The 57,095-nt window shown below is 67.7% G+C and carries 52 protein-coding genes and 1 riboswitch (2 of these 53 cut by a window edge); of the genes, 34 read left to right on the forward strand and 18 right to left on the reverse strand.

Going from position 1 to position 57,095, the window contains the following annotated elements:
* Positions 1-1,087: the 5' portion of an efflux RND transporter periplasmic adaptor subunit gene (locus JNG39_RS18285; RefSeq protein WP_368313415.1), read on the reverse strand. It extends 179 nt beyond the left edge of the window; the window shows 1,087 of its 1,266 coding nt (coding positions 1-1,087); the start codon lies at positions 1,085-1,087; its stop codon lies beyond the left edge, outside the window.
* 360 nt (positions 1,088-1,447) lie between these two features.
* Here JNG39_RS18285 and JNG39_RS18290 point away from each other — a divergent pair, with 360 nt between their 5' ends.
* Entirely contained in the window at positions 1,448-1,945 is a 498-nt protein-coding gene (locus JNG39_RS18290) for a cytochrome c5 family protein (RefSeq protein ID WP_368313522.1), read from the forward strand.
* Between the two features lie 135 nt (positions 1,946-2,080).
* On the opposite strand, the gene JNG39_RS18295 is transcribed toward JNG39_RS18290, so the two are convergent.
* Positions 2,081-2,692 (reverse strand): ACP phosphodiesterase, encoded by a 612-nt coding sequence (locus JNG39_RS18295; protein WP_368313416.1) that lies wholly within the window; start codon positions 2,690-2,692, stop codon positions 2,081-2,083.
* A 47-nt stretch (positions 2,693-2,739) separates the two neighbouring features.
* Between JNG39_RS18295 and JNG39_RS18300 the strand changes: the two genes are divergently transcribed.
* The 4 genes from JNG39_RS18300 (at position 2,740) to JNG39_RS18315 (ending at position 5,884) form a co-directional block, all read left to right on the forward strand.
* Positions 2,740-3,438 (forward strand): alpha/beta hydrolase, encoded by a 699-nt coding sequence (locus JNG39_RS18300; RefSeq protein WP_368313417.1) that lies wholly within the window; start codon positions 2,740-2,742, stop codon positions 3,436-3,438.
* Positions 3,435-4,547 (forward strand): cell division protein ZapE, encoded by a 1,113-nt coding sequence (zapE, locus tag JNG39_RS18305; RefSeq protein ID WP_368313418.1) that lies wholly within the window; start codon positions 3,435-3,437, stop codon positions 4,545-4,547. The genes JNG39_RS18300 and zapE overlap by 4 nt, the downstream gene beginning before the upstream one ends.
* Positions 4,548-4,637: 90 nt before the next feature.
* Complete coding sequence (locus JNG39_RS18310; RefSeq protein WP_368313419.1) at positions 4,638-5,102, forward strand: hypothetical protein; 465 nt, start codon at positions 4,638-4,640, stop codon at positions 5,100-5,102.
* On the forward strand, positions 5,102-5,884 hold the full coding sequence (locus JNG39_RS18315) for an N-acetylmuramoyl-L-alanine amidase (protein WP_368313420.1): 783 nt from the start codon (positions 5,102-5,104) through the stop codon (positions 5,882-5,884). The genes JNG39_RS18310 and JNG39_RS18315 overlap by 1 nt, the downstream gene beginning before the upstream one ends.
* A gap of 101 nt (positions 5,885-5,985) precedes the next feature.
* On the opposite strand, the gene ltaE is transcribed toward JNG39_RS18315, so the two are convergent.
* Entirely contained in the window at positions 5,986-6,999 is a 1,014-nt protein-coding gene (ltaE, locus tag JNG39_RS18320) for a low-specificity L-threonine aldolase (RefSeq protein WP_368313523.1), read from the reverse strand.
* An 86-nt stretch (positions 7,000-7,085) separates the two neighbouring features.
* On the opposite strand from ltaE, the gene JNG39_RS18325 reads away from it, so the two are divergent.
* The gene (locus JNG39_RS18325) at positions 7,086-7,583 is read left to right on the forward strand and encodes a gluconokinase (RefSeq protein ID WP_368313421.1); all 498 of its coding nucleotides are present in this window, start codon (positions 7,086-7,088) and stop codon (positions 7,581-7,583) included.
* 119 nt (positions 7,584-7,702) lie between these two features.
* Here the strand turns inward: JNG39_RS18325 and JNG39_RS18330 are convergent, their stop codons facing one another.
* Positions 7,703-8,479, reverse strand: a complete 777-nt coding sequence (locus tag JNG39_RS18330; RefSeq protein ID WP_368313422.1) for a helix-turn-helix domain-containing protein — start codon at positions 8,477-8,479, stop codon at positions 7,703-7,705.
* A 102-nt stretch (positions 8,480-8,581) separates the two neighbouring features.
* Here JNG39_RS18330 and JNG39_RS18335 point away from each other — a divergent pair, with 102 nt between their 5' ends.
* A complete protein-coding gene (locus tag JNG39_RS18335; RefSeq protein ID WP_368313423.1) occupies positions 8,582-9,793 on the forward strand; it encodes an MFS transporter in 1,212 nt (403 codons plus the stop codon).
* Between the two features lie 62 nt (positions 9,794-9,855).
* On the opposite strand, the gene JNG39_RS18340 is transcribed toward JNG39_RS18335, so the two are convergent.
* Positions 9,856-12,306 carry a glucose/quinate/shikimate family membrane-bound PQQ-dependent dehydrogenase gene (locus tag JNG39_RS18340; RefSeq protein WP_368313424.1) on the reverse strand — a complete coding sequence of 817 codons (2,451 nt, stop codon included), beginning with the start codon at positions 12,304-12,306 and terminating at the stop codon, positions 9,856-9,858.
* A 105-nt stretch (positions 12,307-12,411) separates the two neighbouring features.
* Positions 12,412-13,251 (reverse strand): NAD(P)H-binding protein, encoded by an 840-nt coding sequence (locus JNG39_RS18345; RefSeq protein ID WP_368313425.1) that lies wholly within the window; start codon positions 13,249-13,251, stop codon positions 12,412-12,414.
* 323 nt (positions 13,252-13,574) lie between these two features.
* Between JNG39_RS18345 and JNG39_RS18350 the strand changes: the two genes are divergently transcribed.
* The 8 genes from JNG39_RS18350 (at position 13,575) to JNG39_RS18385 (ending at position 21,822) form a co-directional block, all read left to right on the forward strand.
* The gene (locus tag JNG39_RS18350) at positions 13,575-14,069 is read left to right on the forward strand and encodes a DUF2501 domain-containing protein (protein WP_368313426.1); all 495 of its coding nucleotides are present in this window, start codon (positions 13,575-13,577) and stop codon (positions 14,067-14,069) included.
* A 149-nt stretch (positions 14,070-14,218) separates the two neighbouring features.
* Positions 14,219-14,432: riboswitch (cobalamin riboswitch) on the forward strand.
* Between the two features lie 127 nt (positions 14,433-14,559).
* Complete coding sequence (locus JNG39_RS18355; protein WP_368313427.1) at positions 14,560-17,073, forward strand: ribonucleoside-diphosphate reductase subunit alpha; 2,514 nt, start codon at positions 14,560-14,562, stop codon at positions 17,071-17,073.
* Positions 17,073-18,101: a ribonucleotide-diphosphate reductase subunit beta gene (locus tag JNG39_RS18360; protein ID WP_247371313.1), complete on the forward strand. Its 1,029-nt coding sequence runs from the start codon at positions 17,073-17,075 to the stop codon at positions 18,099-18,101. The genes JNG39_RS18355 and JNG39_RS18360 overlap by 1 nt, the downstream gene beginning before the upstream one ends.
* A gap of 137 nt (positions 18,102-18,238) precedes the next feature.
* The gene (locus tag JNG39_RS18365; protein WP_368313428.1) at positions 18,239-18,637 is read left to right on the forward strand and encodes an acyl-CoA thioesterase; all 399 of its coding nucleotides are present in this window, start codon (positions 18,239-18,241) and stop codon (positions 18,635-18,637) included.
* 162 nt (positions 18,638-18,799) lie between these two features.
* Positions 18,800-19,249, forward strand: a complete 450-nt coding sequence (locus tag JNG39_RS18370; protein ID WP_368313429.1) for a MerR family transcriptional regulator — start codon at positions 18,800-18,802, stop codon at positions 19,247-19,249.
* Positions 19,246-20,238, forward strand: coding sequence for an aldo/keto reductase (locus JNG39_RS18375; protein WP_368313430.1), 993 nt, complete (start codon positions 19,246-19,248; stop codon positions 20,236-20,238). Before JNG39_RS18370 ends, JNG39_RS18375 begins: the two co-directional genes overlap by 4 nt.
* A 53-nt stretch (positions 20,239-20,291) precedes the next feature.
* Positions 20,292-21,119: an NADPH-dependent 7-cyano-7-deazaguanine reductase QueF gene (queF, locus tag JNG39_RS18380; protein ID WP_368313431.1), complete on the forward strand. Its 828-nt coding sequence runs from the start codon at positions 20,292-20,294 to the stop codon at positions 21,117-21,119.
* Between the two features lie 109 nt (positions 21,120-21,228).
* Entirely contained in the window at positions 21,229-21,822 is a 594-nt protein-coding gene (locus JNG39_RS18385) for a hypothetical protein (protein ID WP_368313432.1), read from the forward strand.
* A 216-nt stretch (positions 21,823-22,038) separates the two neighbouring features.
* Here the strand turns inward: JNG39_RS18385 and JNG39_RS18390 are convergent, their stop codons facing one another.
* A complete protein-coding gene (locus JNG39_RS18390; RefSeq protein WP_368313433.1) occupies positions 22,039-22,818 on the reverse strand; it encodes an isocitrate lyase/phosphoenolpyruvate mutase family protein in 780 nt (259 codons plus the stop codon).
* Between the two features lie 45 nt (positions 22,819-22,863).
* Here JNG39_RS18390 and JNG39_RS18395 point away from each other — a divergent pair, with 45 nt between their 5' ends.
* The 3 genes from JNG39_RS18395 to JNG39_RS18405 all read left to right on the forward strand — a co-directional run bounded on the left by JNG39_RS18395 (position 22,864) and on the right by JNG39_RS18405 (position 24,305).
* The gene (locus JNG39_RS18395; RefSeq protein WP_368313434.1) at positions 22,864-23,724 is read left to right on the forward strand and encodes a helix-turn-helix domain-containing protein; all 861 of its coding nucleotides are present in this window, start codon (positions 22,864-22,866) and stop codon (positions 23,722-23,724) included.
* Positions 23,725-23,879: 155 nt separating this feature from the next.
* Positions 23,880-24,089, forward strand: a complete 210-nt coding sequence (locus tag JNG39_RS18400) for a CsbD family protein (RefSeq protein WP_144916768.1) — start codon at positions 23,880-23,882, stop codon at positions 24,087-24,089.
* Positions 24,090-24,131: 42 nt separating this feature from the next.
* The gene (locus JNG39_RS18405; RefSeq protein ID WP_144916766.1) at positions 24,132-24,305 is read left to right on the forward strand and encodes a DUF1328 domain-containing protein; all 174 of its coding nucleotides are present in this window, start codon (positions 24,132-24,134) and stop codon (positions 24,303-24,305) included.
* 71 nt (positions 24,306-24,376) lie between these two features.
* Here JNG39_RS18405 and JNG39_RS18410 read toward each other — a convergent pair whose 3' ends face one another.
* Positions 24,377-25,066 (reverse strand): dienelactone hydrolase family protein, encoded by a 690-nt coding sequence (locus tag JNG39_RS18410; RefSeq protein ID WP_368313435.1) that lies wholly within the window; start codon positions 25,064-25,066, stop codon positions 24,377-24,379.
* Between the two features lie 77 nt (positions 25,067-25,143).
* On the opposite strand from JNG39_RS18410, the gene JNG39_RS18415 reads away from it, so the two are divergent.
* Positions 25,144-26,106, forward strand: a complete 963-nt coding sequence (locus tag JNG39_RS18415; RefSeq protein WP_368313436.1) for a GlxA family transcriptional regulator — start codon at positions 25,144-25,146, stop codon at positions 26,104-26,106.
* On the opposite strand, the gene JNG39_RS18420 is transcribed toward JNG39_RS18415, so the two are convergent.
* From JNG39_RS18420 to JNG39_RS18430, 3 genes are read right to left on the reverse strand one after another with little or no spacing between them, the layout of a single operon-like run.
* Positions 26,093-27,364, reverse strand: coding sequence for a sensor histidine kinase (locus JNG39_RS18420; RefSeq protein WP_368313437.1), 1,272 nt, complete (start codon positions 27,362-27,364; stop codon positions 26,093-26,095). The genes JNG39_RS18415 and JNG39_RS18420 overlap by 14 nt on opposite strands.
* Before the next feature lie 29 nt (positions 27,365-27,393).
* A complete protein-coding gene (locus tag JNG39_RS18425) occupies positions 27,394-28,134 on the reverse strand; it encodes a response regulator (RefSeq protein WP_368313438.1) in 741 nt (246 codons plus the stop codon).
* Positions 28,135-28,138: 4 nt separating this feature from the next.
* Positions 28,139-28,681: a redoxin family protein gene (locus JNG39_RS18430; protein ID WP_368313439.1), complete on the reverse strand. Its 543-nt coding sequence runs from the start codon at positions 28,679-28,681 to the stop codon at positions 28,139-28,141.
* A 360-nt stretch (positions 28,682-29,041) separates the two neighbouring features.
* Here JNG39_RS18430 and JNG39_RS18435 point away from each other — a divergent pair, with 360 nt between their 5' ends.
* The gene (locus tag JNG39_RS18435; RefSeq protein WP_368313440.1) at positions 29,042-29,458 is read left to right on the forward strand and encodes an organic hydroperoxide resistance protein; all 417 of its coding nucleotides are present in this window, start codon (positions 29,042-29,044) and stop codon (positions 29,456-29,458) included.
* A gap of 79 nt (positions 29,459-29,537) precedes the next feature.
* The gene (locus JNG39_RS18440) at positions 29,538-30,299 is read left to right on the forward strand and encodes an alpha/beta fold hydrolase (protein WP_368313441.1); all 762 of its coding nucleotides are present in this window, start codon (positions 29,538-29,540) and stop codon (positions 30,297-30,299) included.
* A 54-nt stretch (positions 30,300-30,353) separates the two neighbouring features.
* Here JNG39_RS18440 and JNG39_RS18445 read toward each other — a convergent pair whose 3' ends face one another.
* Entirely contained in the window at positions 30,354-31,076 is a 723-nt protein-coding gene (locus tag JNG39_RS18445) for a hypothetical protein (protein ID WP_368313442.1), read from the reverse strand.
* A 171-nt stretch (positions 31,077-31,247) separates the two neighbouring features.
* Here JNG39_RS18445 and JNG39_RS18450 point away from each other — a divergent pair, with 171 nt between their 5' ends.
* From JNG39_RS18450 to JNG39_RS18505, 12 genes are all read left to right on the forward strand, one after another.
* Complete coding sequence (locus JNG39_RS18450; RefSeq protein ID WP_368313443.1) at positions 31,248-31,973, forward strand: hypothetical protein; 726 nt, start codon at positions 31,248-31,250, stop codon at positions 31,971-31,973.
* On the forward strand, positions 31,970-32,704 hold the full coding sequence (locus tag JNG39_RS18455; RefSeq protein ID WP_368313444.1) for a hypothetical protein: 735 nt from the start codon (positions 31,970-31,972) through the stop codon (positions 32,702-32,704). Before JNG39_RS18450 ends, JNG39_RS18455 begins: the two co-directional genes overlap by 4 nt.
* Positions 32,705-32,750: 46 nt before the next feature.
* The gene (locus tag JNG39_RS18460) at positions 32,751-33,506 is read left to right on the forward strand and encodes an aspartyl/asparaginyl beta-hydroxylase domain-containing protein (protein WP_368313445.1); all 756 of its coding nucleotides are present in this window, start codon (positions 32,751-32,753) and stop codon (positions 33,504-33,506) included.
* Between the two features lie 173 nt (positions 33,507-33,679).
* Positions 33,680-35,443, forward strand: a complete 1,764-nt coding sequence (locus tag JNG39_RS18465; protein WP_368313446.1) for a fatty acyl-AMP ligase — start codon at positions 33,680-33,682, stop codon at positions 35,441-35,443.
* Positions 35,440-36,423 (forward strand): NAD-dependent epimerase/dehydratase family protein, encoded by a 984-nt coding sequence (locus JNG39_RS18470; RefSeq protein ID WP_368313447.1) that lies wholly within the window; start codon positions 35,440-35,442, stop codon positions 36,421-36,423. The genes JNG39_RS18465 and JNG39_RS18470 overlap by 4 nt, the downstream gene beginning before the upstream one ends.
* Complete coding sequence (locus JNG39_RS18475) at positions 36,420-36,662, forward strand: acyl carrier protein (protein ID WP_368313448.1); 243 nt, start codon at positions 36,420-36,422, stop codon at positions 36,660-36,662. Before JNG39_RS18470 ends, JNG39_RS18475 begins: the two co-directional genes overlap by 4 nt.
* A 4-nt stretch (positions 36,663-36,666) precedes the next feature.
* Complete coding sequence (locus tag JNG39_RS18480; protein WP_368313449.1) at positions 36,667-37,851, forward strand: aminotransferase class I/II-fold pyridoxal phosphate-dependent enzyme; 1,185 nt, start codon at positions 36,667-36,669, stop codon at positions 37,849-37,851.
* Positions 37,848-39,185 (forward strand): lipopolysaccharide biosynthesis protein, encoded by a 1,338-nt coding sequence (locus tag JNG39_RS18485; RefSeq protein WP_368313450.1) that lies wholly within the window; start codon positions 37,848-37,850, stop codon positions 39,183-39,185. Before JNG39_RS18480 ends, JNG39_RS18485 begins: the two co-directional genes overlap by 4 nt.
* Complete coding sequence (locus tag JNG39_RS18490) at positions 39,182-40,024, forward strand: hypothetical protein (RefSeq protein WP_368313451.1); 843 nt, start codon at positions 39,182-39,184, stop codon at positions 40,022-40,024. Before JNG39_RS18485 ends, JNG39_RS18490 begins: the two co-directional genes overlap by 4 nt.
* 674 nt (positions 40,025-40,698) lie before the next feature.
* Positions 40,699-40,920 carry a hypothetical protein gene (locus tag JNG39_RS18495; RefSeq protein WP_368313452.1) on the forward strand — a complete coding sequence of 74 codons (222 nt, stop codon included), beginning with the start codon at positions 40,699-40,701 and terminating at the stop codon, positions 40,918-40,920.
* A gap of 431 nt (positions 40,921-41,351) precedes the next feature.
* A complete protein-coding gene (locus JNG39_RS18500) occupies positions 41,352-43,541 on the forward strand; it encodes a hypothetical protein (protein WP_368313453.1) in 2,190 nt (729 codons plus the stop codon).
* Positions 43,542-43,561: 20 nt separating this feature from the next.
* Positions 43,562-44,827, forward strand: a complete 1,266-nt coding sequence (locus JNG39_RS18505; RefSeq protein WP_368313454.1) for a hypothetical protein — start codon at positions 43,562-43,564, stop codon at positions 44,825-44,827.
* Between the two features lie 201 nt (positions 44,828-45,028).
* Here the strand turns inward: JNG39_RS18505 and JNG39_RS18510 are convergent, their stop codons facing one another.
* From JNG39_RS18510 to JNG39_RS18535, 6 genes are all read right to left on the reverse strand, one after another.
* Entirely contained in the window at positions 45,029-46,360 is a 1,332-nt protein-coding gene (locus tag JNG39_RS18510; protein WP_368313455.1) for an efflux transporter outer membrane subunit, read from the reverse strand.
* The gene (locus JNG39_RS18515; RefSeq protein ID WP_368313456.1) at positions 46,357-49,473 is read right to left on the reverse strand and encodes an efflux RND transporter permease subunit; all 3,117 of its coding nucleotides are present in this window, start codon (positions 49,471-49,473) and stop codon (positions 46,357-46,359) included. The genes JNG39_RS18510 and JNG39_RS18515 overlap by 4 nt, the downstream gene beginning before the upstream one ends.
* On the reverse strand, positions 49,470-52,628 hold the full coding sequence (locus tag JNG39_RS18520; protein WP_368313457.1) for an efflux RND transporter permease subunit: 3,159 nt from the start codon (positions 52,626-52,628) through the stop codon (positions 49,470-49,472). The genes JNG39_RS18515 and JNG39_RS18520 overlap by 4 nt, the downstream gene beginning before the upstream one ends.
* Complete coding sequence (locus JNG39_RS18525) at positions 52,574-53,779, reverse strand: efflux RND transporter periplasmic adaptor subunit (protein WP_368313458.1); 1,206 nt, start codon at positions 53,777-53,779, stop codon at positions 52,574-52,576. The genes JNG39_RS18520 and JNG39_RS18525 overlap by 55 nt, the downstream gene beginning before the upstream one ends.
* Positions 53,776-54,918 carry a hypothetical protein gene (locus tag JNG39_RS18530; RefSeq protein WP_368313459.1) on the reverse strand — a complete coding sequence of 381 codons (1,143 nt, stop codon included), beginning with the start codon at positions 54,916-54,918 and terminating at the stop codon, positions 53,776-53,778. Before JNG39_RS18530 ends, JNG39_RS18525 begins: the two co-directional genes overlap by 4 nt.
* A 313-nt stretch (positions 54,919-55,231) precedes the next feature.
* The gene (locus JNG39_RS18535; RefSeq protein WP_368313460.1) at positions 55,232-56,407 is read right to left on the reverse strand and encodes an MFS transporter; all 1,176 of its coding nucleotides are present in this window, start codon (positions 56,405-56,407) and stop codon (positions 55,232-55,234) included.
* 103 nt (positions 56,408-56,510) lie between these two features.
* On the opposite strand from JNG39_RS18535, the gene JNG39_RS18540 reads away from it, so the two are divergent.
* Positions 56,511-57,095: the 5' portion of a LysR family transcriptional regulator gene (locus tag JNG39_RS18540; protein WP_368313461.1), read on the forward strand. 333 nt of this gene lie beyond the right edge of the window; only the first 585 of its 918 coding nucleotides appear in the window; its start codon is at positions 56,511-56,513; its stop codon lies beyond the right edge, outside the window.

Consider the following 57,095-nt stretch of genomic DNA (forward strand, 5'->3'; position numbering starts at 1 on the left):
GCACGTGGCTATCGCCGACTTCGCTGGCGGTTTCCACCGGCTGCATCTTGACCGTGTTGTCGCCCTGCACGAGATAGACGTAATCGCCGTCGGGACCGCGCTGCACGGCCTGGGCCGGCACCACGAGGCCGTTCTTCACCGTGCGCACCTTCAGCTGCACGTTGACGAACTGGCCCGGCCACAGCTGGGTCTTCTCGTTGTCGAACAGCGAGCGCAGGCGGAACGTGCCGGTGCTGGTGTCGATGGTGTTGTCGAGCACGTCGAGGTGGCCCGTGGCGATGGCGTGCGAATCGACGCGATCGAGCGCCTGCACTTCCAGGGCGGCGAGGTCGCCGCCGGCGGTCGTGGACGAGCGCACCATGTCGAGGTTCTTCTCCGGCAGGAAGAACATCACGTAGATCGGGTGCAGTTCGGTAAGCGTGACGATGGCGTCGGTCGTGGTGACGATGTTGCCGACGTCGACCGAGCGGATGCCGGCCAGGCCGTCGATCGGCGCGATGACCTTGGTGAAGCCCAACTGCACCTGCGCCGCGCGGATGGCCGCCTGGTCGGCCACCACGGTGGCGGCGGACTGGTCGAGGGTGTTCTTGAGGTTGTCGAGGTCCTGCTTGGACACGTACTGCTGGCCGCCCTTGCTGACCAGGTTCTGCGAACGCTCGAGGTTGTTCTTCGCGGTGGCGGCGGCGGCCTGGTCCTGCTTGAGCTTGGCCACCGACTGGTCGTATTGCGACTGGATCGTGCGCGGGTCGATCTCGGCGATGACGTCGCCCTGCTTCACTTCCTGGCCTTCCTTGAAGTTCAGCTTCATCAGCTGACCGCCCACCTGCGGACGCACGGTGACGGTGTTGCGCGCCTGGACGGTGCCCAGCGCGGTGAGGTAAACCGGTACATCCTGGCTGACGACGGGCACGACGGTGACCGGCACCGGCGGCTGGTCCTTGCCCTGCCCTTCGCCATTGGCCTGCGCGCCGGCGGCGGCGGCCTCGCCCTTCCCACCCTTGCCATGGTGCAGGCGCGGAACGACGAAGAAGCCCGCGATCACCACGACAACGATGACGGCCAGCGCGATTTTCCAGAAACGCGACATGAAACACTCCCAGGGGTCAAAAGCCGGCCTTCGCTCGAGGCCGGGCGCGCCGTGCGCCAACGGTTTATACCCGCAAAACGTTAACGAACCACGGCGCCAATATAGGTGTTGGGGAACGGCATTGAACAATGCCGGTTGACAGGGGTGCACCATGACTGACGGCATGTCCCCCGTCATCTCCCTGCCATGGGCGATCCCAAGACCGCTGACGAACGCCAAGGTTCCCCCTATACTCGCCGAGGTTCGTCGCCGCTTCGCGGCTTGCAGGCACGCCGAATCCCCGGGGAGGGGGGCCGGCACACCCAAAACCAGTGGAGTCAATGCGTGAGCGGTTCTCCAAGCAAGTCCGACCAGAACTTCATGCGCCAGTTTTCCTGGCTGACCGCGGGCCTGAGCGTCCTGGCCCTGATCCTGATGGTGATCGCATACACCATCTACAGTCACATTCCCAAGGAGCAGGACCCGGCGGTGGCCAAGCGCACCGAATCCCGGATCGCGCCCACGGGTGCCGTGTATGCCGGCGATACCGGCCGCGCGGCGATGCAGGCCGCCCAGGATGCCGCCGCCAAGGCCGCCGCCGCGCAGGTCGCCTATGGCGGCAGCACCGACGGCAAGACCATCTACGACAATCTCTGCCACAGCTGCCACACCGCCGGCGTGGCCGGTGCGCCGAAGCTGGGCGACAAGGGCGCCTGGAGCGCCCGCATCGCCCAGGGCACGGCCACGCTGATCAAGCACGCGATCGAGGGCTACACCGGTCCGGACGGCAACCACATGCCGGCCCGCGGCGGCAACCCCGCACTCAACGACGAGCAGATGACCAATACGGTCAAGTGGATGATCGATCAGGCGAAGTAATGCTTACCAGTTGCCGGTAACACAGAGAGGCCGCGAGCGATCGCGGCCTTTTTTGTCGGCGGCCCGCTCGGTAGGAGCCGCTTCAGCGGCGATACCTAACCCTGTCGTAACCTCGGATCGCCGCTGAAGCGGCTCCTACCGAGCGGGCCGCGGCACCGTGCCGGGTTCGGCGTCGATCCAGTTCGAGGCGAACATCCGCAAATCGGGAAAGAATCGGTCGAAAGCGTCCCTGAGCGCCCCATCGTCCGCCAGCAGCAACGGCATCGCCTCGGCCACCGGATTGGCCCGCGAGAGCCGCCGCGACAGCCCGCCGAAGGCCGCGGCCACCCGGTCGGGATCGATGTAGCCGGCGGGCAGGTCGTTGGCGTCCATATAGGTAAGGAACCGCTTGAGCCCCTCCGGGAGGATCGCCTCGGCCTCATGAAGCTCGGCGCGCACGCTATCGGAGAACGCCCCCAGCGGCTCGTCGCTCCAGCGGGCGAAATCCCGCGCCAGGCAATGATCGAACCACACGTCGAGGAGGATGCCCGCGTAACGGCGAAACGGCGCGGGCATGCGCTCGCGCGCCGCACGTACCTCCGGATGGCTATCCGTGTAGCCGTCGATGGCGCGGTGCAGGTAGATGCCCTGGCGCACGCGTGGCGGCAGCGCCTCGTCGGGGGTGCCCCTCACGAAATCGCCGAGGGTGCCACCCAGGCGCAGCTCGCTATCGCCGCCGGCCAGCAAGGCATGGGCAAGCACGTTCACGGCGGGGCTCCGGCGCGGTTGTCGTGGGCAGCGGGTATCATGACGGGATGAACGATCTACTTTCCGTGGCGCCGGAACGCTTTCCGGACGAAACCGCAAGATTCGCGCTCGACGGTCCCGCTGGCAAGCTCGAATGCGAGGCACGGGCCGCCGCGCCCGAGGGTAGGCGCGACGCCGTCGCGGTCATCTGCCATCCGCTGTCCACCGACGGCGGCAGCATGCACAACAAGGTGGTCACGATGGTCGAGCGCGCGCTGCGCGAGTCCGGCGTCGACACCGTCATCTTCAATTTCCGCAGCGTGGGCCACTCCGAAGGCGAATTCGACCAGGGCAACGGCGAGAGCGACGACCTCGCGGCGGTGGTCGCCTGGGCTCGCAAGGTGCGGCCGGGTGCCACGCTCTGGCTCGCCGGGTTCTCCTTCGGCAGCTACGTCACCCTGCGCAACGCCGTACGCCTGGGTGCCGAGGGCCTCGTCAGCATCGCCCCGCCCGCCGCGGGCCGTGGCTGGGACTTCGGCCCCATCGAGCTGCCGTCGTGCCGCTGGCTCGTGGTGATGGGCGATGCCGACGAGATCGTCGAACCGCAGGCGGTCTACGACTGGATCGACGGCCTTCCCGAAGGCCGTCGTCCGGTGCTGGTGAAGATGGAAGACACCAGCCACTTCTTCCACCGTCGCCTCATGGACCTGCGTGGCGTCATCAAGCACGCGGTGAAAGACTGGCCGCCACCGCCCGTCTCCGCATGAGCTGCAGCGCATCCACGCCGGGCGAGCGTTATCGCGACGGCATCGCCGGACACCGCTGGGAGTCCGATCCCGCCCAGCTTCCCGTCATCGCGGAGTTCGATCGCCTGCACGCCGCGTTGTGCACGTCCGACGACACGCCGGGGGGGCTCTTCGGCCGCCTGCGCACGATGTTGAGCGGCGAGCAGCGCAAGGCCGTGCCCGGCCTTTACCTTTGGGGCAGCGTCGGCCGCGGCAAGACCTTCCTCATGGATCTCTTCGTGTCCAGCCTGTCGCCCGGGCTCGCCCTGCGCCGGCATTTCCACCGCTTCATGCAGGAAACCCACGCCACCCTGCGCGAGCTGGGCGAACGGCAGAATCCGCTCGACGAAGTCGCCGCCCGGCTTGCCGCGAAGTGCCGCGTGCTCTGCCTCGACGAGTTCCTGGTCACCGACATCGGCGACGCGATGATCCTCTCCGCCCTACTCGAAGGCCTCTTCGAGCGTGGCGTCACGCTGGTCACCACCTCGAACACGCCACCGTCCGGCCTCTACAAGGACGGCCTGCAACGCGCGCGATTCCTGCCGGCCATCGCCGCCATCGAAGCGCACTGCGTGGTGCACGAGATGGTCTCGTCGCGCGACTGGCGGCTGCGCGCGCTCAGCCAGGCGCCCGTCTACCTGGTGCCTCCCGGCCCCGAGGCGGAGCGCTCGCTGGCGAAGATTTTCAACGGACAGGCACAGGGCGACATCGTCGACGACGGTACGATTCATCTCAATGCGCGTCACGTCCCGGTGCGAAAACGGGCCGACAACATCGTCTGGTTCGACTTCGCCGCCTTGTGCGAAGGACCGCGCGCGGTGTCCGATTACATCGAGCTGGCCAAGGCCTATCCCGCCGTCATCGTTTCCAACGTGCCGCAGTTCACCGCGTACTCCGAGAATGAAGCCAAGCGCTTCGTGCTGCTGGTCGACGAGTTCTACGACCGCCACGTGAAGCTCGTTCTTTCGGCCGCCGCGCCGATCACCGAGTTGTACGACGGAACGAAGGTACGCGCGGAATTCGGCCGCACGGAATCCCGCCTCATCGAGATGCAGAGCGAAGACTACCTCGGCCGTGAGCACAAGCCCTGATAAGAAAGGCCTGCGGACGGCTAGCGGCAAGCACCGGAAACAGGCCATGCTTTGCGGGCGGGTCCCCCCGCACTCCCCAAGAGGTACGCCATGGAACATTGCGAACTGATCCCCGGCCGCGGCATCCGCCGGGGCGACACCGACATCTTCTTCGGCATGCGCCGCACGGCCCTGCGTGACGCCCTCGGCTACACGCCGACCGGCGACGGCATGTGGGACGACGAAGACGAATACACCGACGGCGACGGCCGCGACTGGCTGCTGCTGCGCTTCCTCGACGACAAGCTCTGCGATATCGAGGTGCGAGGCGGCGAGCTGTCCCACGACGGCATCGAACTGAAGCACACCGACATGCCGCGGCTGCACGACGACCTCGAGCGCAAGGGCATGGCCCTGGAAGCGACCGAATGGCTCTCCGAAGGCCACGACTGCGTCGACCTCCAGATCGTCGTCGCGTCGAACAGGGACATCGAGGAATTCGACGACAGCGACCGAAGCAACGACGACAAGATCGCTTGGGTCATCACCAGCAGCGACTTCAAGGTCGAAGACTGATGGACGGCCGGCCCGCGCGTACCGTGCACGTCGTGCGCATCGCGGCGGTGGCGGCCGTGCTGGCCCTGCTGGGGGCCTGCGCATCGGCACCCACCGTCGCCCCGCAACGCAGTGCGCTGGCGCACTGGTCGCCCTCGCCCAATTTCAACGCGCGCAAGGCACAGCTCATCGTGCTGCACCACACCTCCACGGCGAACGCCGCGGAGGCCCTGCGCATCCTGAAGAGCCGCAATAGCGAGGGGCAGGTCAGTGCCCATTACCTCGTGGAAGCCGATGGCCGCATCGACCAGCTCGTCGACGACGGTGCCCGTGCCTGGCATGCCGGCGCATCGCGCTGGGCGGGCATGACCGACATCAACTCCTCGTCGATCGGCATCGAGATCGACAACAACGGCGTTTCCCCATTCACCCAGCCGCAGATCCAGGCCCTGGTGAACCTGTTGGCCGATCTCACCTCGCGACTGGGTATCCCGCGCGAGGCGGTGGTGGGACATGGCGATATCGCCCCGGGCCGCAAGAACGATCCCAGCGCGCTGTTTCCCTGGAGCACGCTGGCGCGCTACGGGTTCGGGCTATGGCCCGATCAGCCGCTCATCCCGGCCCCGCCGGGGTTCGACAGCCTCGCGGCGATACGGATGGTGGGCTACGACGTGTCCAATCCGCGCACGGCCATCGTGGCCTTCCATCGGCATTACCGCGGGATGGAGAGCGAGACGCTCGACGCGACGGATGCGTCGATCCTCTATTCGTTGCAGCGGAAGCTGATGGCGCCGCGGTCCTGAAAGCCGACGCCCGCCGGATTCGCCGATACGATCGGCTCCCACCCCTTCGGTAGCAACCTTCCTACCGGCGGGGTGGGAGCCGATCGTATCGGCGAAAAGCCTCAGTACGAAAACGAAGCGAACGCCTCGATCGTCCGCTCGACCGCCTCGTCGTCGATGTCCAGATGCGTCACCAGCCGCACCGACGGCAGGTAGCCGATGCTCAACCGCACACCCGCCGCCGTCATGTGCGCGGCGAGATCCGTCAGCCGCGGCGCCGGCACGTCGACGAACACCATGTTGGTGTGCTGCGCCCTCACGGTGAGTCCTTCGATGCGACGCAATCCTTCTGCTAACCGATGCGCGCGTGCATGGTCGTCGGCCAAGCGCTCCACGTGATGGTCGAGCGCATGCATCGCCGCCGCGGCCAGCATGCCGGCCTGGCGCCAACCGCCCCCCGCCACCTTGCGCCAGCGGCGTGCGCGATCGATGAAGGCCACGTCGCCCAGCAGCACCGAACCCACCGGCGCACCGAGCCCCTTGGACAGACACACCGACACGCTGTCGAAACCGGCCGCCACCTCGCGCGGTGATTTCCCGTAGGCCACGGCCGCGTTGTACATGCGCGCGCCGTCCAGATGAAGTTTCAGGCCCCGGCGGGTGGCCAGCTCGCGCGCCCGGCCGAGGTAATCGAAAACGAGCGTGCGGCCGTGCCAGGTGTTTTCCAGCGCCAGCACTTTCGACCGCGCGAAATGCGGATCGACCGGCTTGATGGCCGCCTCCACCTTGTCCAGCGGCAGGCTGCCGTCGGCGTCCTGCGGGATGGGCTGGGGCTGGATGGAACCCAGCACCGCGGCGCCGCCGCCTTCGAAGCGATAGGTGTGCGCGTCGGCACCCACGATGTATTCGTCGCCCCGCTCGCAGTGCGCCATGAGGCCGAGCAGGTTGCTCTGCGTGCCGGTGGGCACGAACAGCGCGGCGGCGAAGCCGAGGTCCGCCGCGAGGCGATCCTGCAGGGCGTTGACCGCGGGGTCTTCGCCGTAGACGTCGTCGCCGACCGGGGCACGCAGCATCGCCTCGCGCATCGCGTCGGTGGGCAGGGTGACGGTGTCGCTGCGCAGGTCGATCGTCTTCATCGCGAAACGGATCATCGGGAAGGAATCGCCGATGGTACGCGAAGGCGTTCACGATGCCATGTACGCACCTGCGGCATGATCGGGCCATGATCACCATCGTCATGGGCGTATCCGGCAGCGGCAAGAGCACGATCGGCGAGGGACTGGCCCAGCGCCTGGGCGTGCCGTTCGTGGACGGCGACCACCTGCACCCCCAGGCCAATCGCGACAAGATGGCCCGCGGCCTGCCGCTGGACGACGCCGACCGGCAGCCGTGGCTCGAAGCCATCGTGGCGGAGATGCAGCGGCATGACGGCCTGGTGCTCGCCTGCTCCGCGCTCAAGCGGCGCTATCGCGATTTCCTGCGGCAGGGGCGCGACGACGTGCGCTTCGTTTACCTGCGCGGGTCGCGCGAGTTGCTGGCCGATCGCCTGGCCCACCGCAGCGGGCATTTCTTCGATCCGGCCTTGCTCGATAGCCAGTTGGCGACGCTGGAAGAGCCGTCGCGCGACGAGGCCTTGTGGGTGGATATCGGGGAGTCGCCCGCGGACGTAATCGAAGACGTCATACGGGAAAAGTGCCGTAGGGAAGCGCGTCGCACATAGGACACGCAAGGCGCTGGGTTCCTGCATGCGCAGGAACGACGAACGTTTCCATCCCGCGGCTCATCGCTCCTGCGCACGCGGGAGCCCAGCGCCTCGTGACCGGTTATCGCCGGGCGCCGCTACGGCTCCTGGACCCCGCGATACGCGCTCGGCGCCTTCCCGAGCGCTCGGCGGAACATCGTCGAAAAACTCGTCGCGCTCTCGTAGCCCAGGTCGAGCGCGATCGCCGTCACCAACTCGCCCGCCGCCAGCCTCGGCAACGCGGACAGCAGGCACGCCTGCTGACGCCACTGCGCGAAACTCATGCCCGTTTCGCGCCGGAACAGTCGCGTGAAGCTGCGACGATGCATCGAAAGATCGTCGGCCCAGCCGTCGATGGCTTCGGTCACCGTCGGCCGTTCGAGGAATCGCGCGCAACGTGCCGACAGCGCGGCATGCGTCGGCAAGGGCAGTGCGAGGGGCACCGTCGGTGCGCGCGCGATCTCCGCCACCACCAGCGACATCAGCAAGCCGTCGCGACCAGCCGGGTCGTATTCGCGCGGCACGGCGGCCGCCTCGACCAGCAGGGCGCGAAGCAGGGGCGAGACCGAAAGCACCCGGCATGCTTCGCCCAAGGCGCCGGTCACCATCGTTTCCAGATAGACGCTGTTGGTGTTCACCGCGCCGATCATCCGCACCGAATGCGGTGTTCCCCCGGGAATCCACACGGCGCGCTCGGGCGGTGCGATCCATGCGCCGAAGGGCGTCGTCACGGCCACCGTCCCCCGCGACGCGTAGAGCAGTTGCCCTCGGCGGTGCCGATGGGTCGCCAGTTCAAAGGAGGCGGGGTAGACGTTGGCCCGCGACACGACCGGCCGGGGCACGGCCTCGAAGGCGTCGGCATCGTGCTGGGTCATGGTTGTCCCGTTCGCGAAGGCTTCTGACCCATATCCTAGCGCGGGACAGTCCTTGAGCGTGTTCTCATACGCGTACCCGCTCCTTTTCCCCAGGACATCCCGATGCAAGCCCCCGCCAGCGCCGAGGCGGACGCCCCGCGCGCCACCAGCCCCACCGTCTACGGCGTGATCTTCGCCATCAGCTTCTGCCACCTGCTCAACGACATGATGCAGTCGTTGCTGCCGGCCATCTATCCGGGCCTGAAGGAGGGTTTCCACCTCGACTTCGGCCAGATCGGCCTGATCACGCTGACCTACCAGATCACCGCTTCGATCCTGCAGCCGCTGGTGGGCCTGTACGCCGACCGCCGGCCGACACCGCTCGCCCTTCCCGGCGGCACGCTGTTCTCCCTGGCCGGACTGCTGGTGCTCTCGGTGGCGCACACCTACCCGATGCTGCTGGTCGGGGCCTCGCTGCTGGGCATGGGTTCGTCGGTATTCCATCCCGAATCCTCGCGCGTGGCGCGCATGGCCTCGGGCGGCCGCCACGGTCTCGCCCAGTCGCTGTTCCAGGTGGGCGGCAACGCCGGTCAGGCGCTGGGCCCGCTGGCCGCGGCCATCGTGGTAGTGCGCTGGGGCCAGTCGAGCCTCGCCTTTTTCGCGATGCTCGCCCTGCTCTCCGGCGCCATCCTGTGGAACGTGGGCCAGTGGTATCGCCACCACGGCCTCACCCGCCTGAAGGCGGGCGGCACGCACCACGTGACGGTACCGACGAGCGCCGAGGCCCGTCGCGGTATCGCCGTGCTGCTGGCCCTGATCTTCTCCAAGTACGTCTACCTCGCCAGCCTCACGAGCTACTTCACCTTCTACCTGATCCACCGCTTCGGCGTGTCGGTGGAGAGCGCGCAGTTGCACCTGTTCGTGTTCCTCGGCGCGGTGGCCGTCGGCACGGTGCTGGGCGGCCCGCTCGGCGACCGCTTCGGGCGCAAGCACGTCATATGGTTCTCGATCCTCGGCGCGTTGCCGTTCACGCTGCTGCTGCCGCACGCGAGCCTGTTCTGGACGGCGCCGCTTACGATGGCGATCGGCTTGATCCTCGCCTCGGCGTTTCCCGCGATCGTGGTGTTCGCCCAGGAACTGGTGCCGGGCAAGGTGGGCATGATCTCCGGGCTGTTCTTCGGCTTCTCGTTCGGGATGGGTGGGCTCGGTGCCGCGGGACTGGGCGAACTGGCCGACCACATCGGCATCGAGGCGGTGTACCAGGTGTGCGCGTTCCTGCCGTTGATCGGGTTGCTGGCGGCGTTCCTGCCCAACCGCAAGCGCCCGACGAACTGACTCTGCCTGGTAGGAGCCGCTTCAGCGGCTCCTACCAGGCGGGGTGAAGCACGTTTCGGCCGTTATTTCGGCAGCGCATACGCGATCACCCAATCGCCCTGCTTCGTCCCGAGCGAACCATGGCCGCCCGCGACGACGAGCACGTACTGCCGCCCGCTCGCATCCGCATAGCTCATCGGCGTGGCCTGGCCACCCGCGGGCAAGCGGGCCTCCCATAGCTTGTGCCCGGTGCGCACGTCGTACCCGCGGATGTAGTTGTCGAGCGTGCCGCTCAGGAACGTGACGCCACCCGCGGTGGTGAGCATGCCGCCCATGCTGGGCACGCCCAGCGGCATCGGGATCGGCAACGGCGCGCTGTCGACGATGGTGCCGTTCTTGTGGCGCCACATCATCCGCCCGGTACCCAGGTCGACGCCCGCGACGTAACCCCAAGGCGGCGCCTGGCAAGGGATGCCCAGCGGCGAGAGGAACGGCTGCAGCTCGATGGCGTAGGGAATCCCCTTGGCCTGCTTGATGCCCTGGGTCTCGCTTTTCGACTCCGCGACCTCCGTTTGCGCCAGCTCGTCCTTGGGAATCAGCCGCGATTGGAAGGCCATGTAACTCGGGTTGATGAGCATGAGCTGTCGCGTGGGATCCACCGACACGCCGCCCCAGTCGAACACGCCGAAGTTGCCAGGGAACACGAGCGAACCCTGCTCCGACGGCGGGGTGAACATGCCGTCGTAACGCAGCGAGCGGAAACGCACGCGGCACCACAGCTGGTCGAGCGGCGTGGTGCCCCACATGTCCCGTTCGCGCACGTCGGGCGGCGCGAAATTGAGTTCCGACAACGGCTGCGTCGGCGACGTGTGGTCGCCGGGCACCGCGCCTTGTGGGCGCGCCACTTCATGGATCGGCACGATGGGCGTGCCGTCGCGGCGATCGAGCACGTAGACGCTGCCCTGCTTGGTGGACGCCACCAGCGCGGGCTTCATGCCGTCGGCGGTCTTCAGGTCGATGAGGGTCGGCTGGCCGCCGACGTCCATGTCCCACAGGTCGTGGTGGGTGAACTGGTAGTTCCAGCGCAGCTTGCCGGTGGCGATGTCGAGGGCGACGATGCCCGCGCCGAATTTCTCCGAGGTGGGCGTACGGGTGCCGGCGAACTGGTCGGGCGTCTGGTTGCCCATCGGCAGGTAGACCATGCCCAGCGATTCGTCCACGCTGAAGAGCGACCACACGTTGGGCGAGTTGCGCGTGTAGGTGTCGCCCGCCGCGATGGGCGCGGTGTCGTCGGGCTTGCCCGGGTCCCAGTTCCACACCAGGTGGCCGTCGTGCACGTCGTACGCGCGGATCACGCCGGACGGCTCGTTCGTGGATTCGTTGTCGGTGACGTGCCCGCCGATGATGACCAGGTCACGCGTTACCGCCGGCGGCGACGTGGAGTAATAGCCGCCGGGGGTGAACGGTCCGATGTTCGCGCGCAGGTCGACGGTGCCCTGGTTGCCGAAGTCGGCGCACGGCTTGCCCGTGTCGGCATCGAGCGCGATCAGGCGCGCGTCCGCCGTGGGGAGGAACAGGCGGCGTGGGCAGATGGCCGAAGCGGTGGCCGTCGGTACCCATGTGCTGGACGCGGATGCGGGCGCCGTCGTCGCCGGCGCGGGGGCCTGGGCCGATGCGTATTTCGCGTCGTCGTGATACGACACGCCGCGGCAGGTCATGTGCTCCCAATGCTTGAATCCGACGGGGCTCTGCAACTGGGGATCGAACTCCCAGCGCCTCGCGCCGGTGGCCGCGTCCACGGCGATCACACGGCTATGCGGGGTGCACAGGTAGACGGTGTCGCCGATCTTGAGCGGCGTGTTTTCCGCGGTGGTTTCGGTGGGATCGCCCGGTCCCGGCATATCGCCGGTCTGGATCTTCCATGCCACGTCGAGGTGCTGCACGTTGTCCGCATTGATCTGCGTGAGCGGCGAATAGCGCTGCCCGAACGGCGAACCGCCGTAGTCAGTCCAGTCGGCGTCCGGACGCATCGCACGATCTCCTTGCGGGCCGGCGACGGCAGCCATGGGCAGCGAGCCCCCGAGGTCGGGTTCGGGATGCAGCGCACCGGCCGCACCGACCGCCGCGACCACGAGCAGCGCAAGGAAAAGGAACCCGCCACCCGTGCCCCGGGCCGTATTGGTGAAACGGCCCGGGGTGAGGCCGCGACGCGACCACGGCAACAACAGCCATAGGCCGAGCGCGAACCAGAGGTCCAGGCGGGTCAGCAGTTGCCACCAGTCCAGGTGCACTTCCCATACGGCCCACGCGGCGGTGCCGATCAGCAGGAACGAGAACAGGTACACGCCCATGCGCGATCGCAGCAGGAGCAGCAACGCCGACAGCAGCGTCACCAGACCGGCCACCAGGTAATAGGGCGACCCGCCGACGTGCAGCAGCTGGAGGCCTCCCCAGAGCAAGACCGCGCCGTAGGCCGCGAAGACGAAGGCGGTGAACACCGTCATCGGGTGAAAGGCGCGAGTTCTTACGTACATGGCTTCACCCTCGGGATCCTCCCGCAAAGCGTGGGGGCGAGAGCGTGAATCCGAGGTGGAGGCGTGACCGGGTCACGCGTCGTGAAACGCGCGACTCATCACCGGTCATCGCGACGACAGTTCGGCGATGACTTCGTCCAGCCCCGTCAAACCCTTGACCGACGACGTGCCGAAATCGATCCAGCCCTCGTTGAACCCGTCGATCATGCGCATGCGCGGATGCGGATGGTTCATGCCTTGCGCACGAAAACGGGCCTCCCACGCATCGCGCGGCACGACACGCGCCGTCACCTCGCGACCCAGCGCGCGCGTGAGCGATGCGGCGATGTCGTTCGGGCTCACGCGCTCCGGTCCTTCCAGTTCCACCACGCGAACCCCCTGTCCCGGCTCGTCGAGCAGCGTCGCGGCGAGGCGGCCGATGTCCTTCGTCGCCACCATCGCGATGCGCCGGTCGAGCGGTTGCAGGTAGCTGTCGATGACGCCTTCGTCGCGCGCCATGGGGATGTCCCACTGCGCGTTTTCGATGAACCACGCGGCGCGCAGGAAGGTCACCGGCATGGGCAACGTGGCGAGCTCGCGCTCCATGTGCGCGAGTTGCGAGAGCAGGTTGTCCTCGACGGCGTCGGCGCCGATGGTGGACAGCGCCACCACCCGGGCGGGCTTCGCCGTGAGCAGGGCCTCGCGTATCGAGGCGATGGTACGGCGCGACTCGGTGTAGCCGGGCGACGGATCGAACGTGGGCGGCAGCAGCACGAACACCGCTTCGGCGCCGTCGAAGGCCTGGGTGAGCGCGGCGGTGTCGTCGAGGTCGGCCACGGCGAAGTCGGCGAAGGCGCGGCCCTTGGCGGCCTGACGGACGACGGCGCGGAAAGGCCGGCCGGCCTGGGTGAGGGCCTCGGCGAGCGAGGCGCCGACCTGGCCGGTGATACCGGTGATGGCGTACATGGGGTTTCTCCGTGGGGTGACGGAGCACAGGTTAGGCCGTGCCGATCCGTGACTGAAGCGACGTGCGGTGGTTACTCCGCTGACGTTTTGTCATCGATCGGACCGGACACATGGCTGACAGGTGTGCCAGGACATGGTTTACACCTCGACCGACGTCCGCCTGAACCGTCGCGGGATCGATGTCGCGTTCAGCCCTCCACCGTAAAAGCTCCATGCACGTTGTCGGCACTCCGGCACGGCCTTTGTCGATGGCCATGACGACGCCGGGCTAACGGCAGGAGGGGTATCAATGACGCACTCGAATGCCCATAGGGAGTCACGTCATGAAGACCGTCCTCGCCGGCCTCGCGCTCACCTTCACCCTGGCCAGCGGCAGCGCCGCGGCCGGCCAGCTCGACAAGCTCGGCGGCCTCATGGGCGGGTCCGGGGGCTCGCTGACCTCCGGCAGCATGGGCAACGCCGCCGGTGTCATCCAGTACTGCATCAGCAATAACTACCTGGGCGGCCACAGCGACGCCGCGGGCGTGAAGGACCAGCTGCTCGGCAAGCTGGGCTCGGGTGACACGACGGCGGCCAGCAATGACGCCTCCAGCGGCCTGATGAGCAAGCTGGGCAAGAAGACCACCACCCCCGCCGTGCAACCCACCCAGGACAAGGGCTACCTCGACGGGGCCAAGGGCCTGCTCCGCAGCGGCGACGGCAAGACCCTCGACCTGGCCGGCGCCCAGGGCGGTGCCGGGGGCGATCTCAAGGCCCAGGTGACGCGCAAGGTGTGCGATGCGGTGCTCAAGCAGGGCAAGAAGTGGGTGGGCATGTAACGGAGCCTTTCGGGAGCCGGCTTTGCCGGCGATGGCGGTCCCGGCCCATCCCGTCGCCGCGACGCCGGCTCCGCGACCGCCTTTGCCCGGCAAAGCAAGCACATAGGTCATTTACCCTACATCTTGTGTTGACCTCCCCCTGCCTCGCCTATATCGTGTGTCCCGCTGGTGTCCGAGGAGGCGCGACTGCCCGTCGGAACTAATAGGGAATCCGGTGCGAATCCGGAACTGCCCCGCAGCGGTAAGTGGAAACGACCCCGGAACGAGGCACTGGTCTTGAACGAAGACCGGGAAGCCCCGGGTAGGCCCGGCGAAAGCCCCCGTCCACGAGTCCGAAGACCTGCCAGCAGTCGACGCCACGACCGGCGTCGATGAGGGTGGTGGCGGCTTCCGCGGGGAGGCACGTCGTGACCGGAGCCTTCGCGGGCTCCGTCCCGGCCGTTTCCGCGTGTCTCCACTGCGTCGAACCAGTTTCATGGGGTACGCCAGAATGACCACGATGGATTCCGCCGCGCGCGAGCGCACCGAGACGGCCGACACGGCCTCCCACCCCACCACCGCTCCCGGCAGCGAGAAGGCCCCCGCCGCCGGCTACCGCAACGACGCCCCGCCCGCGTTCGCCCTCACCCCGCCGCACAACCCCGGCCAGATGCGCGTGACCAAGCGCAACGGCGGCCAGGAAACCGTCGACGTGAACAAGATCGTGCGCGCGGTGACCCGCAGCGCCGACGGCCTGTACTCGGTCGATCCGATGCGCGTGGCGCTGAAGACGATCGGCGGCCTCTACGACGGCGCCACCACGCAGGAGCTCGACCAGCTCTCGATCCGCACGTCCGCCGCGCTCACCGCCGAGGAACCGGAATACGGCCAGCTCGCCGCGCGCCTGCTATCGGCCTTCATCGACAAGGAAGTGGCCGGGCAGGAGATCCAGTCGTTCTCGCAGTCGATCGCCACCGGCGCCGAACTGGGCATCCTCAACACCCGCCTGCGCGACTTCGTGCAGGTCAACGCGCGCAAGCTCAACGACGCCATCGACACCGCCGCCTCGCGCCGCTTCGAATACTTCGGCCTGCGCACGGTGTATGACCGCTACCTGCTGCGCCACCCGACCAAGCGCTTCGTCATCGAGACGCCGCAGTATTTCTTCATGCGCATCGCCTGCGCGCTCGGCGGCAACGACGTGACCGAGACGCTCGAGCTGTACCGCATGCTCTCCTCGCTGGAATACCTCGCCAGCTCGCCGACGCTGTTCAACGCCGGTACCGCGCACGAGCAGCTGTCCTCGTGCTTCCTGCTCGATTCGCCGCAGGACGACCTGGCCTCGATCTACGCCAAGTACGGCGACGTGGCCCAGCTGTCGAAGTTCGCCGGCGGCATCGGCCTGGCCTATTCGCGCATCCGTTCGCGCGGCTCGCTGATCCGCGGCACCAACGGCCACTCCAACGGGCTCGTGCCGTGGCTGAAGACGCTCGACGCCTCGGTCGCCGCCGTGAACCAGGGCGGCAAACGCAAGGGCGCGGCCTGCGTGTACCTGGAAAGCTGGCATGCCGACATCGAGGAATTCCTCGAACTGCGCGAGAACACCGGCGACGACGCCCGCCGCACGCACAACCTCAACCTCGCCAACTGGGTGCCCGACATCTTCATGCGCCGCGTGGAGAGCGACGGCGACTGGTCGCTGTTCGACCCGAAGATCGTGCCGCACTTCGTCGATACCTGGGGCGCCACCTTCGACGCCGCCTACGAGAAGGCCGAGGCCGAGGGCCTGGCGGTGAAGACGATCAAGGCGCGCGAACTCTACGCCCGCATGCTGCGTTCGCTTGCGCAGACCGGCAACGGCTGGATGACCTTCAAGGATCGCTCCAACGCCACGAGCAACCAGACCGCGCGTCCGGAAAACGTCATCCACCTGTCGAACCTGTGCACCGAGATCCTCGAGGTCACCAACGAGGGCGAAACGGCCGTCTGCAACCTCGGCTCGGTGAACCTCTCGCGCCACGTGGTCGACGGCGCGTTCGATTTCGACAAGCTCGCCTCCACCGTGCGCACCGCCGTGCGCCAGCTCAACCGCGTGATCGACCTCAACTTCTACCCGATCGCCACGGCGAAGACGGCCAACGAGAAATGGCGTCCCGTCGGCCTGGGCGTGATGGGCCTGCAGGACGTGTTCTTCAAGCTGCGGCTGCCGTTCGATTCCGACGAGGCGCGCGCGCTGTCCACGCGCATCTCGGAGGAGATCTACTTCCACGCGCTGTCGATGTCCAACGAGATCGCCGAGCGCGACGGCGCCCATCCGGGCTTCGACGAGAGCCGCGCCGCCAACGGCGAGCTCCAGTTCGACTACTGGCCGGCCGCCACGCCCAACGGCAAGGACGACCGCTGGGCCGAGCTGCGCGCGAAGATCCAGCAGCACGGCCTGCGCAACTCGCTGCTCATCGCCATCGCGCCCACCGCGACCATCGCCTCGATCGCCGGCTGCTACGAGTGCATCGAGCCGCAGGTATCCAACCTGTTCAAGCGCGAGACGCTCTCGGGCGACTTCCTCGTGGTCAACCGCTACCTCGTCGAAGAACTGAAGACGCTGGGCCTGTGGACCGCCGACATCCGAGACCAGATCAAGCTGGCCGAAGGTTCGGTGCAGGGCGTGGCCGCCATCCCGGCCCAGCTGCGCGCGGTGTACCGCACCGTGTGGGAACTGCCGCAGAAGGCATTGATCGACCTCGCTGCCGCCCGCGGCGCGTACATCGACCAGAGCCAGTCGCTGAACCTGTTCATGGAAAACCCGAACATCGGCCAGCTTTCATCGATGTACATGTACGCCTGGAAGTCGGGCGTGAAGACCACCTACTACCTGCGCTCGCGCCCCGCCACGCGCATCGCCAAGACCACGGTCAGCGCGGCCGCCTCGGCACCGGTCGCGCCGCCGGTCGACGCCCAGGAACAGGCCACCGCCGCGGTGTTCTGCTCGCTCGAAAACCCCGAATACTGCGAGGCCTGCCAGTAATGTCCGCCAGCCCCATCACCCGCGATTCGCATCTCCTCGACCCCGGCTTCGAGCTGACGCTGCGCCCCATGCGTTACCCGAAGTTCTACGAGATGTATCGCGCCGCCATCCGCAACACCTGGACGGTGGAGGAAGTGGACTTCTCGCTCGACGTGACCGACCTGAAGTCGAAGATGTCGGACGCCGACCGCCACCTCATCCACCGGCTCGTGGCGTTCTTCGCCACGGGCGACACCATCGTGTCGAACAACCTCGTGCTGAACCTCTACCAGCACGTGAACTCGCCCGAGGCGCGCATGTTCCTCTCGCGCCAGCTCTACGAGGAAGCGCTGCACGTGCAGTTCTACCTCACGCTGCTGGACACCTACATTCCGGAGCCGTCGGAGCGCAACAAGGCCTTCGCCGCCATCGAGAACATCCCCTCGATCCGCCAGAAGGGCGAGTTCTGCTTCAAGTGGATCGACTCGATCCAGGACATCCACCGCCTGGAAACCCGCGAGCATCGCCGCCAGTTCCTGCTGAACCTCATCTGCTTCGCCGCGTGCATCGAGGGCCTGTTCTTCTTCGCCGCCTTCGCCTACGTGTATTACCTGCGTTCGCGCGGCCTGCTGCACGGTCTCGCCTCGGGCACCAACTGGGTGTTCCGCGACGAGTCGGGCCACATGGCCTTCGCCTTCGACGTGGTGCGCACGGTGCGCGAGCAGGAGCCGGATCTCTTCGACGAGGAAATGCGCCGGCAGGTGGAAGAGATGCTGGAAGACGCCATCGCCTGCGAGACGCAGTTCGCCCAGGACGTGCTCTCCGGCGGCGTGGCCGGCCTGTCGGTGAACGACATGCGCCAGTACCTCGAATACTGCGCCGACCAGCGCCTCGTGCAGCTGGACATGCCGAAGAAGTACGGGGCGAAGAACCCGTTCGACTTCATGGACCTGCAGGACGTCCAGGAACTCACCAACTTCTTCGAGCGGCGGGTGTCGTCGTACCAGGTGGGCGTGCAGGGCGAGGTGTCGTTCGACCAGGCGTTCTGATCCCGTCGCCGCTACGATCGGCTCCACCCCTTCGATAGAATGTCCGCTACCGGAGGGGTGGGAGCCGATCGCATCGGCGAAAGCCAACGGAGCGGCGATGCGGCAGCGCAACATTCCGCGATAGAATGGGAGCCATCATGCCAGACACCCCCACCATGCTCCCCATCGCCCGCCCCACCGAAGCCCGTCTCCTGGAGATCGTCTTCCCCGATCACACCAACCACCTGGGCACGCTGTTCGGCGGCCAGGCGCTGGCGTGGATGGACAAGGCCGCCTTCCTCGCCTCGTCGCGCTATTCCCGCAAGGTGGTGGTCACGGCCCGCTCCGAGCAGGTGGATTTCCACGTGCCGGTGCGCAAGGGCCAGATGGTGGAGCTGATCGCCACCGTGGTGTCCGTGGGCCGCACCTCGATGAACGTCGACGTGGCGATGTACACCGAAGACCTCATCACCGGCGAGCGCGAGCTGTGCACGCGGGGCACCTTCGTGATGATCGCGCTGGATGCCGACCACAAGCCGACGCCGGTCGAGGCGTAACCTCCAAGCGGGCCACACCTCGCTTGGTAGGAGCCGCTTCAGCGGCGAAAGCCGGATCGCGACACGGTTAGGAATCGCCGATGAATCGGCTCCTACCAAGCGAGGGAGGCTTCGCCTGCCTGTATTGACTTAGAGCGCACTCGAAGTCGTACGCTTCCGGTCATGCCCCACGCCATGACCATCGCCGAGGCCGCCCTCGCCACCGGCCTCACCGCGCACACGCTGCGCTACTACGAGCAGATCGGCCTGATCGACCCCGTGCCGCGCCGCAGCGGGCAGCGGGTCTACGGCGAGCTCGAGATCCGCCTGATCGGCTTCGTGCTGAAGCTGCGCGCCACGGGCATGCCCATGCGCGACATCCAGGAATACGTGCGCCTGCGCCGGCTGGGCGACACGCCCGAGAGCATCCGCTTGCGCGGCGACCTGCTGGCTCGCCACGCCGCGCACCTGCGCGAGGAGCTGACCACCCTCAACGACACCATCCAACGCCTCGACGACAAGATCGCCCTCTACCGGTCGATGTACGTCGCCGACGGCGCGCCTTCCCCGGCCGAGGCCGCGGCACCGCCGCCCCCGGTCACCGCCCCCTCGAAACGAAGGAAACAGGCATGAAGACACGCACTCTCGGCAAGAACGGTCCCCAGGTATCGGCCCAGGGCCTCGGCTGCATGGGCATGAGCGAGTTCTACGGGCAAGGCGACGAAAAGGAAAACATCGCCACGCTGGAGCGCGCCCTCGAGCTGGGCATCACGTTCTGGGACACCTCCGACGCCTACGGCCCGCACACCAATGAGGAGTTGCTCGGCCGCGTGCTGCAGGGCCGTCGCGACAAGGTGTTCCTGGCCACCAAGTTCGGCATCGTGCGCGACCCGAACGACCCGTCCAAACGCGGCATCAGCGGTCGCCCGGAATACGTGCGCGAGTCGGTGGAAGGCAGCCTGCGCCGCCTGAAGACCGACCACATCGACCTCTACTACCAGCACCGCGTCGATCGCGAGGTGCCGATCGAGGACACCGTCGGCGCCATGGCCCGCCTCGTGGACGAGGGCAAGGTGCGTTACCTCGGCCTCTCCGAAGCCTCGGCCGCCTCCATCGCCCGCGCCGCGAAGGTGCACCCCATCCACGCGCTGCAGAGCGAATACTCGCTGTGGACCCGCGACCCGGAAACCACCGGCACCCTCGCCGCCTGCCGCGAACACGGCATCGCGCTGGTGGCCTACAGCCCGCTGGGCCGCGGCTTCCTCACCGGCGCCATCACGAAGCCCGACGACTTCGCCGAGGACGATTACCGCCGCGGCAACCCGCGATTCATGGGCGAGAACTTCACGAAAAACCTCGCCATCGTCGACAAGGTGAAGCGATTCGCCGCCGACAAGGGCTGCACGCCCAGCCAGCTGGCCCTGGCCTGGGTGCTGGCCAAGGGCCAGGACATCGTGCCGATTCCCGGTACCAAGCGGGTGAAATACTTGGAGGAGAACGCCGGCGCCGACGACGTCGCGCTGAGCGAGGCCGAGGTCGCCGAGATCGACGCGGTGTTCCCGGCCGATGCGGCCTCGGGCGACCGCTACCAGGCCGTGATGATGGGCACCATCAACGCGTGATCGGAGGCGCCTGACCTATAATGGCGGTTTGTTGCACGCGGCAAACCGCCATCATGTCGTCCCCCGACCACTCGCCACTGGGCAAGGCCACCGTCTACGCCGATCGCTACGACGCGAACCTGCTCTTCCCCATACCCCGCCAGGGCAAGCGCGACGAGATCGGCGTGCGTGAAGGCGCGTTGCCGTTCCACGGCGAAGACCTCTGGAACGGCTACGAGCTTTCCTGGCTCGACGCGCGCGGCAAACCCCGCGTGGCGGTGGCGGAATTCCGCTTCCCGGCCACCACGCCGAACATCGTCGAATCCAAGTCCTTCAAGCTCTACCTCAACGGCTTCGCGCAAGAGCGCATCGCCGACGCCGCGTCACTTCGCGACACGCTGGTGCGCGATCTCTCCGCGGCGGCGGGCGGCCCGGTCGAGGTGGCGCTGCATGCCCCCGACGAACTGCGCGGCACGCCCATCGGCGAGCCCGACGGCCTGCTGCTCGATGCGATGGACATCGACTTCGACAGCTACGGCCCGCCCCGTCCCGACTTCCTGCATGCGGGCGACGGCGAGGTCCGCGAGGTGCTGGTCTCCCATCTGCTGCGCTCGAACTGCCCGGTCACCGGCCAGCCCGACTGGGGCAGCGTGCAGGTGTCGTATGCCGGCGCCCCCATCGACCGCGCGGGCCTGCTGCGGTACCTGGTCTCGTTCCGCCGCCACACCGAATTCCACGAGCAGTGCGTGGAGCGCATCTTCATGGACCTGAGCGAGCGCTGCGCGCCGCGCGAACTCACCGTCTATGCGCGCTACACGCGCCGCGGCGGCCTGGACATCAATCCGTTCCGAAGCACCGACCCCTCCGCGAGGGCCACGAATCCCCGTGGCGCCCGCCAATGATGAACGCCGCATTCATGCGTTCTTCATTGGTCTTGCCTTTAGTTGTGTAGCCTGTAACCTGCGGCGGCGCCCGCTCCTTTCGACCCAAGCCATTCCGGAAAACCCACACATGAAGCTTTCCTTGCGTTCGTCCGTCCTCGCCACGGCCACCGTCGCCGGCCTGCTGGTCCTCACCGCCTGCGGCAAGAAGGACGAACAGCAGAACGCCCCTGCCGCGGCCTCCACCGCGCCGGCGGCCGCTCCGGCTCCGGCCGCTACCGCCCCGTCGGCCACCGCGCCGGCCGCCGCCAGCACGGCCGCTGCCGCACCGGCCGCCCAGCCCGCCGCCACGCCGGCCGCGCCCGCCGCGGCCAGCGAATCGCTGAAGGTCGACTCGGTCACCCTCGGCAGCGCCGTCGGCGCCGACAAGAAGGTGTCCAAGGCCAAGACCACCTTCACCCCGAACGAGAAGACCATCTACGCCTCGGTCGCCACCGACGGCACCACCGCCGGCGCCACGCTGAACGCGAAGTGGACCTTCCAGGACGGCGACACCGCCACCACCGTGAGCGACATCAGCCAGTCGGTCAGCACCGACGGCCCGGCCGTCACCACGTTCAAGATCCAGAACCCGAACGAGTGGCCGGAAGGCAAGTACAAGGTCGTCGTCTCGCTCAACGGCCAGGCCGTGGGCAACGAGGCGTTCGAGGTGAAGAAGAAGTAAGCGATCTTTTTCGCTTGCCCTTGAAGAGCGCGGCTTCGGCCGCGCTTTTTCGTAGGAACGACGCCGCGAAAATCGGGTGCAAGGCGCTGGGTTCCTGCCTGCGCAGGAACGACTCGAGGTTATTTTGAGGCGACGTCGAATCCTTGTAGCGCGTCGTTCCTGAGAAAGCAGGAACCCGGCGCCTCGCGTCCGAGCGAGCGACCCGCCGCCATCGACTTATCGCGCAAGCAGCCCATTGAGCGTCGCGTAATCGAGTTCCCCCGGCGGCGCCACGCCCAAGAACGCCGCCGCCCCGCGCGCCGCGCCCGCATACGCCTCGAGCGACAACGCGATCCCCGCGCTCAACCGCCGCGCACCCGCCTCGAACAACGCCTCGCGCGAGGGCAGTTCCGGTACCAGCATCACGTTGAGCGGCATGTCGCCAAGGGCCGTCGTCACGCGGCGGATGGCCTCGACCGTGCGAATGCCCGGCGCGAACAGCCCGTCGGCGCCCGCCTCGCGATAGAGGCCCGCGCGGCGGATCACCTCATCCACCGCCGCATCGCCCGACGCCAGTCCGCGCAGGTAGATGTCGGTGCGCGCGTTGATGAACAGGTCGCGCCCGCCGAGTGCCGCGCGGATGGCGCGAAGCTTCGCGACCAGTCGCTCGGGCGCGCCGGCGCCATCCTCGATGTTGATACCCGCCACACCCGCCTCGGCCAACCGCGCCACGAAGGCGCCGACCGCCTCCGGATCGTCCGACCCACCTTCCTCGATGTCCACGCTGAGCGGCACGTCCACCACGCGAAGGATGCGTCGCACGGCGGCGGCCTGCTCGTCCTGAGAAAGCCGGTTGCCGTCCGGCCACCCGCAGGCCCAGGCGACGCCCGCGCTGGTGGTGGCGATGGCCGGCGCGCCGGCATGGCGGATCGCCGCGGCGCTGCCGGCATCCCACGCGTTGGGCAGCACGAGCAGGGCCTGGCCCCGATGGAGATCACGGAAACGTTGCACGGACATGGCGGTACTCCCGGTTGGATGGCATCACCATCGCCGGTCGCAGGCATGTCCGCAATGACCCCGCAGGTCATGGCCGCCATGCCGTCGGCGCGTTACCTTGGCCCCATGCCCACCGCCACGTTCGGACCCCTACTGAAGACCTGGCGCATCGCGCGGCGGATGAGCCAGCTCGATCTCGCCCTGGATGCGGGCGTGTCGGCGCGCCACCTGAGCTGCGTGGAAACGGGAAAGTCGTCGCCCAGCCGCGACATGGTCGCCCGGCTGGCCGACTGCCTCGACCTGCCGCTGCGCGAGCGCAACTCGCTGCTGGTGGCCGCGGGCTACGCGCCGCGTTACCGCGAAACGCCGCTGGCGATGCCCGGACTGTCATCGGTGAACCGTGCCATCGAAAGTCTATTGCGCCAGCAGGAACCCTACCCCGCGTTCGTGCTCAATCGGCATTGGGACATCCTCAAGGCCAACGAGGCAGCGGTCCGCGTGAACGGTCATGTCCTCGACGGCAGGCCGCCGAAGCACATGAACATGGTCCGGCAGATCTTCGACCCCGACGACCTGCGCCCCGCCGTGGCGAACTGGGACGAAGTGGCCGGCGACCTCGTGCGCCACCTGCACGAAGCCATCGCCGCCGCACCCGGCGACGATGCCCTCCGCGCCCTGCTCGACGAAGCGCTTTCCTATCCCGGCGTGCCGGCGCGCTGGCGCCAGCGCCATCTCGAACAGCCCCTCTCACCGCTGCTCGCCACCGTCCTGCGCCGGCGTGGCGACGAGTTCCGGTTCTTTTCCACGATCACCACTTTCGCCGCACCGCACGACGTGACACTCGAGGAAGTGCGCATCGAATGCTGTTTTCCCGACAACGACGACACCGCCACCCTGTGCCGCAGGCTGTCTTCCCCGGCGGGCTGACCAGATTTTTTCAGCTTCGATGCGGTTTCGTGAGCGCCGCGCCAAGGCGCGGTGAGGTGACATCTCACCGCGTGAAGACGGGTCTTTCAGGTCGCGGGTGGTCGAATGCCTCCCAACCCGCAGGCGCGGGCACTTGCAACGAGGAAGGAAAAGTCATGAACGAAGACGTCATCAAGGGTCAGTGGAAGCAACTCAAGGGGCGGATCAAGGCCAAGTGGGGCGACCTGACGGACGACGATCTGGATGTCGCCGAGGGTAACAGCGAATACCTCGCCGGAAAGATCCAGGAGCGCTACGGAAGGGCCAAGGACGACGTCGAGCGGGAAATCCACGACTTCCGCAAAGATATCGATCGTCAGTACTGATCCTCCTCACACATACCAACCCGCTTCCAAGGAGCCAACGTCATGCTGCATTGGGCCGTCATCTTCTTTGTGATCGCGATCATCGCCGCGATCTTCGGCTTCACCGGCATCGCCGCCGGCGCGGCCAGCATCGCCAAGATCCTCTTCGTGGTGTTCCTGATCCTGTTTATCCTCTCGCTGCTGTTCGGCGGCCTGCGTCGCGGGCCGAGGATATAAGACCGCGACACATGATCGACGAAGCCCCGGCATCGAGCCGGGGCTTTTTTTTTGCGTCACCCTTTCACGCATCAACGATCCAGGAGGTGCCGCCGAAGGAATGCTCGCGTCCGTCCATTCGCGAGTTCGGCGTCCCCCGCGTGGAAGTGATCCCCACCGGGCCGCGCGAACGCGTGGTCTCGCCCCTCGTAGACATGTGTCTGGACGAACCGGTTGCCCTCCAGGCCGCCGGCGATCCGCTTCTGCGCGGCCTCATCCATGAACGCGTCGGCCCCCGCCAGATGGATGAGCAACGGTGAACGTATGCCTTCCGCGCGATCGAGGTAACGCTCCGTCTGGCTGCCGTAGTACTCGACGGCCGCATCCACTCCCCCCCGCGTGGCGACGATGAAACTCAACAGCCCGCCGAGGCAATAGCCCATGACGCCCACCTTGCCGTTGGCGGCAGGCAAGGCCCGTGCGACCGCGATGGTGGCTTCGATGTCATCGGCCGCCACCTCGACGTCGAGTCGGCTGTAATAACCCAGCGCTTGCTCCCAGTCCTCCTTGCTGTGCTCGGACAGCAGGATGCAGGGGCTGAAACGCCAGAACAGGTCGGGAGCGATCGCGATGTAACCGTCGCGGGCGAGGCCGTCGGCGATGCCGCGGATACCTTCGGTCACGCCGAAGATCTCCTGCACGACCACCACCACGGGTGCGGGGGTGACACTGGGATACGCGATGTAGGCACCGAAACGGTCTGACACGCTGAAATTCAACATGGGATGCTCCTGCGTCGGGAAGATGCCGCCTACGCTATCCCTCACCCTCGTCGCGCGCGCCTGGCTAAACTGACCTCATGCGAGGCAAAACTGACATTCCCACGGTGGAAATCGGCCTGGTGCTCTACCCGGGTGCCCAGGACGCGGCCCTGCGCGGTCTCACCGACCTGTTCGCGGTCGCCGACCGTACCGTTTGCCGCGACGATGACGTACCTGCACTTCGCATCGGCCATTACGACGACGGCCGCCGCGTCTTCGACACCGCGCCGCGCGCCACCAGCGTCCTGAAGGCCCTCATCGTGCCGCCGAGCCTCGACGATCCACTGGCCGTCGGCATGCCGCCTTCCGTCGGTCCCTGGCTCAAGGCCCGGCATGCCGACGGTGCCATGCTGGCGGGCGTCTGCTCCGGCGTATTCACCCTCGGCGCGGCCGGCGTGCTGGCCGATCGCCGCGTCACGGCCCATGCCATGTACGCCGCCGAACTGGTGCGGCGCCATCCTGGCCTGCGGATGGAGCCGGATCGCGCCCTGCTGGACGATGGCGACATCCTTACCGGCGCGGGATTGATGTCATGGGCGGGCATCGGCCTGCGCATCATCGAACGTGTACTCGGCACGCAGGCGATGCGCGACACCGCGCGCTACATGCAGGTGGAACCGCCCGGCGGCGACGCACCCCGCGGCCATGTCTTCGTTCCCGACTTCGCCCATGGCGATGCGGCGGTGCTCCGCGTGCAGCATCGCCTGCACCGCGCGGGTACGCGCGGCACCGGTATCGCCGCCATGGCCGCGGAAGCCGGCCTCGGTGAGCGCACCTTCCTGCGCCGCTTCGTCAAGGCCACGGGCATGAAGCCCACCGCATATTGCCAGCACCTGCGCGTGGCCGAGGCATGCACGATGCTCGCCGCCACGCGCTGGCCGGTGGACCGCATCGCCTGGCGCGTCGGCTACGACGACACCGCGTCGTTCCGCAAGGTGTTCGTGCGCATCGTCGGCACATCGCCGACGGATTACCGTCGCGCAGCGCTCACGGCAGCGTGAGCGTCGCGACGAGCCCGCCGCCGTCGCGGTTGCCCAGCCGCAGGTCGCCGCCGATCGAACGCATCAACTGCGTTGCGATGGCCAGGCCGAGGCCGGCGCCGCCCGAATCGCGGCTGCGCGAGCCTTCCAGGCGATAGAAAGGCTGGAGCACGTCGTCGAGTTCCGCTTCGGGAATGCCCGGGCCGCGATCGGCGACCGTGATGCGCAGCGTGCCGCCCGCATCCCGCGTGCTGCCCACTTCGGCCGAACCGCCGTACTTGATCGCGTTGTCGACGAGATTGCCCAGCACGCGACGCAACGCGCGCGGTCGCACGGTGACCGCGCCTTTCGCGCTCTCCACGAGCGCGACGGGCTTGCCCATGTCCTGGTAGTCGAAGACGAGGCTTTCCAGAAAGGCGGACGGATCGATGCGCACGGGCGCCTCGTCGCCACCGTGCGCGCTACGCGCGTAGGCCACGCCTTCGCGTACGAGGTGCTCCATCTCGGCGAGATCGGCGAGCAACCGGTCGCGTTCGGCGCCGTCGTCGAGCGATTCCGCGCGCAGCCGCATGCGCGTGATGGGCGTCTGCAGATCATGCGAGATGGAGGCGAGAATGTGCAGCCGTTCTTTCAGGTACTTGCCGATGCGATCCTGCATGGCGTTGAACGCGACGGCGGCCTGCGCGACTTCGGTCGGCCCGTCCTCGGGCAGTCGCCGCGCATCGACGGTCGGCGTCAGCCGCTCCGCGGCGCGGGCCAGGTCGGCCAGCGGACGCGTCGCGAAGCGCACGGCGAGCCACGCGCAACCCAGCAGCAAGACCATCTGCAGGACGAACACCACCGGCAGCCAGTCGGCGACGGTCGGCGGGTGCGGTATCACCTCGAGCGTGAGCGGCGAACCGTCGTGCAGCGTGAGGTGCACCTGGTAACGCTCCGGCGACATGGACACCGTCTCCGCATGCACGCCATACGACGGACCCACCTCGCGCGCGATACGCCGCGTGACCTCCTTCGACCTCGGCGTGGCCAGCGGCTCGCCCATTTCGCCAGGGCCGAGGATGAAACGGTAGTTGTCGCGTTCGACGCGGCCCAACCAGCGCGATCGCTCGGCGGCCGGCAGCCGGTCGAGGAAGGCCACCGACGTACCCACGTCGTGTTCGAGCGTGTCGAGCATCACCGTGATGGCCCGCTGGTAGCTTTCGTAGGCCATGAGGGCGCCCGCCATGGCGTACGCAAGCAGGAGCCCCGAGACGATGATGAGATAGAGCCGCGAGGTCATGCTGCGGGGCAGCCACCTCCGAAACGCGTTCACGGGGCGTCGCCGTTGACGCTGACCGGCATGCTGAAGACGTACCCTTCGCTGCGCACCGTCTTGATGTAAGCCTGCTCTTTCGCGTCGTCCTGGAGACGCTGGCGCAGGCGGCTCACCATGAGGTCGATGGAACGGTCGAACAGCTCGGCGTCGCGCCCCTGGGTAAGGTTGAGCAACTGGTCGCGGGAGAGGATGCGTTGCGGATGGTCGAGGAACACGCGCAGCAGGCGGAACTCCGCGCCGCTGAGCGCCACCACGGTGCCGTCTTCGTCGAGCAGGTGGCGTGCCGTGGTATCCAGGCGCCAACGGCCGAACGCGAGGATGTCGGTGGTTTCGGTAATGCGCAGGTTGGGCGGCAGCATGCGCGTGCGACGGATCACCGCCTTGATGCGCGCGAGCAATTCGCGCGGGGAGAACGGCTTGGTGAGGTAATCGTCCGCGCCCATTTCCAGGCCGATGATGCGGTCGGTCTCGTCGTCGCGCGCGGTGAGCAGCAGGACGGGGACGGCGCGATGCTTGCCGCTGCGCAGGTTGCGGCACAGCACCAGGCCGTCGTCGCCGGGCATCATGACGTCGAGCACGATCAGGTCGAAGGCCGAGGTGTCGAGCTGGGCCATCATCTCGCGCCCCTCCGCCGCGGCGGTGGCGCGCAAACCGTTCTTGCGCAGGTAGTCGACGACGCCGGTGCGGATGCCGTGGTCGTCGTCGACGACGAGGATGTGGTCGATGTGTTCCAAGCGCTTAGCCCCTTTCCAGCAGTGCGCGCACGTGCGCCTCGGTCTCGTCGTAGTTTCCCTCGCCCACGTGCCGATAGACAATGCGGCCGTCGCGGTCGATGAGGTAAAGCGCCGGCCAGAACCGGTTTCCGAACGCGTTCCAGGTGTGCTGGCCATTGTCCACGGCCACCGGCCAGTCGATGCCGAGCTTGCGGATGGCGGCGGCGACGCGTACGGGATCGCGCTCTTCCTCGTATTCGGGCGTATGCACGCCGACCACCACCAGGCCGTCGTTCTTGTAGCGGTCGTAGAGCGCCTTCGTATGGGGCAGCACGTGAAGGCAGTTGATGCAGCCGTGTGTCCAGAACTCCACCAGCACCACCTTGCCGCGCAGGCCTTTCAGGGTGAGGGGCGGCGAGTTGAACCAGCGGTCGATGCCGGCGAATTCAGGGGCGGGAACGGCGTTGGCGGACGTGGCGACGGCTTCGGCACCGCGCGGTGACGGCCAGGACGCGATCAACGCGATGAACAGCGCCAGCAGGGTGATGCAGATACGTAGGGAAGGCATGGGGGGAGGGTCTCCTGGGGGATGTCACCCAGTAGACGATTCGTGCGTATCCGGGGGATTTCCGGCCTCCACGCTTTTTGTATCGATGTGTATCCGTCGCCCCGCCCCGCGGTGAATCGCTGGATTTCTGCGTACGCAGGAATGAAGAACGGCAAGATTTCGATCCGTCGCTCCTGCGCACGCAGGAGCCCAGCGCCGGGCATCCGCGCAGGCGATAACGCCCCATCGGCTTTGTATCCAAACGTGTACGCCCCTGTCGGCGACACGTTTCGATGCCTTTCGGCCGTCCCGGCGACACAGCCCGGATACGCCGCCGCGGTCTGATGTGTCCACCGACACCCCACACAGGACACCGCCACCATGGCCCAGATCGAAAAAGTTCTCTACACCGGCAAAACCCGCACGACGGGAGGCCGCGACGGCAAGGCAAGCAGTTCGGACGGCCGCCTGGACATCGCCCTCTCCTCGCCGGGCTCCAGCGGCGCCGGCACCAACCCCGAACAGCTCTTCGCCGCTGGCTGGTCCGCCTGCTTCATTGGCGCGATGGGCCTGGCGGCCCGCGATCGCCAGCTGACCCTGCCGGCCGGTACGGCGGTGGACGCCGAAGTGGACCTCGGCACGGGCGACAACGGCTATGCCCTGCAAGCGCGGCTCACCGTCAGCCTTCCCGACCTCGACCGCGACGTGGCCCGGGCCATCGTCGAGCAGGCCCACCGCACCTGCCCGTACTCGAAGGCCACCCGCGGAAACATCGACGTGCAGGTCGCCCTCGCCTGACGGCCGTTTGCCTTGCCCCGCCGCCGGCCCGAGCCGGCGGCACATCCCGCCTCTTTCCGCACAACGCAAAGGACATCCCATGCGCAAGCTTCTCTTTCTCGCCCTCACACTCGGCAGCGCGTCGGCCGCGGTCGCCGCCGACGCCGCCACCCCGCCGGGCATCCACAACGTGGTCATCGTGCCGGGCGCCTTCGTCGACGGTTCGGGCTGGCGCGGCGTGTACGACATCCTCGCCCGCAAGGGCTATCACGTGACCGTGGTGCAGACCCGCGCGGAGAACCTCGCCGACGATGTCGCGCAGACCGACAAGGCCGTTCGTCGACAGGATGGCCCGGTGGTGCTGGTCGGCCACAGTTATGGCGGCGCCGTCATCACCCAGGCCGGCAGCCGCGACACGGTAAAGGCACTGGTCTACGTCTCGGCCGTGGTACCCGACGTGGGCGAAAGCCTCGGGAAGCTGGTCGGTTCGATGCCCGCCGCCGGCGACGCGGACGACATCCAGCCCACCAGCGACGGCCACCTGTATTTCAATCCGGCCAAGTTCGCCAAAGACTTCGCCGCCGACGTGCCCAAGGGACTCACCGACTTCATGGCGATCTCGCAGGTACCCGCCGCCAAGGCGGCGTTCGACGCCACCGCGCCGGTGGCCGCGTGGCACGACAAGCCCTCCTGGGCCGTCGTGTCCAGGAAGGATCACGCACTCAACCCGGATCTCGAGCGCTGGATGTACAAGCGCGCCGGTTCGAAGGTGACCGAGATCGAGGCCAGCCACGTCGTCTATATCTCGCAACCCGCGAAGGTCGCCGCGGTGATCGAGGACGCCGCGACGAAGGCAAGGTAAGCCCGCCGATGCGGCCCGGGTCGGAGCGGCCGAAACGCGCCGACCCGAGGTCTCTCAGCGTGCGACGTAGCCGCGCTCTTCCATGACCACGGCGATCGCCGCTTCGGCCTGGGCGAACACCTGGGCCAGCGGCTGAGCGGCGTCGATGTCGACGATGCGCGCGCCGCTGAACGTCAGCAGGGGCGTGACCGCGATTTTTCGCGCAAGCGCCTCTCGGCGATGATCGGGCTTGCGCCGGCACGCGGTGTCGAGATCGACGTTGAGGCGCAAGACCAGGTCGGGGCGATGGCTGGCCATCCAGGCGAACGCGGCGTGCTCGTGCCTGGCGAGTCGGACCACGAGCGGCGACCCCGTCGAGGTCTCCGGAAAACCGGGGCCGTCGTAGGCCCCCGGGACCTCCACCTGGGGAAAGCGGTCGGTGACGACGATGAGGCCCTGCCGGCGCAGCGCCAGCATGCGTTTGAAGCGGCGCTTGCGGCGCAGCGTGAACAGGCTGATGACCAGCGCGGGCAGCAGCTTGGGCTGCCGGTCGGCCTTGATCTGCTTATTTACGTCCTTGACCTTGCGCTCGATGAGGCGCTCGGTGACCCCGCCGATCAACGGCAGCCGCCCCAGCGCACGAAGGACGTTGCCCGATTGCTTGCCCAGATGGACCCGGCCCGCGGGCCCATAACGGGTGATCCAGGTGGCGATGTGGTCGCCGACGGTCGATTTTCCCGACCCGTCGGTACCGATGATGGCGATCAGAGGAGCCAAGGCGTCAGGCTGTGCCCGCATTGCTGTTATCCGCACGAAATGTGAAAGGCGCTTGAAAGACCGATGACACGCACCAACTAACGTGCCCGGTGCATGACCGCATGAAAGTGAAGATCCTGTGAGATCTTACGTAGACGAGCACGTCCACGCGGGCTTAACATTGCAATTATATTACGCAACAGGTTATTTTCGTTGGTTTCCTTCTCGCCCCTTTCCGACGGCCCGCGCGTGCTGCCCGTCATCGCCCTTACCGGGTGCGATGGCTCGGGCAAGTCGACGCTCGCCTCCGCGCTGGTCTCACACCTGGGTGAGAAGGCGTCGACCGAGCAGCTCTACCTCGGCCAGTCGTCGGGAAAGATCGGCGACTGGATCCGCGACCTGCCACTGATCGGCCCGCCGGTGGGGCGTTACCTCGGGCGCAAGTCCGACCGCGTGCATGAGCGCCCCAGCGAGCCGCCGGGCGCGGTGACCGCCCTGGCGATCTACCTCCTGTCGCGTTGGCGTGCGCATAAGTACCGCCGCATGCTGGCGATGTGCCGGCGCGGCGCGCTGGTGATCACCGACCGCTACCCGCAGGCCGAAATCCCCGGCTTCCTGTTCGACGGCCCTGAGCTGGCGAAGACGCAAGGCGGTTCCTGGTGGGTGCGCTGGCTGCGCGAGCGCGAGCTGAAGCTCTACCGCTGGATGGCCACCGGCGTGCCGATGCTGGTGATCCGGCTCAACGTCGACGAGGCGACTGCCCACGCGCGCAAGCCCGACCACAAGCTCGCCTCGCTGCGAAAGAAGATCGCGGCGATTCCCCACCTCACCTTCAACGGCGCCCGTATCCTCGACCTCGACGGTCGCGACGATGCGGCCCACGTGCTCGATGCGTCGCTGCGCGCGGTGCACGGCGCCCTCGAGGCAACGCCCGCATGAACACCCACACCGCCATGCCGCCGCCCATCTCGGGGCTGGTCGCCGTCGTCGGCTGCGACGGCACCGGCAAATCCACGCTCACCCACGACCTGGCCCGCAACCTGGGCCGGCACGCGCGCGTGGAGCGGCGTTACCTGGGCCTGATCTCCGGCGAGAACGGCGACAAGATCAAGCGCCTGCCGCTGATCGGCCCTCGCCTGGAACGCCGCCTCGCCGCCAAGGCCGCGCATGCGCAGGACATGCGCAACAAGGCGCCGGGCCCCTGGGGCGCGCTGGTGATGTACGGCTTGTCGCTCTGGCGCGCGGCGCACCTGCGCAAGGTTCGCCGCATGGCCGAGCGTGGCGTGCTGGTCATCACCGATCGCTACCCGCAGGCCGAGATCAACGGGTTCCGCTACGACGGCCCGGGCCTGGGCGAGCGCAGCGACCACTGGCTGGTGCGCAAGCTGGCGGCGCGCGAAAAGCGCCTGTACGAGCGCATGGCGCGGCATCGGCCCGCACTGGTCATCAAGCTCGACATCGATCTGTCTACCGCGCATGCGCGCAAGCCCGACCACAACCCGGCCGAGCTGAGCGACAAGATCGCCGTGATGTCGCGCCTGAAGTACAACGGCGCCCCGTTGTTCGAATTGGACACCCGCGCGCCGTACGCCGACGTGCTGGAAAGAGCATCGCTTGCCGTGATCGCGGCGATGCCCACGCTTTCATCCCTCGCCAACGCGGCCGCATGAGCGCGCCTGTCGCGCCGTCACCGCCACTTTCATCGTCAGGGCTACCGTGAACACCACCGTTTCCACCACACCGCAAGCACCGCTATGGCGCCGCCTGCTGATCCGGGGCGGCAAGCACTTCCTGCGCTGGAGCGGCCGTTTCCAGGACAGGCACTCACTGGCCCCCACCACGCCCGTGATCGGCAACGAGCAGTTCGCCTGGGTGCCGCAGCTGGAAAGCGCCTGGCCGCGGATCCGGGCCGAGCTCGACCACCTGCTCGAACACCCCGAGGACATCCCCGCCTTCCACCAGATCTCGCCCGACCAGAAACGTATCTCCAAGGGCGACAACTGGAAGACGTTCGGCTTCTACGTCTACGGCAAGCGCGTGGACGAGAACTGCGCGCTCTGCCCGGAGACGGCCGCGGTGCTCGACGCGCTGCCGGGCATGCGCAGCGCGATGTTCTCGATTCTCCAGCCGCGCTATCGCATCGCCCCGCACAAGGGCCCGACCAAGGCCGTGATCCGCGCGCACCTGGGCCTGAAGGTGCCGGCCGACCGGGAAAACGTCTGGATCCGTGTCGACGACCAGATCCTGCACTGGGACGAGGGCAAGGTCGTGCTTTTCGACGACAGCTACGAGCACGAGGTCCACAACGACACCGACGAGCTGCGCGCCGTGCTGTTCATCGATATCGACCGTCCGATGGACCGGATCGGAACGGCGTTCAACCGATTGATTTTCTGGCTGATTCAGGCAAGCCCCTATGTGCGGCAGCCGATCAGGAACCTCGCCAAGTGGAATCGCGACCGCGGCCGGTGAGGGCCTTCTCCAAGCCTTCACGTTTGTATATGCGAACGGAGGCAAACCCTCACGATTTCCTGAGGAAATTCTTAACATCCGCCCCAATTAAGGTACCATTGGGTTCAGTAATCGCCTTGCCACGCCGCGGTGATCTCCCCGTAACGTGAAATCCGCATCGAACGAAAAAGACCATGAGCGCAGACGGAAGCATTTCGACCCGTAGCGGGTCCGCGACTCCCACGATCAACACGGTGCCTCTGCGACGCGGGGATTTTTCCACGCTGTCCGAGGCCCTGGACTACGCCGCCACGGGCGTCACCGGCGCGAACTTCCACGCCGGTGGCAAGCTCGTCGCGGCCGTGCCGTACCGCCTCCTGCGCGCGCAGGCGATGACGCTGGCCAGGCGCCTGCTCTCGCTGGACCTTCCGCGCGGCGCGTGCGTGGCCATCGTGGCGGAAACCACGCCGGACTTCCTGCGCTTCTTCTTTGCCTGCCAATACGCGGGCCTGGTTCCCGTCGCGCTGCCGTCGGCCATCAACCTGGGTGGCCACGACGCCTTCGTGCACAAGCTCCACGGCATGCTCGAGGCGTGTCGCGCCGCGGTCGTCGTGGCGTCGGACGCGTACCAGGGCTTTCTCGAAGAAGCCGTGCGCGGCCTCGACGTGGTGATGTGGGGCGAGCCGGCCGCGTTCGAAGCCCTGCCCTCGCAGGCCAAGGCGCTCACGCCCATCGGCCCGGACGAGATCGCCTACCTGCAGTTCACCTCGGGCAGCACCGGCACGCCGAAGGCCGCCGTGATCACCGAGCGCGCCCTGATGGCGAACCTGCGCGGCTCGATCGACGATGGCCTCGCGTTGCGCGAGGACGATCGCTTCGTGTCGTGGTTGCCCTTCTATCACGACATGGGCCTGGTCGGTTGCCTGCTCACCGTGCTCGGCGCGCAGCGCTCCATCGATTACCTCGACACGCGCGAGTTCGCGATGCGTCCTCGCCGCTGGCTGGAACTGATGAGCGAGTCGAAGGCGACCGTCGCCTACAGCCCGCCGTTCGGCTATGAGATGTGCTCGCGTCGCGTGCGCCCCGGCGACATCGCCTCGTACGACCTCTCGCGCTGGCGCATCGCCGGCGTCGGCGCCGAGCCCATCCTGCCGACCGTGCTGACGCAGTTCGCCGAGCTGCTCGCACCGGCGGGTTTCGACGCCCGCGCGTTCGTACCCTCCTATGGCATGGCCGAGGCCTCGCTGGCGGTCAGCTTCGCGCCGCTGGACGGCGGCATGGTGGTCGACTGGATCGACCCGGCCGACCTCGCCGATCGCCTGCTCGCCACCCCGGTGGCCGAAGGCCAGGGCACCGCTTTCGTGCGTTGCGGTGGCGTCATCGCGGGGCATGATCTGGAAATCCGCGACGACGCGGGCCGCGTGCTGCCCGAGCGTCACGTCGGCCGCATCCTGGTTCGCGGGCCGAGCCTCATGTCGGCGTACTTCGAGCAGCCGGAACTGACCGCCGACGTGCTGACGGGCGACGGCTGGCTCGACACCGGCGACATCGGCTACCTCGTGGACGGAGAAGTCGTCATCACGGGCCGCCACAAGGACATGATCATCGTCAACGGACGCAACATCTGGCCGCAGGACATCGAGCGCATCGTCGAGCGCCAGCCGGAGCTGCGCTCGCAGGACGCCTCCGCGTTCAGCGTGCCCGGCCCGACCGGTGGCGAGATGGCCGTGGTGGTGGTGCAGTGCGCGTCCAACGACCCGACGGTGCGCGCCACGCTCGTGCAGCGCATCCGTCGCGAGCTGCTGGAAGAGCTCGCGGTCGACTGCCTCATCGAACTGGTGCCGCGGCATACGCTGCCGCGCACCTCGTCCGGCAAGCTTTCCCGCTCGGCCACGCGCACCGGTTACCTCGCACGGCAGGCGCAGGAGCCGCCTCTCCGGGTCGTGGGTTCCAGATGAACCACGCGCCGGGCAGGGCATCCACCGTTATCGCGCTGACCGGTGCCACGGGCTTCATCGGTAACGCGTTGCGCGAGCGGCTGCTGGCCGCCGGCCATGCCGTGCGCGCGCTCTACCGCCCGCGCCGGGGCCGCGTGATGCCGCAGGCACCCGGGCTCACCTGGGTGGCGGGCGACCTCGCCGACCGCGACGCCCTGGCCGCGCTCGTGAACGGCGCGACGGCGGTGGTGCATTGCGCGGGTAACGTGCGCGGCGCGCGCCGCGACGATTTCGACCTCGTCAACGAAAAGGGCGTGGCCGACATCGTGCAGGCCGCACGCGGCACCACCGGGTGCGACCGTTTCCTGCTGATCTCGTCGTTGGCGGCGCGCGAGCCGCAGTTGTCGGACTATGCGCGAAGCAAGCGGCTGGGCGAGCAGGCCCTCCAGGCCCACGCCGGGCACCTCACCTGGGTCGCGCTCCGGCCGCCCGCCGTGTACGGTCCGGGCGACCGCGAGATGCTCCCGCTCTTCGAAGGCATGGCACGCGGACTGGCGCCGATCCCCGGCGACGGCCGCGGCCGGTTCTCGATGATCCACGTCGCCGACCTGGCCTCGGCCGTGGTGGCATGGCTGGCCGTCGAAAGCGAATCGGGTGCCATCCACGAACTGCACGACGGCCATGCCCGCGGCTACGACTGGGACACGGTGCTCGCCACGGCATCGCGCGTGCTGCGCGACGGCGCGCGCATTCGCCGCTTGCGCATCCCCACGCCCTGCCTGCGCGCCGTCGCCGGCGTCAACCTGCTGGCGGCGCGCCTCTTCGGCTACGCGCCCATGCTGACGCCGGGCAAGGTGCGCGAGATCACGCACGCCGACTGGACGTGCGACAACGCTGATTTTGTACAAGCGACCGGGTGGCAACCCGCGATCGGTTTCGCCGAAGGGCTGGCGCAAACGTTCGGCAAGCCACCCGTCGCACTGAACGGAGTGTCCCAATGAATTATCAAGACGTGGTCGCGCAGCTGGTGCAGCTCGTCACTCCGCTGGCCGAGGGTCGCGTGGCGAACATCGGCGAAAAGACCGAACTGACCGGCGAACTGGCCCTGGATTCGCTCCGGGTGATGGACCTCATGATGGCGGTCGAGGATCATTTCGACATTTCCGTGCCGGTGAACGCGCTGGCCAACGTCAAGGTCGTGGGCGACCTCGCGTCGCTTATCCAGAAATTCGTAGGTTGAGTGCATGAAAGAGAATTCCAGGCTCCAGGCGGTACAGAGCGTTCGCCAGGAGTTGGCCGCCATCGGGATCGATCCGTTCGGCGTGCAGATCGACGAGATCCTCTCGCCTACCCGGGGTTTGATCCGCGGCAAGGAGGTCATCCTCGCGGGCACGAACAACTACCTCGGCCTGACCTTCGACCCGGACTGCGTCGCCGCCGCGCGCGAGGCCTTGGAAAGTGCCGGTACCGGCACCACCGGCTCGCGCATGGCCAACGGCAGCTACGCGTCGCATCGTGAGCTCGAGCTGGAGCTGGCGCGTTTCTACGGCAAGCGCGACGCCATCGTGTTCTCGACCGGCTACCAGGCCAACCTGGGCATGATCTCGGCCCTGGCCGGCCCCGGCGATACCGTGATGATCGACGCCGACAGCCATGCGAGCATCTACGACGGCTGCCGTCTGGCCGGCGCGGAGACCATCCGCTTTCGCCACAACGATCCGGACGACCTCGCCAAGCGCATGCGCCGGCTCAAGGACAAGGCCGCCGACGCGCTGATCGTGGTCGAAGGCGTCTACAGCATGCTCGGCGACCGCGCGCCGCTGCGCGAGTTCGTCGAGGTCAAGAAGCAATTCGGCGCCACCCTGCTGGTCGACGAGGCCCATTCCATGGGCGTGCTCGGCGCGAAGGGACGCGGCCTCGCCGAAGAGGCGGGCGTGCTGGACGACGTCGACTACGTGGTCGGCACCTTCAGCAAAAGCCTGGGCAACACGGGCGGCTTCTGCGTGGGCGATACCGACGAGATGGAGCTGCTGCGCTACGCCAGCCGCCCCTACGTGTTCACCGCCTCGCTGCCGCCGGCGACCATCGCGGCCACGCGCGCGGCGTTGCGCAAACTCGAGAAAGCCGACGACCTGCGCCAGCGCATCCAGGCGAACGCGCAGCGCCTGCACGACGGCCTGAGCAAGCTCGGTTTCCGCCTGGGCGCCCCGGCCAACGCGGTGGTGGCGGTGCTGGCCGGCGAGAAGGTGGAAGCGCTGCGTTTCTGGGCCCACCTGCTGGATAGCGGCGTGTACGTGAACCTGATGGTGCCGCCGGCCACGCCCAGCGACGAATCGTTGCTCCGTTGCAGCGTCAGCGCGGCGCATACGCCCGAACAGATCGACGCCATCTGCGCGGCCTTCGCCAGCTGGCCCGGCGCGGGAAGATGAAGCACTGGTTCTCCGATGGTGCGTTTCGCGCCATCGTGCGCAACGCCTCCTACCTCGGCTCCAGCAACCTCGTCAGCGCCCTCCTGGGGCTGCTGGCGCTGGCCTGCGCCGGTCGCGCGATGGACCCGGCGCTGTTCGGCACGTTGGTGGTGGTGCAGGCCTACGCCAAGAGCGTGAGCGACTTCGCCAAGTTCCAGACCTGGCAGTTCGTAGTGCAGTTCGGCACCCCGGCGCTGACGCGCCGCGACCTCGACCGCTTCCGCGACGTGGCCGGCTTCTCTTTCGGCCTGGACCTCGCCAGCGGCGTCATCGCCCTCGTCGGCGGCATGATCCTGTTGCCGTTGCTCGGCCATGCCGTCGGCATCAAGCCCACCGATTTCTGGTGGGCGCTGGGCTACTGCACGCTGATCCCCACCATGACCGCGGCCACGCCGACGGGCATCCTGCGCGCGATCGACCGCTTCGACCTGATCGCCGTGCAGCAGGCGGTGACGCCGTTCCTGCGCGCCGTGGGCAGCGTGATCGCCTACTTCGGCGACCTCGGCTTCCCCGGCTTCATCGCCACCTGGTACGTGTCCAGCCTCGTCGGCGACGGCGCGTTGTGGTGGTTCGCCGTACGCGAACTGCGCCGGCAGAACATCGACCGTGCGCTTCGCCCCGGGCTCTTCGGTGTGGCCCGGCGCATCCAGGGCGCGTGGGATTTCGTCTGGACCACCAACTTCGCCCACTCGATCTGGTCGGCGCGCAACGCCGGCAGCAACGTGCTGGTCGGCATCATGCTCGGCCCCACCGCGGCCGGCCTGTTCAAGGTGGCCCTCACCTTCTTCGACGCCGCGGGCACGCCCGCCTCGCTCATGCAGAAGAGCTTCTATCCGGAGATCCGCCGCCTCGACCCGGCGAGCGACCGCCCGTGGAAGCTCGGCCTGCGCTCGGCGGCCCTGGCCGGCGGTCTCGGCGTGCTGGTGGCGCTGCTGGTGATCGTCGTGGGCAAGCCGCTCATCGCCTCGGTGTTCGGCCACGAGTACCTGGAGTCGTACGCGCTGCTCCAGGTGATGTCCGCCGCACTGGTCGTTTCCATGGCCGGGTTCCCGCTGGAATCGCTGCTCTACATCGCGGGCCGCCAGCGCGCCGCGCTGGTGGCGCAAGCGCTCGCCGCCGTGCTCTACGCACTGCTGCTCATCGCGCTCACCCATTACGTCGGCATCATGGGTGCCGCCATCGCCTACTTCGGCGGCCAGTGCCTGGAAGCGTTCTTCTCGCTGGTTCCCACCCTCACGGCTTATCGCCGGCGGCATGCGCTTTCGTACTACGCCCCGGGGGAGGCGGGCCCATGAACGGCGTGTATGGCGGTCTTCGCTGGCAGCGCTTCCCGAGGGAAACCCTCCGGCGCCTGTTCGATGCGGTGGATACGGACGACGTGGTCGATGCCCACGTCGCCCTGCCCGACCCCATCGTGCTGTCGTGCCCGCGCGACCAGATCGAGCGCTGCTACGCGCTGTGCCTGCAGTTCTGGCACGACGGCGTGCACCGCAAGGAGCTGCTGCAGCTGGTCGACAAGCTGCTGCGCAACGAAGGCCTCAGCGCGGACGAGCGGATGCTCTACAAGTACATCCGTGCGCGTTACAAGCACCTGCGCTTCGCCCAGCGTCTTTATGGCAAGCGCCATCGCTCGGGACTGGTGTTCGACTTCACCACGCGCGTGATGGGCCACCTGCAGGATGCCTTCCGCAGCGGTCGCCGCGCCGGCGTGCTGCGTCACGGGCGGCGCCTGAAGCTGCTGCTCTCGCGCCCAGTGTGGATCATGGTCAAACGAGGGCTCGAACAGATCGAGCTCGACGACGAGGCAGGGTTCATCGCCCACCAGCGAGCGGAAATGCGCCGGCTGAAGAAGGCCATGGAACGCACGCACTTCGCCGGCCACCAGTTCCACACGGTGCGCAAGATCGTCAGCATGCAGGTGTCGTATTACGACACGGTGCGCTCGATCGCGCCGGAGGAACATGCCTTGCGCATGTCGCGATTCCTCGCCGCGATCAACGGCCTGATGGGCGCGCGCCACGACGAGATGGTGGCCGAGTCGCTGTCGGGTCGCCGCAGTTACGACACGCCCGCCCCGCTGACCACGCAGATGCGCTCGCGACTCGAGGCGTTGGTGGCGCGTTATCCGTTTTAGCGAACGCGCGTCATCGCTCGCACGAGCGCAAGGCGCTGGGTTCCTGCGTGCGCAGGAACGACGTGAGGTGGTGTTGTACGTGGCGGCAAGCGTGTAGCTCCTCGGGTTCCTGCGTACGGGGGTGGGCTTGCGGTTCGAGTCACTAGCGGCTCGTTATCCGCTTTAGCGAACGCGCGTCGTCGCTCGTACGGGCGCAAGGCGACAACACCCCATGCGGCTTCATGGGATGACAGACAACGCGACGGCATTCTGCTACGTTCACACCGTTGCCTGCGCTGCGCCGCAGGCAACCATCGCACGAAGCGGTGAAGCGTGACCCCGGCGTGCTGACACACGCCGAGGCCACTAACCCAAACAACTTACTGAGAGTTGATTGAGCTATGGCAAATTCTACGCCATCCCCCCGCCCGCCGCTTCCCCGTGGCGACACCCTCGACGGTTACCGGGTCGTCTGGACCTTCCCCAGACGCGGTTGACGAACCGCGGCGTCTCGCCGTGTTCCTGAGCATTTACTCAGCCGTGCAACCCGGCGCGTCACGCCGCACCCCACTTCCCAACCATCCTTCCGGCGCCCGGTCACGGGCAGGCCGACGAGCGCTCATCGCTCGCGCGATGCGTTCCTCGTGGCACGTCGTGTTCGCACGGCGTGCCACACCTCATGCGGACATCAAGCCATGAATGAAGACACCGATACCACGGTCGACACCTTGCTCAACGAAGCCGGCGAATACCTTCAGTACGCGCAAGGCGTGGTCGATCTGTTGATCGAGCGCACCACTGAAATCGAGTTGTGTGATCGACGGCAGACCTTGCTGGCACTGGGTGCCGTGAGCGTGCTGGTCAAGCTCGGCTCGCAATCGGCGATGCAGGCCCATAGCCGCTGGCAAATGCACTGAACCGTCCTACCGAAGAGGGCGGGAGGCCATCTCATGACCGATACGATGCAGATGAACTGAATCCCCTACCGAAGGGGTGGGAGCGGACCGTGTCCGCGAACCCTCAGGCTCACCGGCGGGCGAATGAGGCATTGCGACGATCGGGCGGGCGCTTATCGCTCGCACGATCACCCCATAGCCTCACTCGCTTGAGTCACGCTGAGGGTTCGCGGACACGGTCCGCTCCCACCCCGTTCGCCTCCTCGGAAGGCGACATGTCTCGTGACCGATACGCCGCTGGCGTGCTATGAATTTTGGTCGGAGTCGTAATCGCAAGGAGTGGCATGAAGCCATGGTGTTGGCGCCTCGGGATGGCCGTGGGTGGCCTGGGCGCGGGGGTGGTATCCCCTTATCTCGCGGGCGCGTCGATGCTGTACGCCGTCGACCTGCCCTTGTCGGACCTGCGCATGGGTCGGGTATTCGACTACTGGGCGGTGCTGGAGCAACCCGACTTCGCCCCGTTCGCGTGGCGCATGCGTGTATCCAGCATCGCGGGCGCCTTGCCCGCGCCCCTCCTTTGGCTGGTGGGCGTGATTCGCACATGGCGACAGGCGTTTCCCGCACCACCGATATCGCGATTCGAGCCGCTGACGGATGTCCCGTGCCCTGCGCGGCAAGGCGTCGTGCTGTCGCGCCGGAAGATCACGGCCGCCTCGGTCCTGGTGACCTCGACGAGTGGATTCGACACGACCCTCCGCCCCACGCTGCGCCGGATGCGCGGCGCCTCGCTTTACGTGGGCGCGCGGGCGGCCCAGCGTGGCACGGTAGCCCGCTTCGCGCCATTCGGTGAGGGTTTGCGCTGGAACCCTTTCACCGAAGCATGGACACCGGATCGGCTACGCCGCGATGTGCTGCAAAGCCTGGCGCAGCGCTGGTTCCCGCCGGAAGATCAGGATTCGCGATTGCTCGCCAGCCACCTATGCCAGGCGTTCGTGGCCCTGGTCGGCGTGGTGGACGACATACTCCGCGAGGCGAAAGCCGGTCTTCCTCCGACACCGGGTGATGTGTATCGATTTGCCGAGGTACTGGATCGCGCCGAGCCTCGCCCTGTACTCGACGCCATGGCGTCGTTGCCGATGCTGTCGCCCGCGACGCGCGAAGGATTGCAATCGTGGCGTTCCCTCGACGAGGCCGCACTCGGGCAGGTGTGCTCCGGACTGATCCGAATATTGAGAGTTTTCGGAGATACGACGGTGGACGCCGCCACGCGCGGCAACGACTTTGCCCACATCGATCTCACGACCACGCCGATGTGGTTCGAGGTACCCAAAGGCTCCGAGCAGGCCATCGCACCTCTGCTCGACGCGTTCCTGGCCCGGTGGCGACATCGAACCCGCGACCTCGACGATGCGTGGTTCGTGATCGACACAGTCGACGCCTACAGCCGCTTACCGACACTCTTGGACGGTGGCATGCGGTGCCTCGCCACCGTGCGGCGCCTGTCCCGCCTCCGCCGCCGCTACGGCCGCGACATGCCGCACGTGTGGAAACGGTTCCCCTGCGTGGTGCTGCCGCGCGACAGCCACTTCAACGAGGATGACGAAAACGCACTGTCGGACTATCACCGGGCGTACCGGCCACGCGACTACCGCTACACGCCGGTTCGCGCCAACGACTTCGCCCACGTGCACGACGGCGACCAACTCGTCCTCACTCCATCGAACACGATCCCGGTGCGCTGCCGCGTGCCGAAAACCCCGCCCCCGCTCATCGCTACCTCATCCGGCTCACATCAAGGAGAAGCCATGGCCTTTCCCCAACCCCTCGCCGCCGTGCTGGCGTCCCTCGTGGCGACGGCCGACATGCCTCCACCTAGCGCAATCGCTGTCGAACCGCTCGTGGTTCGAGAGGATCGCCGCGGCAACCCGTTGCCGGTGCCACTGGTGATGTCGACGTTCGGTCCGCACCGGTTCCGGTTTCCGCAGAATCTGTATGACAACGGCCAGTCGGGCCAAGATCGACCGGGCGAGGCCACTACGCTGTCCGTGCAGTGGCCGTCCCTGGAACCGCTGCCCATGGGCGTCGATTATCACGACACGACGGAGACGTTCATCTCCAGGATAACCATCGACGTCAGCTACATCGACAAGCTGACGGACGTGCAATACCGCCATTTACTGTCTCGCCATATCCGCCCCCCTGACCCGAGCGACCCCGTCCAGGCTTCCGATCCCGATCGGAACCTGGGTTTGCGCATCAAGTCGACACCGGCATACGGCCTGATCCCGTATCTGGCGGATTTCGACAAGCTGAAGGTCTACTACCAGCGCATTCACGACTCCGCCTATCCCGCCGCGGATCCGAGAGGTAATCAAGATTGGTATCTGCACTTCGATGGCGACGGCAATCCGAAGACGGTCATCAAGTGCGACTCCCGCTTTCTTCCGGACGGAAGCCGCATCGTCGGTGGCAAGCTCGTCGATGCGATCGACGAAGACGGGAGATCGATTTGCGATCACCATTTCCTGATACCCGAATACAAGATTGCGGTATGGATGACCTATTCGCGGACCGTGCTTTTCGACTGGCGACGCATCGAAGATCACGTGCGCTCGGTCATGAAGACATCGCAGATCCGATAGACGGCATAGGGAGGTGAGTCATGAATGACAAGGACATGGAGATTCTTCGGTACTATGCCCAAAGGCGAAATCGCGAGCTTTACTGGAATTACCTCGCCAGACTGCCCAACAACGATGGCTACGGATCTCTTGCGCTCGGCGTTGTCAGGAACGACAACATGCCCGGCGCAACGGCAAATGCTTATGCACAGAGTTACGCAAAGGACCACAATGGGAAAGTCCTAAGCGAACGAGAATGGGATGACTTCGGTGTCGACCTGATGCAGCGCGACCTTTCTTTCAGGCAGATTCATTGGAAAAACGGGCAAGCCAACCTTGCGCTTAATCTGCCAGCATCGGAGGTCAAGCGCGCCCATGATGAAGCGTTCGATCATGCGGAAATCGACCCCAACGCCTGGACACCCCGCAAGCTCCTCGAAGCTGCCCATCGGCGCGACCAAGACAAAGCCGCGTGCCGCGCCGAGCTCGGCCTGCCTCCCTCGGACGAAAAGACCGAAGTGGAGGAGCTCTGGTCGACCATGCTCGACAATGGCTATCTCGGCATCGTTCGCGCGGGAAAGACCCTGGGTCGGAGCGGCGTTGATTGGTTCACGTCGCCTCATGAGCAAACGGGCTACGTCACCGACATGGGCAGCGCCTATCTCAAGGCCGCGCAGGAGCGCTCTTACGCCCGTCCGTACATCATCGGCGGCAACGAAAATTTCTTCATGCGCGAGCGCAACGGCCAATGGGTGGAGGTCGAACAGCTGCACACGGCCATCGGCTCGGAAACCGTCTACAAGGACGTCACGGAGCCCGAGATCGTCAGGCGACTCGAAGACACCTACCAGCTCAGGCTGGAGCGTGAAGCGGCACGCGAGGCATGGCACCCGGACGATCCGGCGGTGCTCCAGAAATCACCCCAGCCGTTGGCCGATCAAACGCCGCGCGCCACCTTCCCGAAGCCCGGCGACGATCCGGTCTACGCCAGCATCCGCCTCCAGCTTCCGCTGGAGGTCTCCGACGACAAGGCGGCCGAGGTGGCAGCGAAAGTGCGCGGGATCGGCGTGCATCGCGAGGACGCGCTGAGGTCCGTGGACATCGACGATGGCAACATCGTCTGCCGCGGCGTTCGACCGGGTGCGGAAATAGCGGTGCCGATGGACACGCACTCGCCGCCGAAGGAGGAAAGCATGGAGCTCGCCGCGCAGAGCGATGCATCGATGCTGCAGCAAATGCAGGCGATGGAGATGCAGCAGGCGCAGCAGATGGCGATGCAGCGCAGTGGGCCGGTCATGAGTATGTAAACGGCATCGCGCGCCGCTCTGCTACCGAAGGGGTGGGAGCGGACCGTGTCCGCGAACCCTCAGGCTTACCGACAGGCGAATGAGGCTTTGCATCGGTCGTGCGAGCGTTTGCCGCCCACACGATGACCGCAAAGCCTCATTCGCATTAGTCATGCCGAGGGTTCGCGGACACGGTCCGCTCCCACCCCTTCGGTAGGCCGGTCAGGGACGGGCTTGCGGTTGCCAACCGCCGCCCAGTGCCAGGATCAGATCCACGCTCGCATCCAGGCGCCGGCGGCGCAGTTCCAGATCGCCGCGCCCGGCGTTGAGCGCCGTGTTCGCCGCATCCACCACCGCCGGATAATCGGCCACGCCTTCGCGGTACTGGTTCTGCATCACGCGGTCGGACTCACGCGACGCCGCGGCGGCCTGCGCCTGGAGATCGGCCGCGCCGGCCAGCTGGCTCGTCGTCACCAATCCGTCTTCCACCTCGCGGAACGCGTCGAGCACGGTCTGCCGGTAGTTGGCGACCGCTTCGGCATAGGCGGCGTCGGCGTTGTCGACCTGCGCCTCCAACCGGCCGCCCGCGAACAGGGGCGCTCGCGCGTCGACGGTGCCTGTCAGACCACGCAGCACGCCGATGCCGGCGGCGAGGTTGATCGACGGCAACGTCTGCGCCTTGGCGACGCCGATGCGCGCACTGGCGGCCGCCATGCGGCGCTCGCTGGCGACCACGTCGGGACGGCGCTCCAGAAGGCTCGCCGGTACGCCGGCGGGAATCGACGGGACGGCCACGTCGAACGGCGCGGGGGCGATCGAGAAATCCGCGGGTGCCTTGCCCAGCATCACGGCGATGGCGTGTTCGAGCTGCGCACGTGCCGCCCGCGCGTCGGCCAGCTGCAGTTGCGCGGTGCTGGCGCGCACGAGAGCCTCCGCCACGTTGGCGCTGGACGCCTGCCCCTGCGCGTACTGGTTCTGCACCATCGTGTGCCAGCGCGTGCCGACGTCGGCCGCGTGTTCGAGCAGGGCGATGGTCGCGTCTTCCTCGCGCAGGGCGAAGTAGCTCTGCACCACGCGCGACTGCATCGAGAGCGTCGCCGCGTCGAGGTCCGCCTCGCTCGCCTGCGTGGCCGCGCGGTGCGCTTCCACGTCACGGCGGATGCGTCCCCACAGGTCGAGCTCCCAGCTCACGCCCACGCCGAAGTCGTTTTCGTTGCGACGACCGGACTTGAGCGTACCCGCGGTGACCGCCGGTACCGATGCGCCGCCGGCCGCCTTGGTCAACGCCTGGGCCTCGCGCACGCGTGCGGCGGCTGCGGCGAGAGACTGGTTGTTCACGAGCACCTGCGATACCAGCGCGTCGAGCGTGGGATCGGCATAGATGGCCCACCACTTGCCCGCGGGCAACGGCGTGGCCTGCCGGGCGCCCTGCGCCGCAGCCTCCTTGTAGGCCGCGGGCGTGGCGACCGACGGCCGCACGTAGTTCGGGCCGACCGGCGCACACGCGGAGACGGCCACCACCGCACCGGCGATCAACACGGTGCGACGCATCATGCCGACGGCCCCTTGCGGCCTACCGGCCACGCGGCGTCGCGCCGGGTTCCGAAGCTCTGAAACCATGAACTGGCCCACCTGCTGAATCGATCGAGATAAAGGTATACGACGGGCGTCGTGTACAGGGTCAACACCTGGCTCACCACCAGGCCTCCGCCCATGGCGATGCCCAGCGGCTGGTGCATTTCCGAACCGTTGCCGCGCGACACCGCGAGGGGAACCGCCGCCACCATGACCGCCAGCGAGGTCATCAGGATGGGACGGAAACGCAGTCGGCACGCTTCCTGGATCGCCTCGGCCGGCGTCAGGCGGCCCTCGCGGCTCGCCACCAGCGCGAAGTCCACCATCATGATCGCGTTCTTCATCACGATGCCGACCAGGGCGAAGATGCCGACGAGGGCGATCACGTCGAGGTCGGTGCGGAACAGCAGCAGCGCGAACACCGCGCCCACCGCCGCGGAAGGCAGCGTCGAGAGGATGGTGATCGGGTGTACGCAGCTTTCGTAGAGCACGCCGAGCACGATGAACAAGGTGAGGAAGGCACCGAGGACCAGCGCCGGTTCGCTGTCGGCCACCTGGCGCGCCGCGCCGGCGGAACCCTGGAGACTGCCGCGTACCGAGGTCGGCACGGCGAGCGCTTCGACCGCGCGCTGGATCGCCTGGCCGGCCTGCGACAACGACACGCCCGGCGCGCGATCGAACGACACGGTGGCGGCCACCGCCTGGCCGAAGTGCGAGATGCTGAGCGGCGCGTCGGTCTGGCGCACCTGCCCGAGCGCCGACAGCGGCACGTTCGCGCCGCCGGCCGCCGGTACGCGGAGCTGTGCGAAGGCATCCGGCGAACGCGCGTGCTCGGGGGCCACGCCCATGAGTACCGGAATCTGGTCCGACGGCGTGAACACCGTCGCCACGCGACGGTCGGCGAAGGCGTCGCGCAGCACGCCGTCGATCCGCGCGTAGGGCACGCCGAACTGCGCGGCGGTGTCGCGGTCGACGTCCAGCGAGGTCGCGGTGCCGTTACCGCCCACGCTGCCGTGCACGTTGCGCAGCTCCGGCAAGGTCGTCATCGCCTGGGCGATGCGCGGCGCCCACTGGCGCAGCAACGTGAAGGAATCGGCCTGGATGGTGTATTCGTTCGACGAACGGCTGCGCCGGCCACCGACGCGGATGTTCTGCACCGAGGTGACCGTGAAGATGCCGCCGGGGCGGTTCGCCAGTTTTGCGTTGAGGCGCGCCGCCACCTCGTCGGCGCTCGCGTCGCGCTCGCCGAACGGCTTGAGCGTCACGAACAGCGATCCCGAATCCTGCTCGGCGAAGCCCGCCGCGCTGGCCACGGCCGGATCGGCGCGCACCGTGTCGAGGAAGCCCGCCAGCTGCTCACGCACACGGGGAAACGACGTACCGGCATCGGCATCGAAGTCCCCCGTCAGCTCGCCGTTGTCCTGGCGGGGAAAGAAGCCCTTGGGCACCACGACGTACAGGTACACGCTGAGGGCGAGCACGCCCAGCAGCGACAGCATGGTCAACGGCGCACGGCGCAGGGCAAGGACGAGACTGCGGTCGTAGGCATCCTGCAACCTCGACAAGCCGCGTTCGCTCCAGCGATACAGGCGGCCGTGTTCGCGTTGCGCCCCGGCCGGCCGCAGCCATTGCGCGCACAGCATCGGCACGACCGTCAGCGACACCAGCAGCGAAATGGCGATGACCGTCGCCAGCGTCACCGAGAACTCGCGCACGAACAGGCCGACGTAGCCGCCCATCAGAAGCAACGGAATGAACACGGCGATGAGCACCGCGCTCATGGACAGCACGGTGATACCCACCTCGCCCGCGCCGACACGTGCCGCCTCGCGCGGCGGCATGCCCGCTTCGAGATGACGCGCGATGTTCTCGACCACCACCACCGCGTCGTCCACGGCGAACCCCACGGCGATGGTCAGCGCCATCAGCGAGAGAATGTCGAGGCTGTAACCCAGCGCATACATGACGATCATCGCGCCGAGCATGGCGATCGGCGCGACGGCGCTGGCGATCAGCGCCGCGCGCCAGTCGCGCAGGAACACCAGCATCACCACCACGACCAGCACCACGGCGAGGGCGAGCGTGTGCTCGGCGGCACCCAGCGACGCGCGCACGGTGGCCGCGCGATCGACGATGACGCCCACGCGCATGTCGCCCGGTACCGAGGCGCGCAGCACCGGCAGACGGCGGGTCACGCCGTCGATCACTTCGATGGTGTTGGAGCCGGGCTTGTGCCGCACGAGCGCCAGCACCGCGGGTTCGCCGTTGGCGAACGCCGCGGCACGCGTATCGCGCACGCCGTCGACGACGCGACCGACGTCGCCCAGGCGCACCGCCGCGCCGTCGCGCAGGGCGATTACGAGGGAACGCAGGGCGTCCGCGGAATCCAGCTGGCCGTTGGTGGCGACCTGCAAGGCGCGGTCGCCAAGCTCCACCACGCCGGTTGGCTGGTTCGCCACCGCCGATGCGATGGCATGCCGCACGTCTTCCATGCCGACGTCGCGTTGGGCCATAGCCTGCGGATCGAGCTCGACGCGGAACGCGGGCTCGGCACTGCCGACGATCTCCACGTCACCCACGCCGTCCACCTGCGCCAGCACCTGGGCGAAAGTGGACGAGGCCACGGCGTACATCTGGCCCGGCGTCGCGCGTCGCGAGGTAAGCGCCAGCACCATGACCGGGGCATCCGCGGAACTGACTTCGCGATAGCTCGGGCTGCCCGCCATGTCCGGCGGCAGGTCGCCGCGCGCGGCGTTGATCGCCGCCTGCACGTCGCGCGCCGCGCCCACCGTGCTGCGCGACAGGTCGAAGCTGAGGCGGATGTCGGTCTGGCCGTTGGCGTTGACCGAGGTCATCTCGGTCAGTCCCGCGATGCGTCCCAGCGCGCGCTCCAGGGGCGTGGCCACCGCGGCGACCATCGTCGCCGGGCTCGCGCCGGGCAGCGACGCCGATACCTTGATGGTCGGCACGTTCACCTCGGGCATGGACGCGATGGGCAGCAGCCGCCATGCGAGGGCCCCGGCGATCACGAGGCCGAGGCACAACAGCGTCGTCGCGACCGGCCGGTCGATGAACGCCCGGGACACGTTCATGCGCGGCGCACCTCGGCGCCGCGGGCATGGAACACGCGCTCGAAGGCGAGGTAGATCACCGGGGTGGTGAACAGCGTGAGCAGCTGGCTCACCAGCAGGCCCCAGAAGATGCCCACGCCCAGCGGATGGCGCAGCTCGGCGCCCATGCCGCCGCTCAGCATCAGCGGCAGCGCGCCCAGCATCGCGGCCAGGGTAGTCATGAGGATGGGGCGGAAACGCAGCAGGCTCGCCTGCACGATGGCGTCGCGTGGCGTGAGGCCCTGCTCACGCTGCGCGTCGATCGCGAAGTCGATCAGCATGATCGCGTTCTTCTGCACGATGCCGATCAACAGGATCACGCCGATCAGCGAGATCACGTCGAGCTCGAAGCCGCCGATCATCAGCGCCAGCAAGGCACCGATGCCGGCCGACGGCAGGGTCGAGAGGATGGTCAACGGATGCACGTAGCTCTCGTAGAGCACGCCCAGCACGATGTACACCGTGATCAGGGTGGCGAGGATCAGCCACGGCTGGCCTTCGCGCGACGCCTGGAACGCTTCGGCGGCACCTTCCCAACGCGCCTGCACGCTCGCGGGCATGTCGAGTTTGCGCCGCGCATCGTCCACGGCCTGGATCGCGCCGTCGAGGGCATCGCCGCGCGCGAGGTTGAACGACACCGTGGCGGCCGGCTGCTGGTCGATGCGCGTGAGTACCAGCGGCGCGGTGCGCTCGCTCACCGTGGCGATGGACGAGAGCGGCACGAGGGCGTCGCCCGGTTCGCCGCCCTTGGCCGTGCCCTGCGACGCGGCGAGGTAGATGCCGTTCATCGCGCCGCTCGCGCCGTCGGTGGACGGCATGGCTTCGAGGATGACGCGGCGCGGGTTGGCCAGCGACAGCAAGGTACTCACCTGCCGCTGCCCGAAGGCGTCGTAGAGCGCATCGCCCACCGCCGCGGCGGTGATGCCGTAGCGGCTGGCGAGGTCCTGGTCGACGCCGACGTAGGCTTGCAGGCCGAGGTTCTGCTGGTCGCCGGCGACGCCGTCGATGCGCTTCACGCCACGCAGCGCATCGACCACGCGCGGTGTCCACTGCGCGAGCTGCGCGGCATCGGCGCTTTCGAGCGAGAGCTGGTACTGCCCGCGACTGATCCGGTCGTCGATGGTGAGGTCGGGCACCGGTTGCAGGTGCAGGGTGATGCCATCGACCTTGGCCGCGGCCTCCGTGAGCCGTGCCATCACCGCGCCCACGCGATCGCGCTGCGAGAGCGGCTTCAGGTGGATCATCAGCTGACCGGTGTTGCCCGGCATCGCGCCGTCTTCGCCGCCGACGAAGGAGGCGACGCTGGCCACGGCGGGGTCTTGCAGGATCGCCTGGGTCAACTCCCGCTGGCGCCGTCCCATCGCGTCGAACGATACGGTCGGCGACGCTTCGGAAATGCCCTGGATATCGCCCGAATCCTGCACGGGAAACAGGCCGCGCGGGATCGCCACGTAAAGCACCACGGCCAGCACCGCCATGGCGCCGACGGTGGCGAGGGTCGCGCCCTGGCGCGCCAGCACCCAGGCCAGCCCGCGCTCGTAGCGCGCGAGCAGACCGTCGAGCCAGGCCCTGCCTTCGCGGGCGACACGGCCCTGCTCCGCCTCGGGTATGCGGCGCAGCATGCGTGCGCACATCATCGGCGTGAGGGTGAGCGACACCACGCAGGAAATCAGGATCGCCACCGCCAGCGTCACCGCGAATTCGCGGAACAGGCGACCGACCAGACCGCCCATGAACAGCAGCGGGATCAGCACGGCCACCAGCGACACCGTGAGCGACACCACGGTGAAGGCGATCTGGCGCGCGCCCTTCAGCGCCGCCTCGAGCGGCGCCTCACCCGCCTCGACGTAACGGGAGATGTTCTCGATCATCACGATGGCGTCGTCCACCATGAAGCCGGTGGCGACGATGAGTGCCATCAGGGTCAGGTTGTTGATCGAGAAACCCGCCAGGTACATCACGGCGAAGGTGCCGACCAGCGACAGCACCACCACCACGCCGGGAATCACGGTCGCGGTACCGTTGCCGAGGAACAGGAAGATCACGAGCACGACGAGCACGACGGCGAACACCAGCTCGACCTGCACGTCGCGCACGGCGGCGCGCACGGTCTCGGTGCGGTCGCTCAGGGTGGCGACGTCGACCGCCGCGGGCAGCGTGCCCTTGAGCTGCGGCAACAGCTGGCGGATGCGGTCGACCACCTCCACCACGTTGGCGCCCGGCTGGCGGCGGATGCGCACGACGATGGCCTGCGCCTCGCCGGACCATGCGGCCAGCCGTGCGTTTTCCGCGCCTTCGGCGACGCGTGCGACATCGCCCAGGCGCACCACCGCGCCGTCGCGATGGCCGACGATGAGGTCGCGGAAACCGTCCACGGTGTCCACCGGGCGATTGAGCGCGATGTTGGACGAGCGGTCGGGGCCTTCGAGGATGCCCTTGGCCTGGTTCGAGTTGGCGTCGCGGATCGCGGTGCGCAGGTCACCCAGCGTGAGCCCGTGCGAGCGCAGGCGCGATGGATCGGCCTGCACGACGATGGCCGGCTGCTGGCCGCCGTCGATGCTCACCGCGCCCACGCCGCTCACCTGCGACAGCTTGGGCACCAGGCGCGTATCGGCGAGTTCGCGCACGGTGCGCAACGACAGCGTGGGCGAGGTCAGCGCCAACGTCATCACCGGCGCGTCGGCCGGGTTCACCTTGCGATAGACCGGCGGCTGCGACACGTCGGGCGGCAGCAAGGGCGTGACCGCGTTGAGCGCGGCCTGCACTTCCTGCTCGGCCACGTCCAGCGGCAGGTCGAGGTTGAAGCGCAGGGTGATCGTGGAGTGGCCGGCCGTGCTGGTCGACGACATCCGGCCCAAACCCGGCATCTGCCCGAGTTGGCGTTCCAGCGGTGCGGTGATCGACGAGGCGATCACCTGCGGCCCCGCGCCAGGGTAGGCGGTGGTCACTTCGATGGTGGGAAAATCCACTTCCGGCAGTGCCGACACCGAGAGGAATCGGTAGCCGAACAGACCCACCAGGAGCACCGCGACGGCCAGCAGCGACGTCGCCACCGGCCTCAGGATGAAGGGACGCGACGGGTTCACGGATGGGCAGGCGGGGTCGGCGAGGAAGCGGCCGCCGCGGGGCGGCCGCACGTGGCGACGGCGGCCATCGGCGGCGCGTCGTTACCCGGGGTGGCCTTCACGGCGACACCGCTGCGCAGGCGATCGGCACCCTGGATCACCACGCTGTCGCCCGGCGCCACACCGGAACGGATCACGGTGGTGGCGGCATCCGACGCGCCGGTCTGCACGGGCGCCACGGCGACGGTGCCGTCTTTCTTCACCACGTAGACGAAAGCACCCTGCGCGCCCTGCTGAATGGCAGCGGACGGAACGAGGATGGCGTCGGCGATCACCTGCACGGGCAGGCGCGCCGTCACGAACTGGTTAGGCAGCAATTCGCCGCCCTCGTTGGCGAACTGCGCTTCCATCCGCACCGTACCGGTGGACGGGTCCACCTGGTTGTTGGCGGCGAGCAGGCGACCGCTGCCGATCGGGTGGTCCGGGTCGTCACCGTAGGCGTCCACGGGAATGCAGGTGTCGTTGCGCAGGCGATCGAGCACGTGGGGCACGTCCTGCACGGGCACCGAGAACACGACCTTGCTCGGCTGCGACTGCGTCACCGTCACGATGCCACCCGCGTCGCCGGGGCCGACGAGGTTGCCCGGATCGACGCGACGCAGGCCCACGGTGCCGCTGATCGGCGCCGTGATGCGCGTGCTCGACAGCTGCAAGTTGGCGGTGCCGATGCGGCCCTGTTCGGACTTCACCTCGGCGGCGTACTGGCGCACCAGCGCCTGCTGGTCGGCCACCCGCTGGCGCGAGATCGAGTCCTGCGCCAGCAGGGCCTGGTAATGCGTGAGCGTTTCCTGCGCGTTGGCGAGTTGTGCCTGGCTGCGCGCCAGGTCGCCCGTGGCGAGCTGGAGCTGGGCCTGGAACGAGCGCGGATCCACCTCGGCGAGCAGGTCGCCCTGCTTGACCTTCTGTCCGCCGGTGAAGGCCACGCGGGTGAGTTCGCCGTCCACGCGGCTACGCACCACCACGCTGTTCGCGGGCGTCACGGTGCCGGGCTGCGAGCGGTAGACCACGAAACCGCCCTGCCGGACGGCCGCCGTCACCACCGGGACGGCCTGCCCTTCCGTCGGCTTGCCGCCGCCGGAGCGGTGGCCGATCCACCATGCCAGCGCCACGATCGCCACCGCGATCAGCACCACCCACCCCATGCGGGACGATCGTTTCGTCATGACAGATGCTTCTCGTAGACGCGGTAACGTTTGTAGTCGCGGCCACCGATCGTCTCGATGATGTTCCGCATGCCGTCGTTATCCTCCAGGATCCACGACAGTTCCACCTGCTGCACGCCGCGCGCCACGAGATGATGGCGCACGGCGTCGATCACCAGGAAGGCGAGGCCGGGGCCCAGGGGCGTGTTATGGAAGCTGCGGCGCACGCCCATCAGCGGCACGCGCGAGGTCTTGGGGAAGCGCACCTTGAGGTTCCACAGCAGCTTCACCCAGTTGAACGGCGCCAGCTTGCCCTTGAAGCCGCGGATCACCTCGTTGACGTTGGGCAGCGCGGCGATGAAGGCCACCGGCTTGCCGCCCACCTCGGCGATCTGGATCAGCTCCGGCGAGATGAGCACGCGCAGGCTGTGGCCCAGATCCTTGAATTCGGCTTCGGTGAAGGGCACGAAGCCCCAGTTGTCGGCCCAGGCGTCGTTGAAGATGTCGCGCAGCGTGGCCATCTCTTCGTCGAAGCGCTTGGTGTCGAGGGGACGCACGGTGACCGGCTGCTTGGAACTGCGCAGCAGGCGGCCCATCACCTTCGGCTCCGGGAAGTCCGGCGCGATCATGTACGCCAGCATGTCCTTGGCCTTGGTGTAGCCGCAGCGCTCGATGTGCGCGCCGTAATACGGCTTGGCGTGGCCCATCATGAAGACCGGCGGCGTGTCGAAGCCGTCCACCAGCAGGCCCACCTCGTCGTTGATCGACAGGCTGAGCGGTCCGCGCACGCGGGTGACGCCTTCGCTGCGCAGCCACTCTTCGGCGGCACCGATGAGGGCGGCGAAGGTCTCGGGGTTGTCCTCGGCGTCGAGCATGCCGAAGAAGCCGGTGGCGTCTTCGTAACGCTCCAGGTGCAGGTAGTCGATCTGCGCGCTGATGCGCCCTACCGGCGTGTCGCCGCGGTAGGCGACCCAGCCTTTCCAGCGCGCATGCTCGAACCAGGGATTGGTCTTGGCGCCCAGGTGCAGCTTGCGCTCGAGCAGCAGGGGCGAGATCCACTGGGGATCCGAGCCCAGGATGGCGGCCGGGACCTTGACGAAACGATCCAGGTCCGACTTGTTCTCAAGCGGGGCGATACGCAACGGGGCGGAAGTGTTCAAGATCGTGTCCGTAATCGATGAAAGCCGCCCCCCTCAGGGCCGACGGGACGCCCCGGACGAGGGGATTCACGCCCGTCGTCGGGTCAGCCAGCGGCTTGGATGAAAGATAAGTGTAATTTGCCCGCCACCGATTTGGTATACGGGTGGGTATAGGAAATGGCAATGCGGGCGATCGCGCCGCACTCAAGGCACGGCGATACGGGGGGAATGATCCCCCGTGGCGGCGCGACGGGCGTCCCCCGTCGGGGGATCGACCCGCCGGACCGGATGCGATAAGGGCGGTCTCGTCGGCCTGTCGAAACGCGCGTGGCCGTCAGGGCGAGCGGTACCGGGCCACGATCGGCACCAGCGCCAGCGCGACCACGCCGGCCGCCGCCGCCACGTATCCGATATGCGCCAACCCCAGCGCCGGGATCGTCACGCCGCCCAACACCGCGCCGACCGCGATCCCCGCGTTCGCCGCCGAGACGTTGGTCGTTCCCGCCAGCGCCTTCGCGTGCTTCACCGAATGCATCACGCGCACCTGGCACACCGGGAACAGGGCCGTGTAGGCGATGCTCCAGACCGCCAACGAAACAAGGAACGGCCATCCCGTGCGCGCCAGCGGCAACGACACCGCCATGCCCAGCACGAGCAACGCGACGAACACACCCGTCGCACGCAACGGCGAACGATCCACCATGCGCCCGCCCAGCGCGTTGCCCACCAGCCCCACGGCGCCGAACCCCATCAACCACCAGCCGACCCGGGTCGACGGCACGCCCGCCAGGCGTTCGAGGATGTCGGCCAGATAGGTGTACGCGGTGAACATCGCCGTGAATACGACGACGGACAGCGCGACATTGGCGAGGAAATAGGGTTCGCGAAAGATCCGCGCCTGCTCGCGCAGATGCATCCTTGGCGCCCGCGCCACCGGCGGCATCACCGCGGCGAGGGCCAACGCCATGGCGCCCGACGCGGCCGCCAGGGCCCAGAACGCGATGCGCCAGCCCACCGCGTTCGCCACCAACGTTCCCAGGGGGATACCGAACAGCAGCGCCGCCGAAATGCCGAGGTACACACGCGACACCGCCTGTCCGGCTTTCGCGGGCCCGGCCAGTTCGGCCGCGGTCTCGCTCGCCGTGCCCCAGAACACCGGTAGCGCCAGGGCGGGCACGAAACGCGCCACGGCCAGCACCCACACGTTGGAGGCCACGGCGGCCAGCGCGTTCGAGGCGGCGAAGATGAAGAGGATGCCCACGAACAGCCGCTTGCGATCCAGGTGCGAGAGCGCGGCGGTGAGCGGCGGACCCGACAGGGCCACCGTCACGGCGAACAGGGTCACGAACTGGCCCGCGGCGGAAATGGAGATGCCCAGGTCGCGGGCCAGCGCGGGCAACAGGCCGACGATCAGGTACTCGGTGGTGACGATGAGGAAGGCGGCGACGGCGAGGATCGCCACCGGCAGGCCGCTGGCGGCCGCGCGGTCGGTCGTGGAAACGGCGGACATGGGGTGAACCGGCAAGGGGGATACCCCATGCTAGGCGATCATGAATGTCCCATTTCGGGAAATTGCTCTAGCCTTTGCGGAACCTAATTCCCGAATCGCCGCCATGCAGTCTCCCGAACGCCTCAAGGGTATCGGCGCCTTCGTCGCCACGGCGGAAGCCGGCAGTTTCGCCGCGGCCGCCGAGCGGCTGCACCTCACCGGCTCGGCCGTCGGCAAGGCCATCGCCCGGCTGGAAGCGCGCCTGGGCACGCGCCTGTTCGAGCGCACCACGCGTCGCCTCGAACTCACCGATGCGGGAACGGCCTTCCTTCGCGTCTGCACGCGCGTGCTGTCTGACCTGGAAGAGGCCGAGCACGTGCTGGCCCATGAAAGCGACGAGCCCACCGGCCGCCTGCGCATCGACCTGCCCGTCACCTTCGGCCGTCTCCAGGTGATGCCACGGATGCTTCCCCTCCTGCATCGCCACCCGGGCCTGCAGGCCGTCATCAGTTTCACCGACCGCTTCGTGGACATCGTCGACGAAGGCATCGACGTGGGCATCCGCATCGGCGGCCCCGACCTGTGGCCGGCCGCGCTTGCGCACACCTATCTCGGCCACGAGCGGAAGGTGTTCTGCGCATCGCCGTCGTACCTCGGCGCACACGGCACGCCCCACTCGCTCGATGCGCTCGCGCCGCACGCCGCGATC

The sequence above is a fragment of the Luteibacter sp. CQ10 genome, assembly GCF_040900725.1.
In the GTDB taxonomy this organism is placed as follows: Bacteria; Pseudomonadota; Gammaproteobacteria; order Xanthomonadales; family Rhodanobacteraceae; genus Luteibacter.

Coding starts and splice junctions, on each gene's coding strand:
- JNG39_RS18290 (WP_368313522.1), top strand. CDS start 1,448: ATGCGCCAGTTTTCCTGGCTGACCGCGGGCCTGAGCGTCCTGGCCCTG.
- JNG39_RS18300 (WP_368313417.1), top strand. CDS start 2,740: ATGAACGATCTACTTTCCGTGGCGCCGGAACGCTTTCCGGACGAAACC.
- zapE (WP_368313418.1), top strand. CDS start 3,435: ATGAGCTGCAGCGCATCCACGCCGGGCGAGCGTTATCGCGACGGCATC.
- JNG39_RS18310 (WP_368313419.1), top strand. CDS start 4,638: ATGGAACATTGCGAACTGATCCCCGGCCGCGGCATCCGCCGGGGCGAC.
- JNG39_RS18315 (WP_368313420.1), top strand. CDS start 5,102: ATGGACGGCCGGCCCGCGCGTACCGTGCACGTCGTGCGCATCGCGGCG.
- ltaE (WP_368313523.1), bottom strand. CDS start 6,999: ATGAAGACGATCGACCTGCGCAGCGACACCGTCACCCTGCCCACCGAC.
- JNG39_RS18325 (WP_368313421.1), top strand. CDS start 7,086: ATGATCACCATCGTCATGGGCGTATCCGGCAGCGGCAAGAGCACGATC.
- JNG39_RS18330 (WP_368313422.1), bottom strand. CDS start 8,479: ATGACCCAGCACGATGCCGACGCCTTCGAGGCCGTGCCCCGGCCGGTC.
- JNG39_RS18335 (WP_368313423.1), top strand. CDS start 8,582: ATGCAAGCCCCCGCCAGCGCCGAGGCGGACGCCCCGCGCGCCACCAGC.
- JNG39_RS18340 (WP_368313424.1), bottom strand. CDS start 12,306: ATGTACGTAAGAACTCGCGCCTTTCACCCGATGACGGTGTTCACCGCC.
- JNG39_RS18345 (WP_368313425.1), bottom strand. CDS start 13,251: ATGTACGCCATCACCGGTATCACCGGCCAGGTCGGCGCCTCGCTCGCC.
- JNG39_RS18350 (WP_368313426.1), top strand. CDS start 13,575: ATGAAGACCGTCCTCGCCGGCCTCGCGCTCACCTTCACCCTGGCCAGC.
- JNG39_RS18355 (WP_368313427.1), top strand. CDS start 14,560: ATGACCACGATGGATTCCGCCGCGCGCGAGCGCACCGAGACGGCCGAC.
- JNG39_RS18360 (WP_247371313.1), top strand. CDS start 17,073: ATGTCCGCCAGCCCCATCACCCGCGATTCGCATCTCCTCGACCCCGGC.
- JNG39_RS18365 (WP_368313428.1), top strand. CDS start 18,239: ATGCCAGACACCCCCACCATGCTCCCCATCGCCCGCCCCACCGAAGCC.
- JNG39_RS18370 (WP_368313429.1), top strand. CDS start 18,800: ATGCCCCACGCCATGACCATCGCCGAGGCCGCCCTCGCCACCGGCCTC.
- JNG39_RS18375 (WP_368313430.1), top strand. CDS start 19,246: ATGAAGACACGCACTCTCGGCAAGAACGGTCCCCAGGTATCGGCCCAG.
- queF (WP_368313431.1), top strand. CDS start 20,292: ATGTCGTCCCCCGACCACTCGCCACTGGGCAAGGCCACCGTCTACGCC.
- JNG39_RS18385 (WP_368313432.1), top strand. CDS start 21,229: ATGAAGCTTTCCTTGCGTTCGTCCGTCCTCGCCACGGCCACCGTCGCC.
- JNG39_RS18390 (WP_368313433.1), bottom strand. CDS start 22,818: ATGTCCGTGCAACGTTTCCGTGATCTCCATCGGGGCCAGGCCCTGCTC.
- JNG39_RS18395 (WP_368313434.1), top strand. CDS start 22,864: ATGTCCGCAATGACCCCGCAGGTCATGGCCGCCATGCCGTCGGCGCGT.
- JNG39_RS18400 (WP_144916768.1), top strand. CDS start 23,880: ATGAACGAAGACGTCATCAAGGGTCAGTGGAAGCAACTCAAGGGGCGG.
- JNG39_RS18405 (WP_144916766.1), top strand. CDS start 24,132: ATGCTGCATTGGGCCGTCATCTTCTTTGTGATCGCGATCATCGCCGCG.
- JNG39_RS18410 (WP_368313435.1), bottom strand. CDS start 25,066: ATGTTGAATTTCAGCGTGTCAGACCGTTTCGGTGCCTACATCGCGTAT.
- JNG39_RS18415 (WP_368313436.1), top strand. CDS start 25,144: ATGCGAGGCAAAACTGACATTCCCACGGTGGAAATCGGCCTGGTGCTC.
- JNG39_RS18420 (WP_368313437.1), bottom strand. CDS start 27,364: ATGACCTCGCGGCTCTATCTCATCATCGTCTCGGGGCTCCTGCTTGCG.
- JNG39_RS18430 (WP_368313439.1), bottom strand. CDS start 28,681: ATGCCTTCCCTACGTATCTGCATCACCCTGCTGGCGCTGTTCATCGCG.
- JNG39_RS18435 (WP_368313440.1), top strand. CDS start 29,042: ATGGCCCAGATCGAAAAAGTTCTCTACACCGGCAAAACCCGCACGACG.
- JNG39_RS18440 (WP_368313441.1), top strand. CDS start 29,538: ATGCGCAAGCTTCTCTTTCTCGCCCTCACACTCGGCAGCGCGTCGGCC.
- JNG39_RS18445 (WP_368313442.1), bottom strand. CDS start 31,076: ATGCGGGCACAGCCTGACGCCTTGGCTCCTCTGATCGCCATCATCGGT.
- JNG39_RS18455 (WP_368313444.1), top strand. CDS start 31,970: ATGAACACCCACACCGCCATGCCGCCGCCCATCTCGGGGCTGGTCGCC.
- JNG39_RS18465 (WP_368313446.1), top strand. CDS start 33,680: ATGAGCGCAGACGGAAGCATTTCGACCCGTAGCGGGTCCGCGACTCCC.
- JNG39_RS18470 (WP_368313447.1), top strand. CDS start 35,440: ATGAACCACGCGCCGGGCAGGGCATCCACCGTTATCGCGCTGACCGGT.
- JNG39_RS18475 (WP_368313448.1), top strand. CDS start 36,420: ATGAATTATCAAGACGTGGTCGCGCAGCTGGTGCAGCTCGTCACTCCG.
- JNG39_RS18480 (WP_368313449.1), top strand. CDS start 36,667: ATGAAAGAGAATTCCAGGCTCCAGGCGGTACAGAGCGTTCGCCAGGAG.
- JNG39_RS18485 (WP_368313450.1), top strand. CDS start 37,848: ATGAAGCACTGGTTCTCCGATGGTGCGTTTCGCGCCATCGTGCGCAAC.
- JNG39_RS18490 (WP_368313451.1), top strand. CDS start 39,182: ATGAACGGCGTGTATGGCGGTCTTCGCTGGCAGCGCTTCCCGAGGGAA.
- JNG39_RS18495 (WP_368313452.1), top strand. CDS start 40,699: ATGAATGAAGACACCGATACCACGGTCGACACCTTGCTCAACGAAGCC.
- JNG39_RS18505 (WP_368313454.1), top strand. CDS start 43,562: ATGAATGACAAGGACATGGAGATTCTTCGGTACTATGCCCAAAGGCGA.
- JNG39_RS18510 (WP_368313455.1), bottom strand. CDS start 46,360: ATGATGCGTCGCACCGTGTTGATCGCCGGTGCGGTGGTGGCCGTCTCC.
- JNG39_RS18515 (WP_368313456.1), bottom strand. CDS start 49,473: ATGAACGTGTCCCGGGCGTTCATCGACCGGCCGGTCGCGACGACGCTG.
- JNG39_RS18525 (WP_368313458.1), bottom strand. CDS start 53,779: ATGACGAAACGATCGTCCCGCATGGGGTGGGTGGTGCTGATCGCGGTG.
- JNG39_RS18535 (WP_368313460.1), bottom strand. CDS start 56,407: ATGTCCGCCGTTTCCACGACCGACCGCGCGGCCGCCAGCGGCCTGCCG.